The following is a 53,171-nucleotide window of genomic DNA, read 5'->3' as shown; positions in this document are numbered from 1 at the left end:
ACTAGGCCGGTTTTTGCCCTTGTTGGGCACCGGCAGCTGGGGGCGTGGCCGACTAGGCCGGTTTTTGGCCTTGCCGGGCACAGGCACCGGCGGCGCATACCGGGGCCGGCTACTCGTCGGCCCCTTCGCCCCGGCGGTAACGGTTCGGCGAGACGCCGACGACCTTCTTGAAGGCGGTGCTGAAATAATGCTGCGACTCGTACCCGACCGCTTCGCCGATGTCGGCGATGCTGCGGTCGGTCGTGCTGAGCAGCTGCACCGCCTTGGAAATGCGGATTTGCGTCAGCAAAGTGACGAACGTCGTGCCCGTCTCCTGCTTGAACAGCCGGCTCAAGTAGACGGGGGAGACGCCGATCGCCTTTGCGACCGACTCGAGCGACAGCTGCGAGTCGCTGTAATGCTCGCGCAAATATTGCCTTGCGCGGCGCACGAGCGGCGAGATGGACGTCTCCTTGTAGACGCCCGCCCGCGCCTTCCGGTAAGCGGCCCCGACGCCGGCGTACCCGCCTTCCACGGGAACGCATTGGGTCACGATGTGCAGCTTCAAATAACGGGCGACATGCGCCTCGATCTCCGCAAAAAGCTGCTCGTCCGCCTCCCCCCACACAATCGCCCCGATAAAGCCGGACGAATCGCGAAAGATCGCATGCTCGCGCGGCGACAGCACTTCCGAGCAAATATTTTCGATCGCGAACAGCATTAGCTGACGATCCCGCTCCGAGCGGACCGACTGGCCGAGATCCACTTCGGGCCAACGGACGATCCCGAACGCATTCGGCGGCCGCACGGGAAGGTCGAGAAATTGCAGCTGGTCCACGATCTCCTGCTCGCTCAGCGCTTCCTCGATCCATTCGTTGCAGAATCGTTCCCTGAGCAGCGGAATGTTCTTGCGGATTTGCCGCGACGCCATCAGCAGATGGCTCTCCTGGCTGGCGCTGCGGTCGAGCTCCCGCTTGACCCGTAGCAGCACTTCGTTCAATTGGTCGGGATTGGCCGGTTTCAAAATGTATTCGTCGACGCCGTACCGGATCGCCTGCTGCGCGTATCCGAATTCGTCGTGGCCGGTGACGATGACGACGCGGATGTTCGGAAGCTGCTCCTTGACCTCCCGGATGAGCGTCAGCCCGTTCATGATCGGCATGTTGATGTCGACGAGCAGCACGTTCGCCCGGTGCCGGAGCGCGAGCTCCAGCGCCTCTTCTCCGTCCCCCGCCTCCGCCACCACTTCGAGCCCGAGACTTTCCCAGTCGACCGCATCGCGAATGCCCTCCCGGATGATCGGCTCGTCGTCGGCGATGACGACTTTCCAAGTATCGACGCTTGTCTCCATCGTTCGTTACGGCTCCTTTCGCCCATCTTCATGAATGATCGGATGCGTAAGCACAACCGTCGTGCCGACGCCCGGCTCGCTCGTCACTGTGATGCCGTATCCGCTTCCGAACGTCATGCGAATCCGCTCCTGCACGTTGACCAGCCCGTAGCCCGAGCCGGAGCCGGAACCCGCGGCGCCGCCAACCGCCCGTCCCGCCGCGACGGCCCCCGCCCCCGCGGCCGCACCCGAATCGGCGCCCGCAGCGCCGCCCGGCTTCCGGGCAACGTCCGCGTCTTGCGCGCCCTCGTCCGACACGGCCTCCAGCTTCCGCCTGAGCTCGGCCAGCTTCTCCGCGCTCATACCGGCCCCGTCGTCCGTGACGGTCAGCACCAGCCGCCCTTCGAGCCGCTCCGCCTTGACGGCGATCGTGCCCGGCCCGCGGCGCTCCTTGATGCCGTGGTAGATCGCATTTTCGACGATCGGCTGCAAAATGATTTTGAGCACGGGCAAATGCGAGATGCCGGGCGCCAGTTCCAGCGTATAGCCCAGTTTGTCCTTGTAGCGGATTTTCTGGATTTGCAAATAGCTGCGCACATGCTCGATCTCCTCGCCCAGCGGAATGTACTCGTTCCCCCGGCTGAGCCCGATCCGGAACAGACGGGACAGCGCCTCCACCATCTCCGTCACGTCCTCGGCTCCCTGCTTGCGCGCCATCCATTGAATCGTATCCAAGGTGTTGTACAGAAAGTGCGGCTTGATCTGCGCCTGAAGGCTGCGCAGCTCGGCTTCCCGCTTCTGCCGCTCCTGACGCTCGGCCAGGCCGATCAAATCGTTGATCTTCGTCAGCATGCTGTTGAAGCTGCGGCCCAGCATCCCGACCTCGTCCGTGCCGCCTCCCCAATAACGGCTCGTCAAATCCCCCGATTCCGCCCGCTGCATGAACATCATGAGCCGACGAATCGGGCGGGAGATGCTGCGCGACAAGGCGAACGAGGCCGTTGTGCCGAGCAGGCAGACGACGAACACGAAGCTGCCCAAATAAAGCCGCATCTGCCGGACTTCCCGGCCGGACTCCGACGTCGAGAACACGGCGATCGTCGTCCAGTTCGTAAACGACGAGCCACGGAAAATGAACTGGAGCTTCCGCCCGTCCACCTCGCGGGCGAAGCTGCCCGAAGATTGCCCGTGAAGCCAGGCGATCGGGAACGACTGCAGCCCCACCTGCTTCGGGATGTAAATCGGCTCCCCCTGCTCGTCTACCACCATGAGATAGCCCGTTTTGCCGAGCCGCACGTCCTTCGCCGTCTCCGAGATGACCCGCAGCTTCAAATCGATGAGCACGACCCCCAGCACCCGTTGGGTGTCCGGGTCGAGGATGGCGCGAACGGCGGATACGACCTCGCTGCTCTTGTAATCCGCGTGCGTCGTCACGTGCCGGTTCGCCGGGTGGCCGATCATGCGGAAGATTCCTCTGCCCGCCACCGCCTCCTGATACCATCGTTCCAGCGTCAGATCTTCGTCCGGAGACGTCGCGTACATGTCGTTGCTGATATATTTTCCCTGCGAATTGACGACCATGATGCCGGCCATCTCCGAGTTGAGCGTCGTAAAACCTTGCAGAAACTTCTTGGCCTCGTACACCGACGACGCCTGCGCGGTCTTGTCCGCCGTCCGGTCACCGCGCAGAAACTTCTGAATCTCCGGATTGAACGAGATCAGGTAGCTCGTATTTTGCACGTTCGAGACGTAGAACTCCAGATTCCGGTTGACCTTGTCGATCAATTGCAGCGTATTCTCGTTCATCTGCCGCTCCATGATGCTGTCTACCGTCCAGCCGGTCAGGACGCCGAGCGCCAGAGACGGAAGGATGCTGATGAACAGAAAATGGACGAGCAGCTTGTAGCGAATCTCCAAATTTCGGAACATGAACCGCCGCATGAACGGCATTCCGTCTCTTTTCCGCCCTTGCCGCATTTCGACACCCCCGCCCGAGCCTGCTTCTACTTGGCGTAATAATCGTCGACGTTGTCGCGGGTCACGATGGTAATGCCCGTGTCCATATAAGGCGGAATCGGATGCGAGCCCTCTCCCCCTCCGGCTGCGACGATGCCGTGATGCAGATGGAACAGCGACAGCAGCGACCAGTAGCCCATGTTCCACGTTCCTTGCGCCAGCGTGGCGTCGATGACGCCGCTCTTGACCAGATCGAGCGTGCCTTTGTCCGTATCGAAGCCGATGACGACCTTGCGGCCCGCCAGCCCCAGAGTCTCCAGCGCTTCCGCGATGCCGACGCCTCCGTTGGCCTGCGTGGCGAAGAAGCCCTGAACGTCCGGATGCGCTTCCAAAATCCGGTTCGTCGCCTGCGACGAGACGAGAATGTCGCCTTTGCCGTCCGCCACTTCCGCGATGGACATGCCGGGATAATCCTTCTGCAGCGTCTCCTCGAACCCCCGCGTCCGCTCCTGATGATTGAGCTGGTTCGGCTGCGTGACGACCGCCACCTTGCCTCGGCCGCCGAGCCTGCGCGCCATCTCGCGGGCCGCCTGGGCGCCGGCGTCGTAGTTGTCGGTGCCGAGGAAAGCGTAGGCTTTGCTCTTCGGTGCGCCCGAATCGAACAGCACGATCGGAATGCCGGCCGCCACGGCCTTGTCGATCGTCGGATTGAGCGCCTCCGGGTTGATGGCGGTGACGGCGATGCCGGCGGGCTTGCGGGCGATCACCTTCTCGAGCACCGTAATCTCCTCGTTCGGGTCGTATTGCGTAGCGCCCTGGAATTCGACCGACACGTTCAGTTGCTGGGCGGCGTCCTCGAACCCTTTCATGGACGTGCGCCAATAATCGAGACTCGATTGGAAGGTCACCATGACGTACTTCTCCGAGATCTCGCCGGTGAGTCCCGCCGCGCTCTCGTTCCATCCGGTCGGCGCCTCGTCGCGCAGAACGAAGTACCAAATATATGCGAGAAAAGTTACGACGAGCAATCCATACACGAACAGCAGCTTCTTCATTCTCGGCCCTCCGGCATTCGAAAATAGGAAAACTCAAGGAGCGGCAGCGCGGCTTCCCCTTGAGTCGGTCGATCCCAACGTATTCGTTATGCCAATTCCATCTTAGGAAAAGGCGGCTCTCCCGTCTTTTCACAAAACCGCAGGTTTTTTGCGATTTTTTAACTTGCCTCGCGGCCCGGCTTCCGGACGTCCGCCCCTTCCTCCACCCGCTTCTCCACCCGCGAGCGGAACAGGAACGGCACCGCCACGGCGACGGCGAACACCAGGGCCGCGACCGCGATCTCCTTCCAGCTGCCGCGCAGCAGGCTGGCGCCGAGGAAGCAGTACGCGAACGTGCCGGGAAGGGTTCCGATCAGCGTCGCCAGCAGATAAGCGCGAAAAGGCACCCGGGCGATGCCGGCCGCGTAGCTGACTAGGTCGAACGGCACGAAGGGCGCGAGCCGGAGCAGCAGCACGACGGGAAAGCCGCGGCGCTCCATCGCCCGCTCCAGCTTGCGCAGCCGGGAATCGTCCTTCGCGCCGCGGAACATGCCGGCGCCGAGGCGGCGCGCGAGCCAGAACGACAGCGCCGCTCCCGGCAGTTCGCCGAGCGCGGTATAGAGCATCCCTCTCCAGGTGCCGAAGGCGAGGCCCCCGGCCAGAGAGAGAACGGACGAGGGAAACAACGTGAACGGCCGCACGATATAGAGACCGATGTATACGATCGGAGCGGTCCAGCCGAGAGACGCCATCCAGTCGCGGATCGTCTCCGGCGTGAGGTTCAGGTAATGGAAGTCGATCCAGAGCAGGAGGGCGACGATCGCCACGACACTCGCGATTTTGAACAGAAACGGACGTCTCAAGGGGACGCTCCTTCCGATGCGTGGTAAACCGATATCCGTATCATACCGTATTCCCTGTCCCGGAACCAAACAAAAGGGCCGAACGGGAGCACGGGCTTCCCGTTCGGCCTTGAAGAGCCGCGGCGGATCGTCAGGATTTGGCGAGGGTAAACTGCAATTCCAGCAGCGCGTCGCCCGGATCGCCGGGAGGAAAAGCGCTGATGCGGCTCTGGATCTTGGCGATGGCGGGCACGGCGTCCAGCAGCTTCTGCAAATCCAGCTTCCTGGAGGCGCCTTGCGCGTACCGGACTTTGACCGATGTCCGTCCCTCGCGGATCGCTTGCTTGATTTGCGCCGCGATCTCCTGCTCGTTCCGAACCGTGTGGTCCGGCTGAAGATACAGGTAGCCCAACGTCTCGTACAGGCCGGTATAAAACGCCTTGCGGGCGGGATCCGACTTCTGCAATTGGGCCAGCGTTCCGGCATAAGAAGTCGTCGCGGACGGATACGCAAGCGTCCAGCTATGATCCCGGCGCATTTGGGCGTCGGTCGTCAAATAATAGCCGTATTCGGTTCGCCCCGCCACATCGGGAACCGGATCGTCGAACGTCGTGTCGAGGTGATACCATTTGCCGTCCAGTTTGACGAGATTCCACGCGTGCGGTCCCGTCTTGACCGTTCCTTCGGCAATGCGGGCCTGCAAACCCGCGTCCGTCAACAGCCGGTACGTCAACGAAGCGTAGCCCTGGCAGACCGCCTGCCCCGAGGCGAGCGCGTCGTATGCGGAATGCTTGCGCAGCGTCCGGTCGTACGCGACGTGAAGCAGCACCCAATCGTGGATCGCCTTCACCTTCTGGTGATCGTTCATGCCCGGCTTGATGATGGAAGCCAAAATTTCCTTGGACTTGGCCGCGACGTACGCGGACTGCGCCGCGTTCTCCCAATAGGTCACCTTGACGGTAACCGTCGCCTTCTTGCCGTCGGATTTGGAGCTGAAACTGTAAGATTTGATCGTATAATTCACGTAATCGTCCCGCTTCATGGCCGTTCCGAACGCCTGGTCCGCCGCCTTCAGCGATGCCGAAGCGCTGCCGGCCGTCTGAACGGCGAATTGGGCACTGCGCGCACGCAGCTTCGCGAAAATCGTATCGGCCAGCGTCGCTTGCGCACCCGTCGCGCCGCTTGCGGTCGCCGCTTCGGCGGCCGAATCCGGAGGCAGTCCCGTCCCGGAAGTTCCGGTCAGCAGCAACGCCAACGCCAGCCCGGGAATCGCCGCCCACTTCCATCTCTTCTGGTTGTTCGCCATCGCAACCTCCCGTCAACTCTCTGGCTTGCACCATTTATTTTAGCAAATCGCAAGCCGGAGACGCCATCCGGCTTTGGGCCCGTCCAAGCGACAGGACGATCCGGCCCGGTCCCGAATGGCCGTTTTAGACGGTTTGCCGGGCTGCCTTCGCCGCAGCCGCGCGGAATCGGTCCAACGATTCGTGCGTCTCCAGCGCCGTCCGGAAGTCGGGAGCCCGGCGGCCGCCGGTCGTCAAGTCGTCGTAAATTTGCGCATACATTTGGGCGACGTTATAAGCCGGGCCCGCTTGCAGCCGCCCGGCCAACCGGTCGTAACGCGAGGGCACGGGCAGTTCTTCGAAGCCGGCGCCCTTCGATCTTTTCACGCGGAACGAGTCGATTTGGAACATGAAGTTCTCTCTCGACTCCAACACCAGGTCTCCCTCGGTCCCGTTGATCTCCAGCGTGAAGTTTCCCGCATGCGTATCGCGGACGTGGCGCCGATCAGGTCCTTGACGTATGCGAGAGCCGGATTGACGCGGGCCTGAAGCCCGACGAAGTGGCGAACGCCCTTCGCTTCCGCCGCCCGAAGCATCGCTGCCGCTTCCTCGGTCGTCCGTCCGAGCGGAAATTCGCAGTACACATGCTTGCCCGCTTCGATCGCCATGCGGACGAGCCGGTCGTGCTCGGGAACCTTCACCGCGACGGTCACGAGATCGACGTCCGGGTGCGAGACCAGTTGCTGCGGATCGGCGAACGCATGCGGGACGCCGAACCGCTGCGCGGTGGCTTGGGCGGTCGCCGTTCGCGTCGTTACGACCGCGGCGACCCGGAATCCGGGCACCGCCTGCAAGGCACTTTCCGGTGCGCACGCACCTGGAGGTGCGTAGGAGGAGGACCACAATGGCCGAGAAGGAACCGCGCGTCTCGATCGAGGAATGCTCTTATCGGAAGGTACTGGACATCGTCTCGAGCAAATGGACGGTGCTCGTCATGGCCGCGCTGTCCGGCGGCACCCGAAGATACGGAGAACTGAGAAGGCGGATCGCCGATATTTCGCAGAAGATGCTGACCCAGACGTTGAGGCAGCTGGAGCGGGACGGTCTGGTCGAGCGGAACGCGATCCCTTCGGTGCCCCCCGCCGTCGAGTACAAGCTGACGCCGCTCGGAGAGACGCTCATTCCGCATTTCCGGGAGATGCGCCAATGGGCGCACGACTATTATCCGCTCGTCGAGCGGGCGAGGTCGGATTACGATCGGAAGCACGAAATGCCCGCGACGATGGATTGAAATAAGGCTGTCCCGGTTCGGAGGCGAAGCGCCCCCGCCGTTAATTCACCGTAATTTTGTCGAACGTAACCGCTGCATTTTTGTAGAAATAAACCCGGTACTCCAACGGATGGTTCAACGTCGTCAGGCTTCGATACAAGCGACGGAGCGGCGACGATGCCGCCGTTTAAGCCCGCGACCGTCGTCGCCAGGTTGAGCGTGTCCGGAAGGGCGTCGTCGTAAACGACGATCCCGTTAATCTCGCTCCGATACTTGGCGATCAGGCTCCAGTTGTCCGCGACATCTGTGTGGCCGAGCCCGAGCGAGTCCAGCCAGTTGTATTTGCCGTCTTCTCCCCGGACCGCGTTGTCGTACGTATAAATTCGGGGCTGCGTCCGGTTGACGATGCCCTTGAGCGTCGTGAACAGCACCCCGCTTCGTCTTCCTTCACCCGCGGCGTCGTCCCCACGTCGTCCACCTTGATATAGGCGCCTCCGTGCCAATACACCCTGAACTCGAGCGCATGACCGGCGGCCGGATTGTCGAAGGGCAGCTCGAAGCGCTGGAAGGCGTACGTCCGGGTGAATTACTGCCGTGTGATGTCCCTCGTCGCGAGGACGGTTCCGGTCGTGTTGTCCCTGACGTCGACCGTAACCATGACGCTGTTGTTGGCCGTATTGTTGTCGATGCTTAAATCGTAAAAAGCGATGTTCGGACCGGTCGGGATGTCGGTTGCGTAAGGGCCGTACACGAGAAAATCGTCGGGCGCGTCGATCGACGTTTGCGCCTGCCAGCCGTTGCCGTCCGGATGGCCTGTGCGGTGGGCCACCTGGCTGCCTTCGGCTTCGTACTTGTACTCGGTCGTCACGTCCATGACGTCCAGTGTGCCCGCAGGCGACGAGAATGACGGAAGCACTTGTCCCGCAGGCCAGCTGATTCCGGCGGCCGCTGCCGTCTGCGGCCGAAGCAGTCCCGCGGGCGCGAAAGCCAGGGCGATCGCCGCCAGGAGGTGAAGCCATCGCTTGCTTTTCATCAGAATTCCTCCTACCCTTTAAGGAGTGGATTAGAAATGACATATTAATTATATTATACAGATCATTTTTAAACAAAGGAGATTTTGGAAGCGCGTTCATTCAACCCTTCTGCAAATAACCGTTGCGAAAAACGGATTTAATGTTATATTTAATATATCTTATTTATTTCAATTTTTGGCTAAAGGAGATGCCTCATGGACAAACCGTTTCGACCGCCGGCCGTTCCGCTTGTGACCGTCGATCCGTATTTCAGCGTCTGGTCGATGGCCGATCGCCTGACCGACGACGACACGCGCCATTGGACCGGCAGAAGGCATGCGATGACCGGCCTCATTCGAATCGACGGCGCCGTCCGCCGCTTTGCCGGACGGGTCGAGCCGAGCGCGGAGCTTTACTACGCCGAGCCCCCTGCCATGCGCCAAACCGGCCTTCGGGTGACGCCGCTGTCGACCCGCTACGATTTTGAAGCGGACGGCGTTGCGCTGACGGTCCTTTTTACGACACCGCTGCTGTTGGACGACCTGGATCTGCTCTCCCGTCCGGCCTCCTACGTCTCCCTGGAAGCCCGCTCGACGGACGGGCGGCCGCACGATGTCCGGCTGTACTTCGATGTCACCGGCGAATGGTGCGTGAACGACAGCGAGCAGCGGGTCGTATGGGGCGAGGGGCAAGCGGACGGTCTTCATCTCCTGCATATCGAGCATGAGGATCAGCGGATGCTGACCCGCTCCGGGGACGACCTGCGGATCGAGTGGGGCCGCTTCTACCTGGCCTGTCCGCAAACGGAGGGGACGGCCGTGCGAATCGGGCCCGCCTCCATGCGCAAGCGGTTCGTCCGGGGCGAGGCATTGACGTACGATGGCGATTGGTCCATGCCGCGCGCCGTTCGCGACGGCTACCCCGCGCTGGCCGCAACGTTTGACCTGGGGCCGGTCGGGGAGAAGCCGGTCTCCCGGCTCGTTACGCTCGCCTACGACGACGTCCTGTCGATCGAATATTTCGGGGACAAGCGCCCCGCTTATTGGCGGCGAGACGGAATGTCGGCGTCCGCCATGATCGCTGCGGCGGTCGCGGAATACGACGCCGTCCTGCGCCGCTGCGAGGCGTTCGACCGGCAGCTGCTGGCGGACGCGGCCCAAGCCGGAGGCGAGCGGTACGCGGATTTGCTGGCGATCTCCTATCGCCAGGCGATCGCCGCCCACAAGCTCGTGACCGACCGCGACGGCAACCTGCTGTTCCTCTCCAAGGAGTGCTACAGCAACGGCTGCATCGCGACGGTCGACGTCAGCTACCCGTCGATGCCGCTTTTCCTGCTCTACAATCCCGAGCTTGTCCGCGCGATGATGCGGCCGATCTTCAAGTTCGCCGCCAGCGAGGCGTGGGCGTTCGACTTCGCGCCGCACGACGCCGGGCAATATCCGCTCGCGAACGGGCAGGTGTACGCGCAGTCGATCGAAGGGCAGATGCCGGTCGAGGAATGCGGCAACATGCTGATCATGGCCGCCGAAGCCTCCCTGGCCGACGGCCGGACCGGCTTCGCGGAGGCGCACGCGGAAGTTCTGAAGCAATGGGCCGACTATTTGGCCGAGCACGGGCTCGATCCGGAGAACCAGCTTTGCACGGACGATTTCGCGGGGCATCTGGCGCGCAATGCGAATTTGTCGGTCAAAGCCGTCATGGGCGTCGCCGCTTACGCCCTCCTGTGCCGCCAACTGGGACGCGAAGCGGAAGCGGAGCGTTATATGGGCGTCGCCCGGGAGATGGCGGCCGCATGGGAGGCTCTGGCGGACGGCGGGCTGCACACGAAGCTGGCGTTCGGTCGGGACGGCTCCTGGAGCCTGAAATACAATCTGGTGTGGGACGTTCTGTTCGGCACGGAGCTGTTCAGCCCGGAGGTTCGCAAGAAGGAAGTCGTCTGGTACTTGTCCCGCAGACAACGGTATGGGGTCCCGCTCGACAGCCGCGAAAACTATACGAAGTCCGACTGGCTCGTATGGGCGGCCTCGCTGGCCGAAGACGACGGCGAGTTCCGCGCGCTGATCGAGCCGCTCTGGCGCTTCGCCGACGAGACGCCGGACCGTGTGCCTTTCTCGGACTGGTACCGCACGGACGACGCCAGGCAGATGAACTTCCAGCATCGCAGCGTCGTGGGCGGGCTGTTCATCAAGCTGCTGAAGGATCGCTGGGGTTCCCGCGCTTTCTCCTGAGTCGGGCGCTGGGAAAAGAAAGGGACTGCAGCCATCGGGCCGGGTCGGTAAGAATCGACCGGGGCACGCGCACAGTCCCTTTCTTGTTGCGTCGCTGGCAGATTCGTTGCTGGGGCGTTAAGAAATGCGCCTCCTTAAGGGGAGGCGAAGAAAGAGAGGAAGCTGGTTGCTCTCTTTGGCGCCTGCCCCGCCTACGCCACTACAATCCGCACCCCGCCGGGCCGGTGCCTGTAGCGGATCAGCAGCGTCCGCGTCTCAGCGTCCCATTCGAACGGCAGCGGCTTCGCCTCCTCCCCTCCCGCTTCGGCCGAAGCCGAGACGGCGGCGGGCTCGAACGGGCAGCGGAGCCGGCAGACCGCTTCGATCCCGGTCGGCCCCTTGGCCGTAAAGGCGATGCGTCCTTCCCCTTCCACATATCGCTCGATCCGCGAGGAGGCGGCAATCACACTGCCCCCCCTCCGCGCGTCTTCGGCCTCTAGATCGTAGAGTAACCCCTGCTCTCCCGGAACTACCGTCAGTCTCCGCACGATCGGAAGCGACGAATCCAACAGATTGACGAAAAGCCCCTCCAGCGTCAGCGGACGATCGTGAACCGACTCTTCCATCACGGAAGCGATGATGTAAGGCCCTCTTCGCAGCACGAAAGCGTTGGAGGGGCGCCCCCCCGCACCGCCCTTGCCCTCGCCTTTCATACCGTTTGCATCATCTCCGCCGGCAGCGGCGCTCCTCTGCAGCCCCTCCGCCACGGCGCGGCGCAGCAAATCCGCGCCTTCGCGGCTTTCCGCCAAGCGGCGGGGCGCCGCCCGCAAGTACCCGAGCGCGCCCAAGCCGACGCGGCTCCAGCCCTCCGGCACATTCGCGGGCACGCCAAGCGCCCCAAAAAGATGCTCCCGCGGGCTCGCATACCGCCGTCTGCCGCCGTTCCACCACTCGCGCACGCCGTGGTACGGATCGCTGTCGTCGCCGACGTAAAGGAGCACGCCTCCTTCTCTCACCCATTGCGCCAGCGCGGCGTGCAAATCCGGATGCTCCGGCTTCATGAACTCGTAGCTCAGCACGAGCAGCCGGTAATCGTCCAAATACCCGGGATAGCGGCGGATATTGTCCAACTGCACCGGCCGCACCGGCAAACCGTGCTTCACCAGAGGCAGCGTCAATCCGTAGAAATCGGAGAAATCGAGCAGTTCCAGCGCGTCTTCGTCCGTGATTTCCACCTCGTTCGTCCCGTCGTATTTAAGCAGGAAGCCCGCCGTCTCCTTGCCGATGCGCATGCGCTGGAACATGGCGGAATCCGCCAGCAGCACGCCCACCCGGGGATCGCTCCCCGCGTCCTTCCGGCACGGCTGATCCATGTTGCCCAGCGTATGCATGAGAGTGAGCAGCATCGTCGCGTAATCGCCCGGAATGCCCGTCTTCTCTCCGCCAATCCCGGCGTACCGCCCTTCGAAAATGCGCCTCGGCCAAGGCGCCACCTCGTATCGGGACACGTCCGGATGCAGCAGCGAAGCGACCAGCGTTTTCAAATAATTCGTCCGGTAGTCGTTCCAGTCCCGCTTCGGATCGTCCTCGATCGGGTCGTGCAGGAACCACATTCGCTTCCCCGTTCCCCGGACGAGCTCCTGCATAATCCCGTATTCTAGGTATGCCGTCTCGAAGGTGCGCTCCCGTCTGCGTCCTTCGTACACATTCGCGGTGCGCGACGTGCCGGTCCACACCTGGGCAATATAGCCGTCGACCGACGGAAGCTCCAGCAGCCGGGACTCCGGGCTGACGATGCGCCATTGGGTATAATTGATCAGGCTATGGGTCGGGACGAAAAAGCGCAGGGCGCGGCCATGCTTGACGAGCGAATATTCCTTAAGCGCCGAACAAACGCGGTCCAGACATCTCGCGTAGAGGTACGCTTTGAGCTTCGAAGCCCGGTATTGCGCATCCTCCGAGCCGTGCGGCGCCTGCCAATCTTCGCCGTAGTAGATGCGCCATTCGCGCTTGAACGCTTCCGAATAGCCGTCCTCGACCCAGATTTCCGGCTCCTCCAGATGAATCGCCTCCACGCCGGCGTCGACGGCGGGCCGGATCCGTTCGATGAGAAAATCCGCGTACGACAAGGTCGGGATCATGTACGGAATGTGAGCGGAGGTGCCGTGAATGATGCGCTCTCCGTCCTTGTACGTCTGGGCTTCGTCCCAATGGGCGCGCCCGTCGAACCGTCCGTCCAGATAGTCCCCGTATGCGCCCCAGGAGACGCCCGTCATGAGATGAACGACATAGCCGGCTTCCTTCCACTGCCTGATGCGGTCCGTCATCGTGGGGCCGATGCCGTATACCATGACGAAGTCGGTCTGCAAATCGTAGGCGCTTCCATAGGCGCTCCCTTCCTGAAACCCCGTCCGCTCTTCATCCCTGCTACTGTCCGGCATTCTCCGTTCCCTCCTTAGGCCCGCTTGAGCCGAATCGTCTTGATCTCGAACGGCCGGAACTCCAGCCCGATCCCATTGTCTTCTAACGCGAGCGGCGCCGCTTCCTCTTCCATCAAATTCGTCTCCTCCGCCGATGCGCAAGGGAGACCGAACGCAACCCGAACGCGTGCCGATGCGCCTGCGCTCTCATAGAGACGAACGATCGTGTGCTCGCTGTCTTCAGCTTTCTTCACCGCTTCGATCATGACGTGCGGGTGATCGACCGCGATCCAACTCAGCGACCGTCCTTCGGCGAAGCCTGCAGCCGCCTTAGACTCCGCAATGACGCGGCCCGCCGCCAACTCCGCCTCCGCGACCGCCCTGCTTTCCGTTGCCGCTTTTCCCGGCTCAACCTCTGTCACCCTTCCCGAATCCACGCCCCCGCGGCCTTCCGCCCCCACCGCAACGACCAGCGGTACGTTGAACTCATAGCCCTTGCGGGCTACGCCCGCCTGAACGAAGTCGCCTTCGTGCGGGAGCAGCGCATAGCGGAATTCGTGCCGCGCGCGGTCGGCGGAAGGATCGGGATACGAGGGGCTGCGCAGCAAATTCAAGTCGAGCACGCCGTCTTCGGCCCGGTGGCCGTATTTGCAGTCGTTCAGCAGCGCCACGCCGTAATCCGGCTGCGACAGATCGATGTAATGGTGTGCGCAAACTTCGTCCCTCGCCATCTCCAGCAGCGTGTTGCGCGTAGCGGGCCGCTTCAGGTAGCCGAACTGGATCTCGCAGTTGACCGTATCGGTCCGCACGCAGGTGTCGAACGAGGCCCGCAGCATCTTGCCCGATTCCCGCCAGTCCGCTTCGGCGGCGAACTCCACGAAGGCGCCGCCCTCCGCGACGGACACGACGAGCTTCAGCGCCGACTCGCCGAAGCGGTAATGCTGCTCCGCGACCGCAAGATGGCCTCGCACGGCGTACTCGACGCGCTCGAGCCGCATCGTTCCCGCGACGGTATCGCGGTAATCGCGGGGAAAATCCCAGGCGTCCCCGTCGTCGTAATACACCGTCAGCACGTTGCCCCGCCCGCCGGGGCGAAGCGCCTCGCGGCCGGACGCCTTGTCGTACACCGACGCCAAGCTGCCGTCCGCGGCGAACGTTACGCGCAGCCGCTCGTTCTCGATGACCGCATCGCCGGCCCGCAGCGCCCCGAGGTCAGCCGGTCTCGCCGCGTCCGCCAGCGCGACGCCGCCCATCGCCGGAACGCGGACCGCGTGCCAGCCGCCGTTCCACTCCACCCATTCCTCGCGTTCCCACGGCAGCGAGTTGAAGACGACCGGCGCGCCGGACAGCCCCATTCGCGCCGCCGCTCCCGCATAAGCCGCGAGCCCAAGCTCCCGCGCTTCCCCGTACAGCGCCGCGTACCGCTCCAGCGACTCCTCGTAAACGCGCGCGATCGAGGAGCCCGGCAAAATGTCGTGGAACTGGTAGAGCAGCACTTCCTTCCAGATGCGCTCCAGCCGCTCCGCAGGATAGCCGTCCGCGCCGAGCGCCTGCGCGAGCGACCAGGCGAACTCCGCTTCCCGCAGCGCCAGTTCCATGAGCCGGTTGTACCGTTTGTTGCGCGCCTGCGACGTCAGCGTGCCCTGATGCTTCTCCAGGTAGAGCTCGCCCCGGAAGCGCTGCAGGGAGGCAGCCTCCTCCTCCAGCCGAAGGAAAAAGGCGATCGAAGGCTCCTGCACGACCGGCGGCAGCCCCGACAGATTCTTCTCCCGGGCCAACCGTTCCAGATGCTCTTCGCCGGGCCCCCCGCCGCCGTCGCCGATGCCGAACAACATCAGCGCGTGCCCGGAGACGTTCTTGTCCGCATATTCCCGCTCGATCTTCGCCAGGGAACGGGGCGCCGCGGGGCTGTTGTACGTGTCCTCCGGCGGCAGATGCGTCAGAATGCCCGTGCCGTCGATGCCCTCCCAAATGAAGCTGTGGTGCGGATGCTTGTTGTAGACGTTCCAGGACAGCTTCTGCGTCATCATGTACGAGACGCCCGCCAGCTTCAGCAATTGCGGCAAGCTGCCGGAATAGCCGAACACGTCGGGCAGCCACAGCACCCGGACGTCCACGCCGAACTCCTCCCGGAAAAACCGCTTGCCGTACAGCAGCTGCCGAACGAGCGCCTCGCCGCCGGAGACGTTCGTGTCGGGCTCGACCCACATGGCGCCCTGCGGCTCCCACCGGCCTTCCCGCACCCGCTCCTTGATTTGCCCGTACAGCTTCGGATAATGCTCCTTCATCCACTGGTACAGCTGCGGCTGGCTCGCGCCGAATACGTAGTCGGGATACTTCTCCATGTTCCTTAGAACGGTGGAAAAGGTGCGCGCGCCCTTGCGGATCGTCTCGCGGATCGGCCACAGCCACGCCAGGTCGATGTGCGCATGCCCCACGGCGCTCACCCGAAGCTCGGCGTCGCCGCCCCGGCGCGCCAGCTCCGGGGCGAGCATCGCGGACGCCCGGCGCACCGACTCCGCGTCGATGACCGAGAGCGCGTTCGCGGCTTCGTACAGCTTCCGCTCGATTCGCGCCCGGCGCGAACTGTCCGGCGGCACTTGCCCCGCCAGCTCCAGCAGTACCTCGAAATCGTAGTACAGCTTGCGGACCTCCTCATCGCATACGGCGATGTCGGCCTCCTTGAGCGTGCCGCTCCGGTACCGCCCGAACAGGTCGTTGCAGCCCGCGTCCGCCCACAGGTCGACGATCTCGCCCCCGGCGGCCCGCTGCGCAACGTCCACCACCCGCTTGCCGGGAAGGCCGAGCTCGTAGTCGAATTCCGAATTCACGTTGGTAAGGCCCTGCCTCGGCGAGCCTTCCTCGTCGACGAGGCACAGCTCCCCGTTCACGTCGATCAGCAGCACGACTTTGCAGCCTGCGGCTTCCTCCGGCACGACGCCCTTGAAATGAAACCAGGCGCAGTCCCACAGCTCCCCCCACCGGTCGCCGGGCTTGAGCCGCAGCCGGGAGCCCTGCATCCGCTCCGCATACGGCACCGGCTCCCGCGTCACCCAGGCCTCCGTCTCCAGAGCGGCGACCGGTCGATAAATCGCTTCGCGCAGCCGCTCGAGCGTCCTCGCCGCTTTCTCTCTCATCACCTTGCCAATTTCGTAAGGCATTCCCGCCCGCTCCTCTCCGTCTTAACGGAGAAAAGGGCTGGCGTAGGACAGCCCTCTTCTTCCGACTCTATGATCGCTCCGTCCGTCAGCCGACGATCGCTTGGGCTTTCGCCTGCGCGTCGTCCAGAATGCTCTTGATGTCGCCGTTCGTCATGATCGCCTTGGCGACGGCGTCGCCGAAAATTTGCCATACTTTGGAGTCTTCCTTCTTGAACGTCGGCAGCCCCTGCACGTTCCCGTTCATCGCCTGATAGTGCAAATACATCTCGGGGTGCTTCGACTGGTAGTCCTGCGATTCCGCGATCGCCTTCTTGACCGGCGAACGGACGCCGGTGTCGGCGATGAGCGTCTGAATCTCGTCGCTGTACATCGCGCGGATATACTCGAACGCCGCTTCCTTGTTTTTGGCGTCCTTGGGCACCGCGTGGAACGCCGCGCCGATCGTAATGTTGCCGGCTTCCCCGCCTTCCGGCAGCGGAATGGGCGACATGCCGTAGTCGATGCCGAGCGACGCGCTCTCGGACGCCCGCCACGGCCCGTCGATAATGTAGGCGGTCTGCTGCTTCTTGAAGGCGTCGAAGTACGGCCCTTCGGTCGGATTGACCATCAGCCCGGCAGGATGGTTCTTGTTCAGTTTCCGCAGGAACTCGACCGTCTTCACGTTCGCGTCGCTGTTGAAGGCCGGGTTGCCGGAAGCGTCCGTGAAACCGCCGTGGTTGACGATGAGCAGGGGGCCGAAGCGCAGATAGCCGCCCGCGTTCGGCCCGGCGTAGACGCCGCCGCCGTAGAACTTGCCTTTGCCCGCTTCCGTCACTTTCTCGATGTCGGCCAGCAGCTCCTCCCACGTTTTCGGCGCCTGATCGGGATCGATTCCCGCTTCCTTCACCAGCTTCTTGTTCCAGAACAGGCTGTTGACGCCGGGCTGGGAGGCGAAGCCGTAAATTTTGCCGTCGACCTCCATCGGCTTCCAGGCGGCGGGAGCGATCGTCTCGCGAATTTCGGCGGCCATGTCGTCCGGGAACGGCTCCAGCAGCCCCTGCAGCGCGAAGCCCGGCATTTGCGTCTCGCCCACGATAATGTCGGGAACGTTCTTGGCGAGGAAGCCGGCCGTCTCCTTCTGGATGAGCGGCTCGCCCCAGCCCCAGTCTTCCGTCTTGACCGTAATGTTCTTGCTTTTCAGCTTGTCGTTAATGATCTGTTGGTAAAAGTACGGGAACACGCCGGGATGCACCTTCTGTCCGGGCGTCCGGGCAAAATCGGACTCCTGGACGCGCGGAGTTTGCGCCTCGTCCTTCAGGAGCGACTTCTTCTTCTCGGGCAGCAGATCGTCCAGTTTGCCTACGCCGATGCCTACGGCGCCTTCGTTGAGCACCGTGATGGTGACGCCGCCTTCCGGTTTCGCCGAAGCGCCGCCGGTTGAAGCGCTTTCGGAAGCGCTCGGCGAAGACTCCGGGGATGCGCTCGAACCGGACGTCGAAGCGCCGCCGCCTCCCGAAGAGCAGGCCGACAGGCCCAGAGCCGCCGCCAGAGGCCATACGGCCCATGCCGCCTTTTTGTTGAACATCCGTAAACCCTCCTCGAATATCGATCGTCTTTCTAACCAAACAATAACACACATAAATTATATATTCAATATGTCAATTAAGTTTTTATCCTTTAATACCGGTATTGGCCAGCCCCTGAACGATGTATTTCTGGAAGAAAAAGAAGATGAGCAGCGCCGGAATCGTAACCCCAAGACTGAGCGTAATGATCATCGGGTAATTGATGACCGCGCCGGGGCTCGCCATGACCGAAGACAGCCGGGTGATCGCGGAAGGAAGCGTCTGCAGGCTGTCGCTGTTCGTGTAGAAGAAGGGTGTAATGAAGTCGTTCCATGTGCCGAGCGCCGTCGTAATGGCGATAAACGCCATAATCGGCAGCTGCAGCGGGAATAAAATCTGGAAGAGCAGACGGAAGGTGCCCGCTCCGTCCGATTTGGCGGCTTCGTCCAGTTCGATCGGCACTTTCTCGAGCGATTGCTTGACGAGGAACGTTCCCATGATGTTGATGCCGGGGCCGCCGATCAAGTACACCCACCAGGTGTCCAGAATGCCTTTGCCGCCTGTAAACACATGATTGCCCCCGAAAAAGGGAAACCGGGCGAACTCCAGATAGGTCGGGATGATCGCGATCGTCGTCGGAATCATCTGTGTGGCGAGCAGCAGCAGGAACAGCTGGTCCCTCCCCTTGAATCGCAGGCGGGCGAAGACGTATCCTCCCAAGAAGGACGTGAGGATGGCCCAGAAAGTGTTGTACGCGGTGCGCAGCACCGAATTGCGGAAGTACACCGTCACGGCGGCGTCCGTCGAGCCGGCCAGCAGCGCCTTGAAATTGTCCAGCGTCGGCTCCTTCGGAACGGGAAACGCATGGATGACGCTGGACGTAAACTCCTGCTTCGTAAAGAACCCGGCCATGATCATGAAAATGAGCGGATACAGCAGCACGAGACCGACGCCGAGCAGCACCAGATGGCCCAGCGCGCGGCTTGGCTTGAACCTTTTCGCGAACATGGTCTTCAGCCCCCTCTCCCAAGCGTCTTCACCGGAATCGTCGTCCGCCGGTCCGACCGCGTCGCCCAACCGTAATAGAAGACGGTGATGACGATGACGATCGCCGCCATGACGAGCGAGGAAGCGCCGGCCATGCCGAGGTTGAAGTCCCAGAATCCGTCGCGGTATATGCGGAAGACGAGCACTTCGGTTTTCCCGTACGGTCCGCCGTTCGTAATGAACAGCACCTGCTCGTAAATTTGAATGGCCGAGATCAGGCTCGTGATGAAGATGTAGGTCGCGATCGGCTTCAAGCCGGGAATCGTCACGTTCCTCAGCTTCGCCCACGTTCCGGCGCCGTCGACTTCCGCCGCTTCGTACAGATTGTGGTCGACCGACTGCAGCCCCGCCAGCCAGAGCAGCGCCGCTCCGCCTACGCCTTTCCAGACGGAATATACGACAATCCAGAAGATGCCCCAGCCGACGGAATATTGCCAGACGATCGGCTCCTTGCCGATCGATTTGAGAAAATTGTTGATGACGCCGTTGTTCGTATCGAGGAACAGATTGAAAATTTGCGTGGTGGCGACCGTGGAGGTGACGGCGGGAATATACCAGATCGAACGGTAGACGCCTTTGCCCTTCAGCGGCATGTTCATGAGCAGCGCGGCCCCGAAGCCGGACAGCAGCGTAACGCCCGTCACCAGCCCGCCCAGCCAGATCGATCTCCACAGCGCCCCGGTGTAGACGGGGTCCTTGAAGAAATGGACGAAGTTGTCGAAGCCGATAAAAGCCGGCGAGTCCGCGAGACCGACCCAACGGAAAAAGCCGAGCAAAAAGCCGAATAACGTAGGAAATCCCGAGAGCAGCAGCCAAAAGACGATCATGGGGATCAAGATGACGGCGGCCAGCATCGCATCGCGGTGCCGGGTTCTAAAGCGCTTCCATAAATGCTGCGGCTGCCGTCCGACCGGCGCATTCGGCATGGCCGCCGCCGTCGTCATCGTCTTGCCGTCGCGATTCATTCAACCCTCTCCTTCTCCTGCATTCAGTGTCATACCCTAACTATAATCGGCAATAAACAATATGTCAATTATTAGATATATTAAATATAACAAATAGTCGAATACAGGCGGTTGCGCGGGGCCAAATGAAGGTGGGGGGGCGGTTCCAGGGGGAGGTCGGTTCCAGGGTTCCGCCCATTTGCCGCCTTATCCCCACGCCTCAGAGGCGGGAGGGACCGGTCGGAGGCGTCCCGAACGGAGGCTTCCCAAAGTCCTGCAACGGATAAGCGCCGTCTGAGCAGCGGGGATAAGCGTACAAATGGCGAGAAAAGGGAGAGAAAGGCAGGGAGAGGAGACGCGAACTTGCAACTTGCCTCTGCAGAAGCGCTTCGCTGGTGGCAACGCGGGCCGCGACTCATCGAATGGCGCAGGGCGCGGCAGCATACAAGGCGCGCCGCTGGCTCTAGGCGCATATGCGGCAAAAGCCCGCAGAAGCTACCCTCTGCAGGCTTGCGGTCCTGGCGCGCATAGACGGCCAGGCTTTACTTGCACACCGGTCCCGTCGAGCGGCGGACGACCAGTTGCGGCTCCATAATGATCTTGCTGTAGCCGCCCGCTCCGGGCTCCTTGCCGCTCGCGAGCATGTCGAGCAAGATTCGCGCGGCTTGCTCCCCCATCAGCCCTTCCGACTGCGAAATGTGGGAGTATTCCCCTTCCTCGCCGAGTCCGGACGCCGGATCGTCGAAGGTCAGAATGGAGACGTCCTGCGGAACCCGGAGTCCCAGCTTGCGGCAGATCGAGGCGATGTGGACGCCGAGCCTTCCGTTCAGCGTCACATAAGCGGTAGCCATCCGGTTCTTGATGAAGCGGTACAGCGGATGGTCCTCGTCGCTCTTGTGGTAGTCCACGTTGAAATCCGTCAGAATCAAGGCGGGATTGATCATGGCCCCTCTGCGCTTCAGCGCCTCGATATACCCGTTGATCCGGTCTTCGACCGTGATCGTCGGCAGGATGGAGTCGGAACAGATCGCGATGTCGCGGTGGCCGAGCTCCCACAAATAGTCGACGGCCATCCGGCCCCCGACCAGGCCGTCGCTGCGGACGACGTTCGTCTCGATCCCGGGCAAGTAACGGTCGACGAGCACGAAGGGATAACCGGCGGCTTTGAGCGACAAAATTTCCTCATTGTACGTTTCCGCGTCGCACGGAAAAATAAGCAGGCCGTCCGCCCCGCTGCGGATCATGTGCCCGATCGCTTCCTTCTCGCGGTCGATCGAATTGCCCGTCACGATAATATGAAGCTGATAGTTTTCGCCCTCCAGCACCCGGTTGATCCCCTGCACGAGCCTCAGCGCGAAATGGTCGACCAGCTCGGGCAGAAGCAGCCCGATCGTGCGAAGCCCGCTGGAGGAGACGGCTCCCGGCCAGCCTCCGTAACCGCTCGCTCCGGGCCTGGCCGCAGATTGTCGCGGTTCGGCGTCCCCGGCCGGCGGCTGTCCCGCCAGCATCCGTTCGATGCCTTCGCTGACGAAGCTTCCCCGGCCCGGAATCCGGTAGATCCATCCGTCCTTCGCGAGCTGCACGAGCGCGTTCGCCACCGTGATGCGGCTCACGTCGAACTGCTCCATGAGCTCCTTCTCCGAAGGGATTTTGTCGTTCTCCTTCAGCTTCCCCTCGGCGATCAGATCTTTAAAATATTGCTGAATTTGCATGTATAATGGTTGCCGCTCCGTTTGCATCGGACAATTCTCCTCATAACGTTTGAATTGCCTCTATGTTATATCATTTATAGCATTTAGTCAATTTATTAGGAAGAACCGGTCAACAAGAACAGGCCTGACTCTGCAGCGTTCAGAATCAGGCCCTTCTTCGTTCATTATGCAGCATCCGTCCCGCTGCCGTCCGGCTCAACCGTTCAGCTTGTTCAACGTCTCCATATAGAGAACCTGCAGAAACTTCTTGACGTTCACTTTCCCTTTGCCGGCGGAAACGTCCTCCTCGATCTCCCGCATTTTCAGCCGGACGTCCTGAAAGTCGAAGTAGAGCGGCGCGTAATATTCGAACTTGGGATGGCTGTAGTCCGTCAATCCGATGGACGCCATATTGGCGAGGGCGGCGGTGACGGTTCGGCGGATGCGTTGTTCGACCGCCTTGCTTCCCTTCTCGAGATCCCGCGCCGCCGGATTGGCGGCCAATACCGCCGATTCGTACAGCTCTCTGAGCTGCGGGAAATCGCGCGTCCGGTTCTGTTCCACAAGCCATTCCATAATCGACAGAATGTCCTTGCTGCCGATCTCCCCGACGATCCCGAGGTCCGTCAGAATTTGCCGGACGACGCCGCGAACGGTCTTCTCCTTGCGCGCGGGCGCCGGGGCCGGCTGCAGCGGATCGAGCTGCGCCAGCGACCGCTTGATCTCGAGCAGATAACGGTCGAGCTTCCACCGTTCGCTTACTTTCTGCACAACCGATTCCACCTCCACCCAATTGATCGGTTTGCGGATGAAAAATTCGATGCCGTTCCGGTAAGCCTGGCCGACCATCTCTTTGTTCTCCACTTGCGAGATCATGACGAACCTGCCTTGATACCCTCTGCCTTTGAGCTGAATAATGGTCTCGATGCCGTCCTGATCGGCCATGAGCAAGTCGATGAGCACGATGTCCGGGTTCGTGTCCAGAATGAGGCGGGCGCCTTCCACGCCTCCCTCCGCCGTTCCGAGAATGCTCCCGAACCCGCTGTCCTCGATAATATTTTGCAGCATCCGGGTGCTGACGGCATCGTCGTCGACGATACAAAAGCTTGGCAGCATCTCTACGCCCCTTTCCGCAACGTGATCGTGGGAAGAGCGACGATAAAGCGGGCGCCCTTGCCGTTCTCGGGGGTGGAGACCCGAATCTCGCCGCCGAGCGCCCCCACGATGTCCCGCACGTGCGAGAGTCCGATCCCGGTGGCCGCGACCCCGTCCTGATCGAACTTCGTCGTAAACCCGGGCTCGAATATAATTTGTCGGTCCCGCTCGGGGATGCCCTTGCCGGAATCGACGACCTCGAATACCGTCCGGTCTCCCCGGTCGAACGCGCGGATCCGGATCAGCCCGTAGCGGTTCATCGCTTCGACGGCGTTGGCCACCAGATTGTTGAGCACCGTAAGCAGGACGATATAATGGGACGTCGAGAAGTCGACCTTCAGATCCCCTTCGATCGTCAGTTCCTTTTTCAGCATTTCGCTGTAGGTTTGATTCGCTTTGATGACGTATCGGAAAATTTCTTCCAACTTCATCTCCTGGGCGATCTCCCGGTCGTACAACTTCGTCAGACCCGCCAGTATCCGCTGGGAATCCTTCTTCACTTCGTGAATCTGCTGGGCGATGCCCAGCGCCTGCCGGCTGTACTCGGTCATCGACGCCTGCTTCAGCTTGCTGTACAGCTCGAAGCTGCTCGCCGTGATCCGCTCGATCGTATCCATCGACTTCCGCAGATAGAACGACTCCCCGTACAGTCCCGAGCCGATGTTCAGCATCTGTTCGATCCGCTTCTGCTGCTCGGCCTGGATCAGCCGCATCTGGCGAATCGATATGCTGCTGAACAGTCCGATGATGAAGTAGCTTCGCAGCACGGCGATCGCTCCGAGCAGCGCAAGTCCGTTGTTCAGGAACGGCGACATTCCCTCCAGAATTCTGCGGGTAACCAGCTCGGTCTCGTTCGCGAGCAGATCGATGGCGGAGACGACCGCGCCCAGAATCAAAGGCTGGAACGCAGCGAGCCTCCGCTGAATGAAGCGCATGCCCGATGTGAACACGAGATAGAAGACGCCGCCGGCCAAGTGGCTCTGGAAGCTGGACGCGACGGAGAAGGAGGACGGGAAGCCGATCGCGTCTTCCGTCATCCGGAACAGCACGACGACGATTCCCGTGACCGCTCCGGTTTTGACGAACGGCAGATGCTGCATGAGCAGAAGCGAAAGCAGCAACGTGCTGGCCCCGAGGCCGAGCCGAAAAATATCGCCGCTCCAGGGGTTGATCTTGAATTCGCCCGCGAACGCCGTCATGATGGCGATCACGAAGATTTGGAACGCTTCGTTTTTGAACAAACTCTGCATTCTCAGTCCAATCTTCGAGGGAGAGGGAGCTTCGGACATTTTGGTTCCTCCATCCCATACGGCCCGGTCGCGTTTTTTACTATCGTACCATGGCCCTCAGCGATTTCAAGCCGGGATATCGCGGCAGCCGGCTCGGTCAGAGAAGCAAATCCCATAGCTGCTTGCCGATGAGCAAGCCGCAAATCGCAAGGAACAGCGGCCGGACGTACGAGGAGCCTTTGCGGATCGCGAGCCGGGAGCCGGCCAACGAACCTGCGATCATGGCCGCCCCCATCGGCAGCCCGTACCGGTAGTGGACGAGGCCGAACGAGACGAACGTCGCCAGGCTGGCCAGGTTGCTGGCGAAGTTCAACACTTTGGCGTTGCCCGCGGCCGTCACGAAGTCAAACCCGAGCGCGAGAAACACGAAAATGAGAAACGAGCCGGTCCCCGGACCGAAGAAGCCGTCGTAAAAGCCGAGGCCGAACGCCGCCGCTCCCATGAGAACCGCCGACCCGGAGGACAATCCGCTATAGGTGGATTGACGGCCCCAGCTTTTTTTGACCAAAGTATACGCCGCAACAAGCACAAGCATGACCACAACGAGCGGACGCAAAAAATCGGAAGGCATATGCCGCACCGCGAAAGTGCCGCCGACCGCGCCCAGCAGCGTAAGCGGGAACAGGCGCAGAACGAGCCGGAGATTCACTTTGCCCGAAGCGATGAACGATAGGGTACTGGTGAGCGAAGAGCAGGTGCCGGCCAGCTTGTTCGTTCCGAGGGCCGTCGCGGCGGGCAATCCGGTGGCCAGCAACAGCGGCAGCGCGACAAGCCCGCCGCCTCCGACGACGGAATCGACGAAGGCGGCGACGAAGCCTCCGGCCACGATCAGCAGCAGCCATCCCCATTCGATATGCTCCATCAGAACCTTCCTTCCCTTTGCCGAACCGGCGCGCTTTAGGCCATGCGGTTTTCCAGTCTTCTGGAGACGAGCGACAGGGTGTAATTGACGACGAAGTACAGGACGGCCACGAGCATCAGGGCCGGGATGGCGGTCTGGAAATTGTGGCCGATGACGATATTGGCGTTGTGCATCAGCTCGGGCAGCGCGATGATGACCGCCAGCGACGTATCCTTCAGCAGCGAGATGAACTGGCTGACCAGCGGCGGAACCATGCGGCGAAGACCTTGGGGCAGCACGATGTGCCACAGCGTTTGGAACGGGGTGAGGCCCGCAGAACGGCCCGCTTCGACCTGGCCTTTCGGGATGGAGTTCAAGCCGCTGCGGACGATCTCCGAGATCATCGCCGATTCGAACACGGTGAGCGCAATGATCGCGGATTGGACGACGCCGAATTTGATTCCGACCTCCGGCAGCGCGAACATCGTAAAGAAGATGATCAGCAGCAGCGGCAAGTTACGGACCAGTTCCACCAGGAAAGCTGCAATCGGCGAGAAGACGGGAATCTTCATATAGCGGATCGTCCCCGCCACGCAGCCGACGAGGAAGCTGAGCGCGATGGCGGCGGCGGCCACCTCGAGCGTCACCAGAAAACCTTCCAGCATAAATTCGATGTTGACCCACTTGTACGCATCTTTGAAGTCCACCGGCTTCACCCCCTAATAATTTCTAGCCAACCGGCGCTCCAGCCATCCGGTCGCGTAGCTTAAAGGAAGAGTTAGCAGCAGGTAGAACATTCCGGCGAAAATATAGGTGCTGAAAACGACATACGTATTGGAAGCGATGCGGTCGGCATAAAACATCAGATCGAATCCGGAGATAACGCTCAAAATAGACGAGTTCTTGATCAAATTGATAAATTGGTTGTTCAGCGGCGGAATGACGATTTTCACCGCTTGCGGAAGAATGACAAGCCGCATCGTCGCCCCGTAAGACAGTCCCGACGACCGCGCGGCTTCCATCTGTCCCTTCGGAACGGAGAGAATGCCGGCCCGAACCGCTTCCGCGATGAACGCGGCGGTATAGACGGTCAGACCGAGCGTGCCGCAGGCGAACGGGCTCAGGACGACGCCGATCGACGGAAGGCCCAGGAAAAACAAATACACGACCAGAAGCAGCGGAATGTTGCGGATAAACTCGACGTAAGCGGTGCCGATCCATTGCAGCGGCTTCACGGGCGTGATGCGGAACACGGCGAGCAGCGTGCCGAGCAGGAAGCTTCCGGCCAGCGCGAGAACGCTGGCGTAAGCGGTTTTGCCGAAGCCTGTCAAATACGTGCCGAAGTTGTCCGTCAGGATCGAAAAATCAAGCATCTCGTGCGATCCCTCCTTGTCTGCCTAAACGGGAGACGGGGGAGAAGCTCCCCCGTCCGTCCGCTGCGGGTTATTGAATCGGAGTCGCCCCGATCCACTTCTCATAGAGCTTGTCGTACTCGCCGCTGTCATGCAGCTTCTTCAAGTAGCCGTTGACGAAGGCGACCAGATCGGCGTTGCCTTTCTTGGCCGCGATGCCGTACGGCTCGTCGGTGAAGGTGCCGCCGACGACCTCGTAATTCGAATCCTGGCTGGCCATCCCGTACAGAATCGCGTTGTCCGTCGTCAGCACGTCGCCTTGGCCCGCTTTGAGCGCCGTGAAGGCGTCCTGGTAGTTGTCGAATTCGAGCACCGTCGCGTCGGGCGCCTTCTCCGCGATGTTCTTGACCGAGGTGGAGCCTTTGACGCCGATCACTTTCGTTCCCTTCTTGATGTCGGCGACCGACTGAATCGGGCTGCCCTTCTTCACCAGCAGCGATTGGCCGGCTTTGAAGTAGACGTCGGAGAAGTCGACTTGCTGCTTCCGTTCTTCCGTGATCGTCATCGTCGCGATGATCAGATCGATGTCGCCGTTGTCCAGCATCGGAATGCGCGTTTTCGAGGTGACTTCCTTCAGTTCGAGCTTGCTCTCGTCTCCGAGCAGTTCCTTGGCCAAGCCTTTGGCGATGTCGATGTCGAAGCCTTCCACGTTGCCGCTGGAGGGGTCCTTGAGGCCGAAGAGGCGCGTGTCGAACTTGACGCCGACGACGAGCTTGCCTCTGCTCTTGATCGCGTCGAGCGTCGGCGTGCCGCCGGCCGATGCGCCCGAAGGCGAAGCCGATGACGATTGGGAAGGCGAAGAAGACGCCACGCCGGTGTTATTTTCCTCCTTCTTGCCGCACCCGGCAAGCGTCAAAACCGTCAATGCCAGCATCGCAAGGCCAATCGCCAACCAATTTCTTTTCCTCATCTCTTTTGCTCCTCTCCCGATATCAATGTCTTATTAAACGGCTGAGAAATGCGCGCGCCCGCTCCTCGCGCGGATTCGCGAAAAACTCCGCCGGCGTTGCCTCCTCCAGAATCCTCCCCTGGTCCATGAAGACGACCCGGTCGGCCACTTCCCGCGCGAAGCCCATCTCGTGGGTGACGACGACCATCGTCATGCCTTCGCGGGCAAGCGTCTTCATGACGTCGAGCACCTCCCCGACCATTTCCGGGTCCAGCGCGGACGTGGGCTCGTCGAACAGCATAATTTTCGGCTTCATCGCGAGCCCCCGGGCGATCGCCACCCGCTGCTGCTGGCCGCCGGACAATTGGGACGGGTACGCCTGCGCCTTGTCCCGGATGCCGACCTTCTCCAGGTAGAACAGGGCGGTCTCCTCGGCTTCCTGTTTGGACACGCCCAGCACTTTGATCGGGGCCAGCGTAATATTTTCAATCACTTTCTTGTGGGGATACAGGTTGAAATGCTGAAACACCATGCCGATGTCGCGCCGCAGCTTGTTAATGTCGGTTTTCTTGTCGTTCACGCGGACTTCGTTCACGGTCAGCTCCCCGCTCGTGATCGTTTCCAGCCGGTTGATGCAGCGGAGCAGCGTGCTCTTGCCGGAACCGGACGGACCGACGACGACGACCACTTCGCCCTGATGGACGGCGAGATTTATGTCCTTGAGCACGTGAAACGACCCGTAGTGCTTTTCAACGCCTCGAAAGCTGATCAATGGAATCCCTCCTCTTTGGTAGCCGTCCCCACCGTGTTTCTCCGCTTCCCGGGATTCGCCGGGCCGAGCCTCGAGCGGCCGCATGCGCCGGACAGCCGATCCGCCGAGCTCGGGCGGCTTCCCGGAGGCGGTATCGATCTTCTCCTAGGCTAAAGCCCAACCTACAGCAAATAACGCAATCCGACATGTTATCTAACATAAAATTTGATGAATAAATTGAATGATCTAAATTATGTTAATTTATCTAACACGTAAGCACTTAAGAAAAAAGAGGCCGCTTGCGGCCCCTTCAGATCGAATCTATCCGACGTATGCCCCGCGAACCTCTTCAGTGCGAATCGGCCCGACAGGCGCCCCGGCGACCTCTTCCATTTCGGTCCGACAATTTCCCTCGAGCCAAGAGTGGAGTCGGTGCAGGGGCGAACCGTTCGAAGCCAACGTCCGAAGCAGCGCCCGTCGCAGCGTAGCGAATCGCCGGCAGCGGTGCGGCCATCCTATCGGGTGCCCCCTCCGCTTCGGCTCTCTCCCTGGGGTTATCCCGCTAACGAATCGTATTGTTCTTATTTGCGTATATTTGGCTTCTTTGCCGCTCTAACGAATCCCAGCATCGTTAATTGCAGCAAAAACCGGGAAAATGCGATCCACCGACGATAATAGCGACGCTGGAGTTCGTTACAATTTCGGAACCCGTAATTTTAACCTAATAACGTTTATTGGGTTCGTAAGGCGTACGTCCGATATCGCTGTTTGCCGCTAGCCACGGCCAATAGCTGAAGGTCGACCAGCTTGTGAAGGATTCGTCTCGCATGTTGATCCGTAATTTGCAGATGAGCCGCCAAATCGGACGCCGTGAACGGACGAAGCAGCCGTCTCGCATAACGAACGGTCTCCGATTCCAGCCAAGTCAAATGCTTGGGCACGTCCGTCGCAATGAATTTACCGATAAAGGAGAGAACCAACTGCTGACAGCGCTTGGGTTCGTCCGTAATGGAAGGGTAGGCAACCGGCAGGAAAATCCAGTCGTCCAGCGCCAATAGGCAATGCCGCCAACATAAATCTTTAAAGCGTCTCACATCGAGATCCCTTGCGTGAGTTCCGTAGCCTTGAATCTCGATCCCTCCCTTAACGTTCCCGCCGGGCATATAGGCCAGATCCAGGTAACGATAGCCGTTGTTGAAATCGAGCACTTCCCATTCGGGATGCAGATGATCGAAGTTTCGGATCGCCGGAAACCAAACGGAACGCAAAAATTCAACCGTGCCATGGCCAAGCCCTTTATTCAGCAGCTCGCGTCTTCTGTGATTTTGTTCTTCGGCAACCGTTCTTTGCATCCATTCCTCATAAGCCTCATCAAATCTTAAAATGGCTCCTCGCATCCTTTCCCGGCATGGTTTGCGAAAACAAAAACGCCGCTTCGACCCCCAAACCCGTCCAACAGGTTCGGAAAGTGTCAAAGCGGCGTGTGCTTCACAGCCTGCGTTATGTTGTTAGTATACCAAGCGTGCGGGAGATTTCAACTCGCCTTTTTTTCGATTGACTTTTTGCGCAGATAAGGAATATTATATGAGCAAGTATTCATTTATTATTCGGAAGAGGCGGCGTATCATGAAGGAATATCGGGTGGAAGGGCTATCCTGCGCCAACTGCACGCTGGAGATGGAGAAGGAGATTCGGAGCCTCAAGCATGGGGATACCGCCACTTTAAGCTATAACTCCGGAAAATTAAGGCTGGACGACAACGTCTCCTTGGAGGATGTCCAACGCATTTTAAGAAAAGACGGCGCCTTCCTGGCGAATCCGCCCGTCCGCCCGCATTCCCATGACGGACACGTTCAGGAGGAACATTCCCATGAAGGCCATTCCCACGAAGACCACGAGCATCGTCACGGAACGACCCGGCGCATCGTCGGACTGCTTGCCGCCTCTACGGTTCTCTATTTAGTCGCGCTGCTTGCCGGCGAAGAGCTGGCGAAGTCCACCGAGATCGTTCTCTACGCGATCGCCGCCATCCTAAGCGGGCACACAACCTTCTTAAAAGGATTGAAAAACCTCTTCCGCTTGAAATTCAACATCGATACTTTAATGACCATCGCCCTCGTCGGGGCGGCTTCGATCGGCGATTGGAAAGAAGCGACGCTGGTCGCCATCCTGTTCGGCCTCAACGAGCTTCTGGAAGGCATGGGCATGGAGAAAGCGCGCAAATCGATGGAGACCCTTCTTCAGGTCGCGCCCAAAGAGGCGATCAAGCTCGAGGACGGGAAGGAAATCGTCGTGCCGATCGATCGATTGCGGGCCGGAGATCTTGTCGTTGTCAAACCCGGCGGGAAAATCCCTTCCGACGGAACGGTCGTGCATGGCAGAAGCTCGGTGAACGAAGCGGCCGTTACCGGCGAACCGCTCCCGGTCGACAAGGCGGCGGGGGAGCCCGTCTTCGGCGGCAGCGTGAACAACGAAGGCGTCCTTCAGGTGCGGATCGAGAAGGCCTACCGGGACTCTTCTTTGGCCAAAATTGTTCATCTCGTTCAAGAAGCCCAGGAGACGAAAACGCCGACGGAGCTTTTTATCAACAAATTCGCCAAATATTATACGCCGTTCATTATCCTCGTTGCCGTTCTGGTCATCGTTCTCCCTCCCCTTCTGCTCGGCGGCGACTGGAATCATTGGCTGTATGAAGGCCTGGCCGTTCTCATCGTCGGTTGTCCGTGCGCACTTATCTTGTCCTCCCCGATCGCCCTCGTATCCGGGATTACGCGGAACGCCCGCAACGGCATCTTGATCAAAGGCGGTGTCTTCCTGGAGCTGCTCGGCAAACTCGACACGTTGGCGTTCGATAAGACGGGCACTTTGACAAAAGGCGAACCGCATGTGGAAAAGACGGTTGTGTACGATAAGGAGCGTTTTTTCGAAGTCGCCGGCGCCATCGAGAGAAATTCGTCTCATCCCCTTGCCCAAGCGGTCATGAAGGAAGTGGAACGCCAAGGCTTGGAAATCGCCGATGCCGACGAGATCCGGACGATCACGGGCCGCGGCATCTCGGCGACGTACCGAGGGAAGACATACTGGCTGGGCAATGAAAAAAGCTTGGAGCATTTGACGCTGCCGGACCGGGTGCAAGCCGACATTCAATCGCTGAAGGAACAAGGGCTCACGCTTGTCCTTGTGGGCGATGCCGACCGGGTTCTGGGGATGTTCGGCATCGCGGATCAGGTTCGCGAAGAGAGCCGGGCCGTCGTCGCCGAGCTTCATCGCATCGGAATCCGGCGCACGGTGATGCTGACCGGGGATCATGCGAAATCGGCGGAGAAGGTCGCCAAGGCGGTGGGCGTGTCGGAGTACGCAGCGAACTTGCTGCCCGAGGATAAAGCGGCGCGAGTCCAAGCTCTCGCTTCAGACGGCGTGGCGGGCATGATCGGCGACGGGATCAACGACGCTCCCGCCCTCGCTTCCGCCCAAATCGGCATCGCGATGGGGAAGGGGACGGACAGCGCCATCGAGACGGCCGATGTCGTCCTCATGCAGAACCATCTCGGCAAGCTGCCCGAAGCGATCCGCATCGGACGCCAAGTGAACCGAGTGATCCGCTTCAATCTCGGCGTCGCCTTGGGCCTTAAGCTGCTTGCGCTGTTGCTTACGATCCCGGGGTGGTTGACCTTATGGATGGCCATCCTGTCCGACATGGGAGCAACGGTGTTCGTCACCTTGGTGAGCTTGACGATTTTGATCCAGCCCAAGAAAAAGGCCGGATAAACGCCCGGACGATGGGCTCCCGATTGCCGATCATTCGTCTGCCCCGCTGAAATATAACAACATTCCGTCCAAGCCCCAAGTCTCCCCGCCGCCAACGTAAAAAAGCCATTCAACCGCCCGGGGTTGAATGGCTTTCCTTTTTAATGAGAGACCTCGTCCTTGAGCGCCTTCAGCCGCTTCATGACGTCGTTCGCGCCGCGGCCGAAGTAATCGTGAAGCTGGCGATATTCCTGATACAGCCGCTCGTACACGGCGACGTTCTCCGGAATCGGCTTGAACGTCTCCTCGCGCACCCGCGCCATCGCCTTCGCCGCATCCACGATGCTGTCGTAGCCGCCCTTCGCGCTGCCCGCCGCGACCGCGCCGAACATTGCCGCGCCGACCGCCGGCGTCTGCTTGGAGTCCGCGATTTTGATCTCGCGGTTCGTCACGTCGGCGTAGATTTGCATCAGCAGCCGGTTGCGCTGCGGCAGCCCGCCGCATGCGTACACCTCGTGCACCGGCACGCCGCTGCTATGGAACGCGTCGATGATCGTCCGCGTGCCGTAAGCCGTCGCTTCGAGGAGCGCGCGGTACATCTCTTCCGGCTTCGTCAGCAGCGTGTATCCGACGACGACGCCCGTCAGATTCGTGTCGACGAGCACCGAACGGTTGCCGTTCCACCAGTCGAGCGCCACGAGTCCCGATTGGCCCGGCTTGTATTGCGAGGCGCGTTCGGTCAGCCATTGATGGACGCCGACGCCTTCCTTCTCCGCAGCTTCCTTCACGTAAGCCGGCACCGCTTCCTCGACGAACCATTCGAAAATGTCGCCGACCGCCGACTGCCCCGCTTCGTAACCTTTATAACCCGGAATGATGCCGTCCTCGACGACGCCGCACATGCCTTCGACTTCCACTTCCTCCGTGCCGAGGAGCATATGGCAGATCGACGTGCCCATCGCCATAACCAGCTTGCCTTCGCTCACGACGCCGACCGCCGGAACCGCCGCATGCGCGTCCACGTTGCCTACAGCGACTGCCGTGCCGGCTCTCAGTCCCGTCAGCTTCGCCATCTCCGGCGTAATCTCGCCCGCCTTCGTGCCGAGCGGCTTGATGTCGCCGCGCAGCTTCGTCTCCGTCAAATTCTCGAGACGCGGATCGAGCGCTTTGAAGAAGTCCTTGCTCGGATAACCGTCCTGCTTGTGCCAGATCGACTTGTAGCCCGCCGTACAGCTGTTGCGCACGAATTCGCCCGTCAGCTGCGAGATGACCCAGTCGGTCGCCTCGGTGAAGCGGTCCGTCGCGTCGTATACTTCCGGCGCCTCGTTCAGAATTTGCCAAACCTTGGCGATCATCCACTCGGACGAAATTTTGCCGCCGTAGCGGGGCAAGAACTTCTCGCCGCGCTCCGCCGCGATCGCGTTGAGGCGGTCCGCCTCGTCCTGCGCCGCGTGGTGCTTCCACAGCTTCACCCAGCTGTGCGGGTTGTCCTTCCACTCCGGCTTGAAGCAGAGCGGCGTACCATCCGCATCGATCGGCAGCATCGTGCACGCCGTGAAGTCGATGCCGAGGCCGATGACATCCTCGGCCGCGACGCCGGACTCCTTCAGCACGGCCGGCACCGAACGGCGCAGCACCTCCAGATAGTCGTCCGGGTGCTGCAGCGCCCAATCGTGGCCGAGCGGGATGCCGGAGCCCGGCAGCTTCTCGTCGATGACGCCGTGCGGATAAGGCGTGACGTGGTCGGCCACCTCGTGGCCGTTCGATAGATCCACCAGCACGGCGCGCCCGGACTGCGTGCCGTAGTCGACGCCGATCGCATATTTCTTGCTCATGGTCGGGTTCCTCCATTCTCCATTATGGAATCGAATTCGAAAAATGATGAAATACTTATCTTTGCCGCTCGCACCGCCCGCGCCGCGTGCGCCTCAGTGCTCCTTGCCCGGCTGGCCGTAGTAGGCGTTCGCGCCGTGCTTGCGAAGATAATGCTTGTCGAGCAGCTCCTGCTGCATCGAAGGAATGCCGGCGTTCAACTGGCGCGTATGGTACGCCATTTTCGCGACTTCCTCCAGCACGACCGCGTTGTGCAGCGCGTCCATCGGGTTTTTGCCCCACGCGAACGGCGCGTGGCTGTATACCAGTACGCCCGGCACGGCCATCGGATCGATGCCGCGGAACGTCTCGACGATGACGTTGCCGGTCTCGTGCTCGTAAGCGCCCTTGATTTCCTCCGCCGTCATCGGACGGGTGCACGGAATCGTGCCGTAGAAGTAATCGCCGTGGGTCGTTCCGAGCGCCGGAATGCCTTGCCCCGCCTGCGACCAGATCGTCGCCCAAGGGGAATGCGTATGCACGATGCCGCCAATCCCCGGGAACGAGCGGTACAGCACCAAGTGGGTCGGAGTATCGGACGAAGGGCGAAGATCGCCCTCCACGACGTTGCCGTCAAGGTCAACGACGACCATTTGCTCCGGCTTCAATTGTTCGTACGGAACTCCGCTCGGCTTGATGACCATAAGACCCGATTCCTTGTCGAACCCGCTGACGTTCCCCCAAGTGAACGTAACCAATCCGTAGGCCGGCAACTCCGCATTCGCCCGGCAAACGCTTTCTTTTAGTTGTTCCAACATTTCGAATCCGTCCTTCCCGCTCCCCGGTCTCCAGCGCAACCGCGGGACGTTGGTGATTTCGGCCAACTTATCGTTATCGGCTTTACACGCTTTCATTATACACTTGTACGTACATGTGTGTCGAGAGGTACGTGAACAACGAATGCCTGTTCGAACAGGATCATGCGGGCAATCGGCTTTTTGTGCATGTAGAATACGAGCAAACGATATCCTGTGCTGCATCAGCGGATTGGGACGAATGTGCGGAACCCGGTTCCTCTCTTCGGCGTGGCGGCGGCTCTCATCGCCACCCTCGCCCTTGCGAGGGCGAGGAGCCGAAGGCAAAAGCCGGCGCCAAGCCCCGACTTATTCCCGTGCCGCCGCCGTCGATTGCCGAACCGCAAGCGTCGGCGCGTACACCCATCCTTGCTCCTGCGCACGCCGGCCGTTCTCCAGCATGTCGAGCAGCAGCGCCGCGGCCTTCTCGCCCATCTCCGCTTTCGGATGCACGACGCTCGTCAGCTTGATTTCCGTCGCCGTCGCCAGGAACGAGTCGTCGTAGCCGACGATCGCCAGATCCTCCGGCACGCGCAGCCCCGCCTCGCGCACAATGTCGAGCAAGGCGACGGCCAGCTCGTCGTTGTAGCAGACGAGCGCGGTCGGCGGTTCCGGCTGCCGCAGCAGCTCCCGCAAAGCGGCTTGCGGCCGCACCCTCTTCTCCTCCGTGGAATAGCGAACGATCCGCTCGGGATCGACCGGGATGCCGCGCTCGCGATGCGCCTTCACGAAGCCTTTCATCCGGTGTACGCCCTGCAGATCGTCCGTCTTGAAAAATCCCGCGATCCGCTTATGCCCACCCGCCAGCAGATGATCGGTCGCCAGATGCCCGCCCGCCTCGTCGTCCAGCTTCACGCACGGGCAATCAAGATCCGGATACTGCTCGTTGATCATCAGCAGCGGAATATCGTGATACTGCATCGCCATATAGGCGTCGAAGTTCGGATTGCCTTCCGCGCTCCGGGTGGGCTCCACGATCAGCCCGCTCACGCCCTGGCTGAGCATCATCTCCAGGCTGTCCCGCTCGCGGTCCTTGCGATTGTCGGTGCTGGACAACAGAAGGCGGTACCCCCGATCCTTCAAGACCGATTCCACCCCGCGAACGATGGACGGGAAAATGTAGTCGGATATATAAGTCGTGATCAAGCCGACGGTCTTGCCGCCGCCCGCGTTCTTGCGTTCTCCCGACAGCCGTGCGACGAACGTTCCTTTGCCCTGCTCCCGCGACAGCCAGCCTTCCTGAACCAGTTCCCCGATCGATTGACGGACCGTCTGCCGGCTGAGCCCGAATTGTTCGGACAGCTCGTTCTCCGACGGCAGCTTGTCGCCGGGACGGTAGCGCCCCCCGGCAATCCAGGAGACGATTTCTTCTTTGAGCCGTAAATATTTCGGGGATTGCGAATTCAAACCGTTCACCTCAAAAAGGGTTTTCCTCCATTATAACATACGATCGAACTTGTACGTACCTATTCGCGCACACGTGCTTCCGCTATCCGTACAATCCGAAGCTCCCGGTACAAGTAAGATACGCCTTCCCGCAAGCGAACCGACGCCTGGGTGGCCTCCTTATCCCGCGATCACGCTCGATTCTAGTAGCGAGCGGGACGCGGTGGAAGCTGCAAGAAAAATCCGCTCCCTCCGCCTCCCGTTCCCTCCTTATATAGCCGAAAAGAGAGGCGCAGCGCCCCTCTTCCCAGAATTTCCGGTTATTGCAGTTTTTTCTTGTTGGCCTCGATTTGCTTGTTCCATTCTTCCACCAGCTTGTCGTATCCGTTGTTCTGACGGTATTTGACAAACGCGTCCATCGCTTGATCCACTTCGGCATCGGACTTGGCGTTCAGGATTTTCGCCACGGTTTGCGACCAGTTCTGGTTGATCTTCTCGAGGTTTCTCGCCGATTCCTTGGACAAGTAAACATTCAGACCCGCGAGCTCAAACTGCGGAACGACATATTGCACCGTCCATTGTTTGGCCTGCTGCAAAGCTTTCGGGAATTGCGAGAGGCCCATTTGCCGCGAGAGCAGCGCGCTGTCCTGAAGCCAGAGGTGGGTCGTCAATCCGATCTTCTTCTCGAATCCCGCCGGGTCCGTCTGCTTGAATTCCAGCAGATCTTTATTCAATACCGGCTTGCCGTCCACGATCGTATAGGGTTCCCCTTCCCGGCCGAAATCCATTACGTTGTTGCCGTATTCGCTCACCAGGTACGTCACAAGCTCCATGGCCTTCCGCGGATTTTTGCACGTCTTGGAAATGAACGTCTGCGTCCACCCTTCGATCGAAGTTCCCGGAAGCGCTGTCTTTCTTCCCACCGTTGAAGACGGGCCGTTCACTGCAATATAGACTTTGTCGGGATGTTCATTCGCCCACAGCGACAAGGCGTCCGTCTCGCCGTTCACGTCGGATGCGAAGTAGGCGAAGTAACTGCCGTTGGTCAGTCTTGCATCCTTGTCGTCCTTCGTCATGGTGATCATGTCTTTGTCGGTCAACCCGTCTTGACGGGCTTTGACGAACGTTTTCAGCCACTTTTGAAAATCTGGATCCGTATAGCGGTCATAATATTTGCCGTCGTCCGTGAGAACGGGCACGCCGATAAAATCGGCCAGCGTACGGTTGAATACGCCGTTTGGCTCGGACCCGCCGTTGAAAATCGAGATGCCGAGCGGGATGACGGGCTTGCCGAGCTCGTCCTTCGCATTTAACTTCCGTACCGCCTCCAGCGCGGACAGGAAGCCCTCCGGCGTCGTCATATCAGGTTTGCCGATCTTCTCGTAAATATCTTTGCGCACCATGAAGGCCTGATTGCCGTAAATGCCGCCCTTCTCGTAATCCGCTTTCGTATTCGAGAAGTTGGGATAGCCGTAAATATGGCCGTCGTCCCGGGTGAAATACTTCAGTGTCTCGGGCTTCGCCGCTCCTTCGAGGAAGTACGGATCGTATTTCTTGGCCAGCTCGTCGAGCGGAATCGCGAATTTGTCGGCCTCCTTGATCAACGGACTCGAGCCGTCGATCGTAATAATATCCGGCAAATCCCCGGAAGCCAGCATGGTGTTCAATTTATCGTCCGTACCGTTCTGGTACGTAATGCTGACGCCCGTATCCTCGGTAATATACTTGGAGGCGACGTCGTTGCCCCACGTTTGGGCGAACCAGTCGAAATTGATGTACCAGCTCAGGTTCGCCTTCTCTTTATCGACCTTCCAGCTCGGTGTGGCCTTGTCGACGGTAAAGGTCGGATCGGGCAGATTCACGTCCCCCTTCTTGGCGCAGCCGGCGACGGACAGAGCGATTGCCAACGAACTGATGACAGCAATGGATTTTCTCATAGCGCTACCCCTCTCTACTGGCTTCATTCTTTGACTCCCCCTAGCAACATTCCGCTAATAAAGTATTTCTGAAGAAACGGATAGACCAGCATGATCGGCAAGGTTGTGATAATCATCGTAGCCTGCTGCAGCGATTGCGTTGTAAACGCCTTCGAAATATAGACGCCCGCTTTGGCCGAGCTGGCCGCCCCCGTACTCGTCAGCAACTGATAAAGGTAGTACTGGATCGGATACAGGGACTTATCCGTCATATACAGCTTCGCGACGAAGAAGTCGTTCCATTGATACACGCCGTGAAACAGCGCAATGGTGGAAAATGCCGGCAGCGACAGCGGGAACACAATTCGGAAGAAAATCTGGAACATGTTCGCTCCGTCGATCTTCGCGGATTCCTCGATGGATTCCGGCAAATTCCGGAAGAAGTTCATAAGAATGATCATGTCGTAAAAGCTGAACAGCACCGGAATGATGTACACCCAGAAATTGTTGGCCAGACCCAGCGACTTCACGACCAGGAAGGTCGGAATCATGCCGCCGTTGAAAAACATGGTGATGATGCCCATCCGGATGAACACTTTTCTCCCCACCAAATACGACTTGCTCATGGCGTAAGCCGCCATGCCGGTAATCAACAAGTGCCCGGCTACACCGATCACCGTTTTGGCAACCGTAATGCTGAACGCCCGGTAGATGGTGGGGTCTTGCAGAATCGTCTTATAGTTAATCAGCGTAAACTTTCTCGGAAATAGGTAGATCCCTCCCTTCATGGCGTCATAGCCGTCATTGAACGACAGTGCGAGAATATTGATCAAAGGGAACACGATGATCGCAACGAAGAAGACCATGAAGATCTTGTTGCAGATGTTGAACAACGCTTCCCCTCTCTCCAAACGCATGGGCTCACCTCGTTCCTAGAAGATTGAACTGTTGTGGATTCGCTTGGTCAGGACATTCGCGAGCAGCAGCAGAATGACCGATACGACCGATGAGAAAATGCCGACAGCCGTCGCGAAGGAGAAGTCCCCCTGCGTCAAGCCCAAATGGTAGACATACAGATCGATGACTTCACTCCGCTGTATATTGGACGAGCTCTGGAGGACCAGCGCCTGTTCCAGATTCGAACCGAGAACCGATCCGACCCGCAATACGAACATCAAGACGATAATTTGGCTGATTCCGGGGAGCGTAATATGCCAAATCCGTTTCAGCTTCCGGGCGCCGTCCACCTTCGCCGCCTCATACAGGGAAGGATCGATCCCCGCCATGGCGGCCAGATAGAGAATGGTTCCCCACCCGACCTCCTTCCAGATATCGGTTAAGGTTGCGACCCACCAATAGGCGTTCGGGTTGGTCAGGAAGGGGAGCGGTTCCTGGATTAGATGCAGCGACATCAGCAAGCTGTTGACCAAACCGGACGAGCTCAGCCACGAGATGATCATGCCGCCGAGAATAACCCAGGACAGGAAGTGCGGCAGATAGGATATCGTTTGGGTCACTCGTTTGAAAGGTCCCGCACGCAGCTCGTTGATCAGAATGGCCAATACGATCTCAAGCGGAAAACCGATCAGAAGCTTCAGCAGGCTGATGGCAAGCGTATTCGTCAGCACGTTGTAAAAATCAGAATCGCCCAAAAACGCTTTGAAATTATCGAGACCGACAAATTCCGAGGCGAAAAACCCCGTCAGCGGCGAATAATCCTGGAATGCGGTAATCAATCCGAACATCGGAATGAAGGAAAACACGATCAGGAGGATGATGCTGGGCCACACCATCACCTGCAGCTGCCATTGCGACATCCATTTTTCTTTAAACGTGCGCTTCATCCTACACCGTCCTCATTTTCGGTCGCGCATAGAAAATTTTTCAAAATTAATTAATTTTGTTTAATATTTAGGCCGACCGTTGATCAAACAGCGTCCTCGTATACGAAAGCAAACACCGGTTTCGCCAGATCGTTGATGTACACCCGGAACTCCCCGGGTTCGACCGTTCTTTGCAGGTTTGCGTCCAGATACTGAAGGTCGTCGAGCGAGATGGTGAGTTCCACGTGCACCGTCTGACGGGCCGGCACCGGAACGACCCGGTATTTTTTCATTTCGCGCGTCGGACGCGCCGCCTTGGATACGAGATCCTCGATGTACAGAATGACGATCTCCGGATAGTCGTACCCGCTGGGATTATGAATATCGAACGAGAAGGTGATCCCCTGCTCCGCCGTGATCCTGTCGCTCGATTGGCGGAAGTTCGCGTATTCCGTTCCGGTGTACGTTAACCCGTGCCCGAAGGCGAACAGCGGCCCGATCTCGCAGTCCTGGTACCGGCTGCTGTAGCTTGACGCGTTCGCCGGACGCCCCGTACTGTATTCGTTGTAGTAGATCGGCGTCTGGGCGGAATATCGCGGGAACGACATGGTCAGTTTGCCCGACGGCGTCTCTTGGCCGGTTAAGAGCTCGGCAATCGCGACGCCGGCTTGCGTGCCCGGATACCAGCACCATAGCAAAGCCGGAATATCGTCGATGATGTCCTGAAGCGCCAGCGGTCTTCCCGAGAAGAAGACGCAGGCATAGGGCTTGTTCAGCCGCTTCACTTGCCGGATCAACTGCTGCTGGCTGTCTTCGAGCCCGATATGAACGCTGCTGTGCCCTTCGCCGCTGAGATCCCAACGCTCGCCGACCGCCGCGATAATGTAATCGCATTGCTCCAGCACATCGCCGGGGCAATCGTCCAGCGTATCGTAAACGTTGACCTGAAGCGAATCGTCGACTTGCTTCAAGCCTTCGGCAAGCGTCGGCACATCGTCGAAGCTTCCTTTGCACGCCCAATTGCCCAGCAGCTCCCTCGTGTTGGAGAAGGGCCCGACGATCAGGATGGAACGATGCTGCTTGCCGATCGGAAGCGTTTGATGGTCGTTCTTCAACAGGACGCAGCTTCTTCGGGCAGCCTCTCTGGCGGCCTCCAGCGATTCCGGGCTGAGAATGACGGCGGACTCCGCCTCCTCGTCGACATACGGGTTTTCGAACAGGCCCAGTTCGTTTTTCAACTGAAGGATCTTCAGCACCGCCGCATCCACATCGTCCAACAATTCCGGATGTTCCGCCACGATCGCTTCGAAGTGCGCCAGATACAAGGTGGAGACCATCTCGATGTCGACGCCCGCCGTCAACGCCAACTCGGCCGCTTCCTTCCCGTCTCTGGCCACCCTGTGATTTTGAAGTTCGGAGACCGCCCCCCAATCGGAGATGACCAAATCGTCGAAGCGATAGGTTCCTCTGAGGATTTGTCTCAACATCGCTTCGCTTGCCGTCACTGGAACCCCGTTAAAGGTATTAAACGAGCTCATGACGAATTTCGGCTTCTCCTGGAGAGCGATTTCATAAGGTTTGCCGTAGTAATCGTAAAATTCCCGCATCGACATATCGACGGTATTGTAATCCTTGCCGGCGACGGCCGCGCCGTATGCCGCAAAATGCTTCACGCAGGCGGCCACGCCGGCCGGACCGATCTTGCCGTCGGACCGTTTCTGGTAGCCCCTGATCATCGCCCTGCCGAGATGGCCGGACAGCAGGTGGTCTTCTCCGAACGCCTCCATGACCCTGCCCCATCGGGCGTCCCGCACCAGATCCACCATCGGCGAGAAATTCACATGGATGCCGGAGGCCCGCAATTCGGTTGCCGTGACCTCCGCCGCCTTCTCCAGAATCCGCTCATCCCATGTGCACGACAGCGCCAGCGGAATCGGAAAGATCGTCTTGTAGCCATGAATGGCATCGTGCATGAACAGCAGCGGAATTTTCAGCCGGGACCGCTTCAAGTATTCCGACTGGATCCGGTTGGTCATCTTCGCGCTGGATACGCCGATGACGCTGCCGACGGTGTATAAAGTATCCGGCTCCAGCATATCCGGCGGGTAACCGGGGCCGGTCTCCACCATGTCGTCATCCGCTCTGCCGATAAACGGTTCGCCGGTTATCTGCGTAAGCTGGCCGAACTTCTCTCTCAGCGTCATTTTCCGAAGCAACTCTAGAAGCTTATTTTTGTCCATACTCGCTTACTTCCATTCCAGCTCGGGCAGGATGTCTTTCTGCAATTCGCACATCTCGTCGATCATGGCGCACGCCTGATAATAACTCGGCGCTTGCGGATCCAGCAGAATCGCCTGGAGCAGCTTGGTTTTGGACTTCTCGAGATAAGCCTCCAGCAGCAGCTTGTGGATCGTCCCTTGAATATGAATGGTTCCGATAATCGCGGTCGGCAACTCGACGGTCATCGGCTTCAAGGTAATGCCGCTTCCGTTCACGATCGCCTGGGTCTCGACCACCATGTCGTCGGGAAGTCCTTTGATGGCGCCCCTATTCGGCAGATTGGCCGAGTTGATTTGAATTTCATCGTCGAAGAAGATCGCTTCGATGATCGGAATGGCGTATTCGTTGCTGGGCCGGACGTTCTCTTTATTGAAGGTGTAGGCTTGCTCCACCCATGACTCTTGCGTCTGGACGCTGTCGAACAGCCCTTTGTCCAAGGTGTTGCCGGTTGCGCAGTAGACAAAATCCGGCGTCCGGGAGCCCTCCTCCCACAGCTTCTCCCGAATCGGATTGTACCGGAATTGGAGCGACAAGCCTGCGTAGAAGTCCTCCGCATAAGAGACGTATTCGCCGCAGTGATTCGTTCCCGGATACGGATAATAGCCGTAGGTATGGTACATCGTGCGGGACAGCGCGTAGTGATCGAACTGGGCGAGACGGTTCGCCTTCTTCTCTTGCTCACGGAACAGCGGGTACAAATCCTCGCCGGTCTTCTTGTCCCAAATTTTCGTGAAGAAGCCGAAGTGGTTCAAGCCCCCGGCTTCAATGCCGATTTCATCGGGTTTCTTCTCCAGAAACTCGCACAGCTGTTGAATGCCCATATCCAGGCCGTGGCACAAGCCGACGATGCGAATCGACGTCAGCTTCGAGACCGCCTCCACCAGCTTCGCTTCCGGATTCGTATAGTTGATGAACCAGGCGTCCGGACATACCCTCTCCATCGTGCGGGCAATCTCGAGCATCGGGCCCAGGTTCCGCAACGTATGGAACATCGATCCCGGCCCGCCGTTCTCCCCATAAATTTGCTTGCTTCCATAGCGGCGGGGAATGTGGAAATCTTGCGACCAGTAGAAATAGCGGTTGACTTCGATCGCGACAATGGCGAAGTCGGCTTGGGTCAACGCCGCTTCCAAATCGGTCGTTTGCCAGATCTTCGCGTTGTGCCCGAAGGCTTCAAACAACTGGAGCGCGTACTGATAAGTTCGGTTCACATTTTCCTTCACAATGTCCATCAGCGCAATTTCGAGCTGAACCTCATTTTTGAGCCGGGGCGACAACGCCATATCCTGCAACGCCCCGAGGGCAAACGACACGCTTCCCGCTCCGATTAACGCAACTTTCATTTTTCTCATTATCGTTTATCTCCTTTGGTGTTTTTTAGCGCGACGAGGCCCGCTCCGATCATTCCCGCATCCGGCCCGAACGCCGACATGACGATGTTGATGCTGTCTCTTAAATTCTCCAGCACCTTGTCCCGGGCTCTCTCGACCACCCGGTCGATCAGCCACTGGTTGTTGTCGATGACGGCGCCGCCGACGACAAACACATCCGGGTCGATCGTCTGCATCAAGGTGGCAATCGCATTGGAGAAGTGCTCCACCCATCGGTCGATGACGACTGCCGCGTTTTTATCTTGCTGGTGATACTTATCAAACAAGGTTTGCGTCGTGGCGCCGCTGCCGTACAATCGTTTGCCCTCTTCCTCCAGAGCTTTGCCGCTGCATAGCGATTCGAGCGTCCCGTTGTACAGGGAAGACAGGCTCTTGCTGCTGTCGGAGACAATCATGCCTCCGATCTCTCCGGCATACCCGTGCGAACCTTGATGAATTTCGTTATTGAGAATGATGCCGCTTCCAATTCCCGTGCTAACCGTAATGTACATCGAATGGCTGTAGGATTTGGACGCTCCGTGCTCCGATTCGAGCAGGGCGATGACGTTCACGTCGTTTTCGAAATAGACCTCATAGCCGGAAAAATACGATTTTATCGTTTGTATCGAAATATTCTCGATGCAGGGAATGTTAGTGGCGTCGCAAATGCATGCCATCTCTTCCTTCCACGGCACGGGCAGCGCAATCCCGATACCGGCGGCTTGCCTGCCGCAATCGACACGGTCAACCATGGTCCGGACATGAGTGAACAGGTCGTCCGCGGTTTGAAAGCTTGCCGTCAATGCCGTCTCCTTCCGGACCAGTCCCAGGTTCGCATCCACCAACCCGACCCGGATGTTAGTGCCGCCGATGTCGATGCCAATTACACAGTCAACCATGATTCGAACTCCTCAACATTTTGTTCAGTCTAACGATGCGGCGGCGGCCTGATCGAGGAAGAAATCTATATGATCGCAGTCGAGCAGCTCTTGAGCGGGCAGTCTCGCCTCCGGGTTCATGAAGATCTCCCGGACGATGCCGGCCTTGCGGCCGCCGGTGATCGCGACAATGACCCGACGGCTGGCGGCAATCTGGCCCAATCCCAATGTAATGCCCTTCTCCAGCACCGTGGGCTTGTGAAAATACTTCTGCGCAACATCCCTTGTGGTGGCGGACAAATCCACGACGCTGCTCCGGCTCAAGACGGGTTGGCCCGGCTCATTGAGTCCGATATGTCCGTTCATTCCGACTCCCATGAGGCTAAAGGTAATCGGATGTTGCTCGATAAACCGGTCAATCCGGTCGCATTCCTGCTGCAGGTCCGGATTCGTTCCGTCGAAGAACGCAATCTGATCCGGCTTAAGCGGCAGAAGCGAGAAGAGATCCCGGTTCAGCATTTGGTAGCAGCTTCCTTCGCTGCTTCGGTCAATGCCGACCCACTCGTCCAGACTGACGAACCGGAGCCGCTTGATCCCCGGCTCTCCGCCGGCCCGGCCGGCAAACTTCCGGTAGCTGATCTGCGGCGTGCTTCCGGACGCCAGACAAAAAACCGGATGCTCATCGTGAGCGAGATGATGCATCATAACATGGGCGACTTCATTCGCCAGCTCTTCTTCGCTGTTAAAGATTCGTAGCACGATCGTTTCACTTCCCCGTTCATTATGCGGACAGAACCGTTATCATTTCCCGCTGCAGGATCAAGACGGCTGCTCCGATGGCCGTCGAGTACTTGGAATCGCTGACCGAAATCGTCGGTGCCCACTCCGTATATTGCTTGACATAGTGTCTGACGCCGTCCAGAATGAGCTCCGGGAACAAGTCGATCGTTTTGCCGCTGATCACGACCCGATGGATATCCAGAATGCTGATCATATTCGTGATGACCAGCGCCAGATGCTTGGCGATATAATCCGCGCAGGCCGCCCGATCCTTATCCGAATTCAGGTCGTACATGTTCTTCAAGCTGTTGATCCCCAGCTTCCCTTCGAGCCAGCCGACGGAAGATGGCGTCTTTCTAAAATCGGGATCGAAGCACATGTACTCCAGCTCTCCCGCGCTTGCATTGAACCCCCGGTGCAGTTCTTTGTTGATCATAATGCCGGCGCCCACGCCGTCGCCTACCGCGATGTGGAACAGGTCGGTCGGCGCTTCGTCGGCGTTCTCCAGCTTCCGGAACTCGGCCAGAATGGATGCGTTCACATCGTTCTCCAGAAGAATCGGCAGATTCACCTTGTTCCGCAGATTGTCGAGGATCGCCTCGTAATGATAATCCTCTTCCTGATTGCCCTGCGTTCTCATCCGGATCGTCTTCCTCTTGGTATTGATCGCTCCGTCCACGCCGATGCCGATTCCCACAATCACACTGTTGGTTTCTTTGGCCTTGTTCCTCATCCGCTCCACGATCTCTTCGAACAACGCGGCGAACGCCTCGCTATAGAACGGAACGGGGTGGTCAATCGAATACGAATCTATAATTTGGCTATGCAAGTTCACCAGCAACGCCGTCGTTTGTTCGCCGATCGTTTGAATGCCGATTGCGACATAACTGTTCTCGTTAAACCGATATACCGTTCGTTTTCTTCCCAGCCCGCCGGATCCTTCGCGGCTTTCGCCGGTGGCCGTCAGCAAACCGATTTTTTCGAAGAAATTCACGATCTTGCTGACCGTTACAAAACTCATTGCCGTTTTCTCCGTAATCTCCACTTTGGCCAATTCCGGATTTTGCAGCAAAATATCGAAAATGATTTTTCTGTTCTCATCCTTGATGTCGTTGGGAAGAAAAGACTTCATCCGCTCACCTCTCTCATTATTTAATTTCTTTATTTAACTTCATTATTAAATAAAGTTAAATAATTTGAGAAAAAGAAAAATCCAATGAAGGACCGTTAAGGCTATTATATCTTGGCTCGTTAATCTGTCAATGCTTTTGCGTCAAAAATTCCAGCGTACGCGATACTATCGCTGAATGGAGAAGACATCCAGCGATAGTCCGTACGCAGGAGACAAACCTTTAGTTTGCTCAAGCTCAAGATTCAAGCAAATGATCCATACGTTACTTCTTCACGATATCCTGAATCGCTTGCTCCAGCTTGTCGAACAGCTTATCCTTGTCGATCTGGCCGCCTTGGTATTCCTGCATCGCGGCGCCCCAGCCCTGGATGACGCCGTCCGGGTAGCGGCCCCAGTACCAGCCGCCGGCGCCCTTGGCCTGTTCGGATACGGCGGCGCCGATCTGGCCGATGTCCTCGGTCGTCGCTTGGATCGAAGACAGCGCAGGGATGAACTTGAATTCTTTAGTCAAATACTTCTTGCCCGTCTCGGACGTGACCAGCCAGTTGAGGAACGCCTTCGCCTCTTCCGGATGCTTGGATTTGCTGTTGACGATCCAGAAGTTCGCCGGGCCGGTGTACACGCGGGCGTTGCCGCTGTCGTCGATCGGAATCGGCAGCACGCCGAGATCGAGCTTCGCCACTTTGTCGATGTCGCCTTGAATCCAGTTGCCTTGCTGGATCATGGCCGCTTTGCCGGAGGCGAAACTCGCCACTTGGGTTGCGTAGTCGGTCGTCAATTTGTCTTTCTGGCTATGCTGGAACACCAGGTCGACGTAATTGATCCATTTCTCGAACACTTCGTTGCCTTTGAACGCCGCCGCGCCGGTCTTCGTATCCTCGATGAATTTGACCGGATCGGGCTGTTCGGCCAAACCGACGTTGATCGTATGATGGCCGATCGACCACCATTCGTTCGTCGTGGAGAACGGCGTAATGCCGGCCGCTTCGAGCTTGGCGACGACGTCCTTCAATTGCGTCAGCGTCTTCGGCAATTCGGTAATGCCGGCCTTGGCGAACAGGTCTTTATTATAAATAATGCCGTAGCCCTCGATGTTCATCGGCATGCCGAGCAGCTTGCCGTCCACGCGGGCCGGCGCGGCCGCGGCTTCGATGACGTCCTTCGCCCAGGGCTCGTTCGTCAGGTCGGTCGCGCGGTCGTAGTAAGGCTCAAGCGCGGCGAAGCCTTCGGCGTTGAAAATTTCCGGCTCGGAACCGGAAGCGATCTCCGCTTTGAGCAGCGCGTTGTAGTCTTCGCCGCCGCCATGCGTTTCGACCTCCACCTTGACGCCGGTCTCCTTCTCGTAATCTTGCGCCAGGTTGTTGAACGCGTCGGCGATTTCGACTTTGAAGTTGAAAATTTTGATCGAGACGTCCTTCTTCTCCGCCGACGGAGACGCGCTGGGCGACGCCTGGCCCGAAGCCGGCGGCGACGAGGATTCGGCAGCCGGGCTGGACGACGAGCTGTCGTTATTGCCGCCGCAGCCGGCGGCGACTACCGTCAGCGCCGCGATCAGGCACACCGTGAATAAACGTTTCATGCAAATGACCTCCCCGAAGGATCGATAGGTTTTCTTGCTTGCTTACACGCCCATTATAGTAAAACGTTTGCACACGATAAAACCGAAGATGTTGAACGATTAGGTGTAACATATTGATGTTTTATCCTTTTATGGAACCGGTTGTAATCCCCTCGACAATATGCTTCTGCAGCAGCAGGAACATGACGACAATCGGCGTGACGCTCATCGCCAGCCCGGCGAGGGCGAGATCCCATTGTTTCGTATACTGGCCGAAAAACCGGGTCACCGCAAGCGGAATCGTCGTAAGATCCTTATTCGACCCGATGATGAGCACCGGCAGCAAATAGTCGTTCCAGATCCAGAGGACGTTCAGAATGATGACCGTGATCGTAATCGGCTTCAGCAGCGGGAAGACGATTTGCCGGAAAACGCCGTAAGGCGAGCAGCCGTCCACGACCGCGGCTTCCTCGATCTCCATCGGCACCCCCTTGATGAAGCCGTGGAACAGCACGACGGACAGCGCCAGACCGAAGCCGAAATAGCAGACGACAATGCCGGCGAGATTGCCCCTCAGCTCGAGGAAGCTCGTCACCCGCACCAATTGCAGCATGACGGATTGGAACGGAATCGTCATCGAAGCGATGAAGCAGAAAAACAAAACCTTGTTGAACCTCGTAGGCTTGCGGACGATCCGGTAAGCGGTCATGGAACTGAGAACGACGATGCCCGCAACGCTCAGCGCCGTGATCAGAAACGTATGATACAGCGCGTGAGGGAACCGGATGATCTCCCATACGCGGGAATAGTTCGAGAAGAGCGCTTTCTTCGGCAAAGAAGCGGCGTCGACCAGAATCTCGCCCAGCGATTTGACCGAGTTGACGAGCACGAAGTAAAAAGGCGACAGGAACAGCAGCGCCAGCAGCAGCACGGCCGCTTCGATTCCGAGCAGCCGGGACCGCGCTCCCCCGCCGGCGTTCGGGTTGGACCTCGCCATTACGCTTCCACCTCCTTGCGCTTGGTCAGCCACACCTGGGCGATGGCGATCAGCGACACGAAGAAGAAGAACAGCATCGCCTTGGCTGTTCCGAGGCCGTAGCGATTGTTGACGAGCGCCTCCGCGTAAATGTTGTAGGCGAGCGACTGCGTCGAAGTTCCCGGCCCGCCCTTGGTCAAGGACAAGTTCAGGTCGAACATCTTGAACGCGTTCGAAGTCGTCAGGAACAAACAGACGGTGACGGCGGGCATGATGAGCGGAATCGTCACCTTGCGGACCGTCTGCCAATAACCGGCCCCGTCGATCACCGCCGCTTCCGTCAGATCCCTCGGAACGCCGACCATCGCCGCGATGTAAATGACCATCATGTAGCCGGCCGTCTGCCAGACGAAGACGATGACCAGTCCCCAGAAGCCGGTGTTCGGCGTCCCCAGCCAAGGCAGCTCGAACGTCGGCCAGCCGGTCAGCTCTCCGATCGTTTTGAAGCCCTTCGTGAAGATGAACTGCCAAATATATCCGAGCAGAATGCCCCCGATCACGTTCGGGAGGAAAAAAACCGTCCGCAGCGCGTTGCGCGTCCGCAGCTTGCGCGACAGCGCGAGCGCCAGAGCGAACGCCAGGGCGTTGGCCGCCGCGACGGTTACGGCCGTGAATTTGATCGTAAACCAGAACGACTTCCAGAACTTCTCGTCGTCCGTGAAAATCCGGTGGAGGTTGTCCATTCCGATCCATTTCGCCTTGTCGAGATCGAGCCCGTTCCACTCGGTGAACGAATAATAAAATCCGAGCAGAAAAGGCACGAGGACGACCGCCGAGAACGCGAGCAGGCCCGGACCGACGAACACCGTCTGCTGCAACCACTCTCCGGCTCTTTTGCGCAGTGACATGCGGCACTCCCCTTTCGCCTTCCGATAACCTGAATATAAAGAGATATTGTCAGGGAGGCCACCGACAGATATGATGGGTTTGGTGTAAAATATTGACCTCCGGGGAGCGCAGCCGACATGTTCCGAACGAGCATCCGCAACAAACTGATGGGCCTTCTCCTCGCCGCGACGATCATTCCTATTCTCATCTCCATGTTCGTATCCGACCGTTACATCAAGCACGCCGTCACCGACAAGTCGATTCTGGAAAACCGGGCGATGCTGTCGCTCGGGAAAGACAACATTCTGAACTACATGAACACGATCAATCGCATCTCCTTGAACGTCTACAACTCGATGAACACGCCGACTTCCCTGCACGCGATAATCGAACGCGCAACCGCTCCAGGCGCGAATGCGCAAACGTTTGACTCGAACAACCGGATGCAAATCTATACGCATTTGCTCAATATGTATCAATCCATGAAAGAGATCCATCAGATCCATCTGCAGATCAAGGGAGCGGACCATCTGTCTTATTTGCTGTCGCGGGGGCTGTTCCGCGGCGGGCCGGAGAGCGGCATCTCCTGGCCGGCAAGCCGGATGAACGATTCCCGGCCGTTCGTCGAAGCGACGCACGAGAGCGTCAATTACGAGCTGGACTGGAGCCGCAAGGTTAAACAAGAAAGCGTATTCACACTGCGGCGCCCGATTATTCGTTCGCCCAGCGACGAGATTCTCGCCTACTTGACGATCGACATCCAATCGCAGCAGCTGTCGGACATCTGCCAAAGCCTGGCCCCCTCCGGCCAGGAGACGCTGTACCTGCTGGACCGGAGCCGGCATGTCGTCTGCAGCGCGAACGCGAGCGGCTCCGCCCCGGGCGGGTTGCTCGCCGCTCCCTGGGCGGACCGATTGTTCGCTTCGAGCGAGCTGAGCGGCTTCATCCGATGGAAGGACAGCGCGTTCTCGGGCATCGTCATTTACGATACGCTGCAGACGAACTACATGGACTGGATCGTCGTCAAGCAGCTTCCGTATTCGTACCTGTACGAGAACGCCCGGACGATCCGCACGATCAACTCGCTCATTATCGCGCTGTTCCTCGTCATCGTCGTCGCGGCCACGCTCGTCGTGTCGTTCCATTTTACGAAGCCGATCAAACGGCTGATCAGCCATATCAACAAGGCGCAGACCGGCAATCTGGACGTCGCCGTTCCCGTGCAGGGACGGGACGAGATCGGCATTCTCGCCCGCCGCTTCAACTCCATGATCGGCACGATCAAGGACCTGATCAATCGCGAATACAAGCTGGAGATCGCGAACAAGAACAATCAGCTCCGGGCGATGCAGGCGCAGATCAACCCGCATTTTCTGAACAACGCGCTGCAGTCGATCGGAACGCTGGCGCTTCAATCCCAGGCGCCGAAGGTTTATTCGCTGATCAACGCTCTGGGGAAAATGATGCGCTACAACATGAACGCGCACGAGGCGATCGTGCCGTTCCAGTCGGAGCTGGACCATGCCAGGGCGTTCCTGGAGCTGCAGAAGCAGCGCTTCTCGGAACAGCTTAGCGTCCGGTTCGACGTCGATCCCGCGTCGCTCGCCGTTCCCGTGCCGAAGATGCTGCTGCAGCCCCTGATCGAAAATGTGTTCAAGCACGGCTTCGAGCCGCAAGGGGGCGAGGGCGAGATCCGGATCGGCTCTTGGGTGCTGCCGGACGGCTGGCTCTCCGTCGTCGTGGAGGACAACGGCACCGGGATGGCGCCGGACCGGCTCGCCGAGCTTCGCAGGCGGCTGGCGCGCCCGGAGCCCGTTCTGACGGACGGCCGGGAACACATCGGGCTCGGCAACGTCGCCACGAGATTGAAATTGTATTACAACGACAAAGCGGAAATGACGGTCGATTCGCCGGGCTCGCGCGGTTTCCGCGTCGACCTGCGCCTGCCGCTCGAAGCCGGATTGGAGGTCGCCAGATGAACGTACTGATCGTAGACGACGAACAGCATGTGCGGGAAGCGGTCAAGCTTCTCGTCGATTGGAAGAGCCTCGGCATCGAAGGGGTGTACGAGGCGGGCAACGGGGCGGAAGCGTCCGCGATCATCGAGCGGCTGCAGCCGGAGATCGTCGTGACCGACATGCGCATGCCGGTGCAGGACGGCGTCGGATTGCTCGCCTGGATCGACAGCCGCGGCTTGCCGATTCAGAAGATCGTCATCAGCGGTCACGACGACTTCGAGCTTGTGCGCAGCACGATGAAGTACGGCGGGCAGGACTATCTGCTGAAGCCGATCGATCCGGATCAGCTGCACGAGGCGCTTCGCAAAGCGGCGGAGAACTGGCGGAAGGAAGACGGGGAACGGAAGCTGATGCAGCGGCGCAACATCGAGATGAATCAATTGAAGCCCGTCTATTGGGACAAAATTTTCTCGAACCTCGTCACCGAGCCCGGCTGCTACGCCACCGTGCGGGACAGCCTGTACGAGGAGTTCGGGTTGGACGCCGACTCCCGATGCCAGGTCGTCGTGGTGGGCATCGATACGCTGAGCCGGGAGCTGACGCGGAAGTTCGAGCGGAACCGGGATTTGCTGTTTTTCTCGCTCACGAATATTTGCAACGAGTTTCTGCGGCCCGACAATCGGGGGATCGCTTGCCGCTATTGGATCAGCGAGCACGAAGTGCTGCTTCTGTTCTGGGACCGGTTCGCGGAGCTGCGGGAGACGCTGGCGCGCATCGACGAAGGATTCCGGACGGCGCTCCGATGCCGCTTCCACTTCGGCATCGGCACGCTCGAGCCGTTCCCGGCGGGCGTCGGCCCGTCGTACCGCGCGGCCCGTGCCGCGTTGCGCCGCCGGAGCGTGCTGGCGGCGGATACGCGGTTTCACGCGTACGAGCCCGATGCGAAGCCTTCGGCCGGTTCGCCGCGCCCCTTCGACCACGAGGAGAGCTTCCGGCTCGCCGTGCTGAGCGGCAGCGAGGCGGAGATCCGGGCCGCGGTCGGAAGGTGGATGAACGCGGTGCGCGGCTTGCCCGAGCTGACGCTCGAGCAATTGGAGCTGTGGCGGCACGAGTTCGGCGCGCTGCGGGAGCGGTGGGAGGCGGAGAGGAGCGGCAGCCGGGAGGAAGCGAGCGGAGCTGCGTCGTCTCCGGCGCGGGGAGCTGCTGCGCCGCTGGGGGACGCTGCGGCAACAGGTTCGGATGCGAATGCCGGTGACCCTTGGGGTTCGGGCTCGGCTGCGGGTTCGGCCTTGACAGCCATTCCGCTGGACGAGGACGGCTGCCTGTCTTTGCCGCGCTGGGAAGAGGATCTGACGGCGGCGCTTTTGCGCATTGCCGAGCGGCAGAGCGCCGAGCGGAAGGAGCGGAACGTCATGGCGGAGATCGCCCGATATATCGAGGCGAATTATTACCGCGAGCTGACGCTGCAGGATATCGCCGGCCAGTTTTACTTGAGCCGGGAGTACATCTCGCGGCGGTTCAAGCAAATTTTCGGCGAGAACCTGTCCGATTTCCTGGCCCGGGTCCGCATCGAGCGGGCCAAGACGCTGCTCGGCAACCCGGCGCTCAAAATCGCGGAAGTCGCCGAGAAGGTCGGCTTCTCCGACGAGAAATATTTCAGCAAGGTGTTCAAGAAGTTCGCCGGCGTCTCCCCCAACCAGTTCCGCAAGTCCTGATGCGGCAACGCCAGTAACCACCGTCCCGCTAACGCTGCTG

At 59.5% G+C, this 53,171-nt stretch carries 42 protein-coding genes; 5 read left to right on the top strand and 37 right to left on the bottom strand.

Features of this window, described 5'->3' with window-relative positions:
* Positions 1-109 precede the first annotated feature (109 nt).
* The 7 genes from G485_RS0120740 to G485_RS27530 form a co-directional block, all read right to left on the bottom strand.
* On the bottom strand, positions 110-1,330 hold the full coding sequence (locus tag G485_RS0120740) for a response regulator (protein ID WP_027094113.1): 1,221 nt from the start codon (positions 1,328-1,330) through the stop codon (positions 110-112).
* Positions 1,331-1,336: 6 nt separating this feature from the next.
* A complete protein-coding gene (locus G485_RS0120735; protein ID WP_240489227.1) occupies positions 1,337-3,238 on the bottom strand; it encodes a cache domain-containing sensor histidine kinase in 1,902 nt (633 codons plus the stop codon).
* 74 nt (positions 3,239-3,312) lie between these two features.
* A complete protein-coding gene (locus G485_RS0120730) occupies positions 3,313-4,320 on the bottom strand; it encodes a substrate-binding domain-containing protein (protein WP_027094111.1) in 1,008 nt (335 codons plus the stop codon).
* Between the two features lie 158 nt (positions 4,321-4,478).
* Positions 4,479-5,162 (bottom strand): TVP38/TMEM64 family protein, encoded by a 684-nt coding sequence (locus G485_RS30530; RefSeq protein ID WP_035157488.1) that lies wholly within the window; start codon positions 5,160-5,162, stop codon positions 4,479-4,481.
* Between the two features lie 130 nt (positions 5,163-5,292).
* Complete coding sequence (locus G485_RS27535; RefSeq protein ID WP_051318448.1) at positions 5,293-6,447, bottom strand: transglutaminase domain-containing protein; 1,155 nt, start codon at positions 6,445-6,447, stop codon at positions 5,293-5,295.
* A gap of 124 nt (positions 6,448-6,571) precedes the next feature.
* Entirely contained in the window at positions 6,572-6,835 is a 264-nt protein-coding gene (locus tag G485_RS0120715) for a hypothetical protein (RefSeq protein ID WP_027094110.1), read from the bottom strand.
* Positions 6,808-7,269 carry a Gfo/Idh/MocA family protein gene (locus tag G485_RS27530; protein ID WP_240489231.1) on the bottom strand — a complete coding sequence of 154 codons (462 nt, stop codon included), beginning with the start codon at positions 7,267-7,269 and terminating at the stop codon, positions 6,808-6,810. The genes G485_RS0120715 and G485_RS27530 overlap by 28 nt, the downstream gene beginning before the upstream one ends.
* 59 nt (positions 7,270-7,328) lie before the next feature.
* Between G485_RS27530 and G485_RS0120705 the strand changes: the two genes are divergently transcribed.
* Entirely contained in the window at positions 7,329-7,715 is a 387-nt protein-coding gene (locus G485_RS0120705; protein ID WP_027094108.1) for a winged helix-turn-helix transcriptional regulator, read from the top strand.
* Here G485_RS0120705 and G485_RS30710 read toward each other — a convergent pair.
* Both G485_RS30710 and G485_RS30705 read right to left on the bottom strand, forming a co-directional pair.
* The gene (locus tag G485_RS30710) at positions 7,676-8,125 is read right to left on the bottom strand and encodes a GxGYxYP domain-containing protein (RefSeq protein ID WP_027094107.1); all 450 of its coding nucleotides are present in this window, start codon (positions 8,123-8,125) and stop codon (positions 7,676-7,678) included. The genes G485_RS0120705 and G485_RS30710 overlap by 40 nt on opposite strands.
* Before the next feature lie 155 nt (positions 8,126-8,280).
* Positions 8,281-8,727, bottom strand: a complete 447-nt coding sequence (locus G485_RS30705; protein ID WP_027094106.1) for a hypothetical protein — start codon at positions 8,725-8,727, stop codon at positions 8,281-8,283.
* A gap of 195 nt (positions 8,728-8,922) precedes the next feature.
* Here G485_RS30705 and G485_RS0120690 point away from each other — a divergent pair, with 195 nt between their 5' ends.
* Positions 8,923-10,935: a glutaminase family protein gene (locus G485_RS0120690; RefSeq protein ID WP_027094105.1), complete on the top strand. Its 2,013-nt coding sequence runs from the start codon at positions 8,923-8,925 to the stop codon at positions 10,933-10,935.
* Positions 10,936-11,126: 191 nt separating this feature from the next.
* Here the strand turns inward: G485_RS0120690 and G485_RS0120685 are convergent, their stop codons facing one another.
* The 14 genes from G485_RS0120685 to G485_RS0120620 all read right to left on the bottom strand — a co-directional run bounded on the left by G485_RS0120685 (position 11,127) and on the right by G485_RS0120620 (position 29,410).
* Positions 11,127-13,355, bottom strand: a complete 2,229-nt coding sequence (locus G485_RS0120685) for a hypothetical protein (RefSeq protein WP_027094104.1) — start codon at positions 13,353-13,355, stop codon at positions 11,127-11,129.
* A 14-nt stretch (positions 13,356-13,369) separates the two neighbouring features.
* Positions 13,370-16,495 carry an alpha-mannosidase gene (locus tag G485_RS0120680; protein ID WP_027094103.1) on the bottom strand — a complete coding sequence of 1,042 codons (3,126 nt, stop codon included), beginning with the start codon at positions 16,493-16,495 and terminating at the stop codon, positions 13,370-13,372.
* An 85-nt stretch (positions 16,496-16,580) separates the two neighbouring features.
* Positions 16,581-18,059 (bottom strand): extracellular solute-binding protein, encoded by a 1,479-nt coding sequence (locus G485_RS27525; RefSeq protein ID WP_051318447.1) that lies wholly within the window; start codon positions 18,057-18,059, stop codon positions 16,581-16,583.
* An 85-nt stretch (positions 18,060-18,144) separates the two neighbouring features.
* Positions 18,145-19,047: a carbohydrate ABC transporter permease gene (locus G485_RS0120670; RefSeq protein WP_035157484.1), complete on the bottom strand. Its 903-nt coding sequence runs from the start codon at positions 19,045-19,047 to the stop codon at positions 18,145-18,147.
* 5 nt (positions 19,048-19,052) lie between these two features.
* Positions 19,053-20,051: a carbohydrate ABC transporter permease gene (locus G485_RS27520; protein WP_035157480.1), complete on the bottom strand. Its 999-nt coding sequence runs from the start codon at positions 20,049-20,051 to the stop codon at positions 19,053-19,055.
* Positions 20,052-20,572: 521 nt separating this feature from the next.
* Positions 20,573-21,769: a GntR family transcriptional regulator gene (locus tag G485_RS0120660; RefSeq protein WP_027094101.1), complete on the bottom strand. Its 1,197-nt coding sequence runs from the start codon at positions 21,767-21,769 to the stop codon at positions 20,573-20,575.
* A gap of 168 nt (positions 21,770-21,937) precedes the next feature.
* The gene (locus G485_RS0120655; RefSeq protein ID WP_027094100.1) at positions 21,938-22,837 is read right to left on the bottom strand and encodes a response regulator; all 900 of its coding nucleotides are present in this window, start codon (positions 22,835-22,837) and stop codon (positions 21,938-21,940) included.
* Between the two features lie 2 nt (positions 22,838-22,839).
* Positions 22,840-24,126, bottom strand: coding sequence for a sensor histidine kinase (locus G485_RS0120650; RefSeq protein WP_027094099.1), 1,287 nt, complete (start codon positions 24,124-24,126; stop codon positions 22,840-22,842).
* A gap of 136 nt (positions 24,127-24,262) precedes the next feature.
* The gene (locus tag G485_RS0120645; RefSeq protein WP_027094098.1) at positions 24,263-25,027 is read right to left on the bottom strand and encodes a sulfite exporter TauE/SafE family protein; all 765 of its coding nucleotides are present in this window, start codon (positions 25,025-25,027) and stop codon (positions 24,263-24,265) included.
* 35 nt (positions 25,028-25,062) lie between these two features.
* On the bottom strand, positions 25,063-25,713 hold the full coding sequence (locus tag G485_RS0120640) for an amino acid ABC transporter permease (protein WP_027094097.1): 651 nt from the start codon (positions 25,711-25,713) through the stop codon (positions 25,063-25,065).
* A gap of 12 nt (positions 25,714-25,725) precedes the next feature.
* Positions 25,726-26,379: an amino acid ABC transporter permease gene (locus G485_RS0120635; protein WP_027094096.1), complete on the bottom strand. Its 654-nt coding sequence runs from the start codon at positions 26,377-26,379 to the stop codon at positions 25,726-25,728.
* A 70-nt stretch (positions 26,380-26,449) separates the two neighbouring features.
* Entirely contained in the window at positions 26,450-27,328 is an 879-nt protein-coding gene (locus tag G485_RS0120630) for a glutamate ABC transporter substrate-binding protein (RefSeq protein WP_027094095.1), read from the bottom strand.
* A gap of 22 nt (positions 27,329-27,350) precedes the next feature.
* On the bottom strand, positions 27,351-28,079 hold the full coding sequence (locus G485_RS0120625; RefSeq protein WP_027094094.1) for an amino acid ABC transporter ATP-binding protein: 729 nt from the start codon (positions 28,077-28,079) through the stop codon (positions 27,351-27,353).
* Positions 28,080-28,789: 710 nt separating this feature from the next.
* Positions 28,790-29,410, bottom strand: coding sequence for a transcriptional regulator (locus G485_RS0120620; protein WP_420805806.1), 621 nt, complete (start codon positions 29,408-29,410; stop codon positions 28,790-28,792).
* Between the two features lie 274 nt (positions 29,411-29,684).
* Here G485_RS0120620 and G485_RS0120615 point away from each other — a divergent pair, with 274 nt between their 5' ends.
* Positions 29,685-31,826 (top strand): heavy metal translocating P-type ATPase, encoded by a 2,142-nt coding sequence (locus G485_RS0120615; protein ID WP_027094092.1) that lies wholly within the window; start codon positions 29,685-29,687, stop codon positions 31,824-31,826.
* Between the two features lie 140 nt (positions 31,827-31,966).
* On the opposite strand, the gene G485_RS0120610 is transcribed toward G485_RS0120615, so the two are convergent.
* From G485_RS0120610 to G485_RS0120545, 14 genes are all read right to left on the bottom strand, one after another.
* On the bottom strand, positions 31,967-33,640 hold the full coding sequence (locus G485_RS0120610; protein ID WP_027094091.1) for a ribulokinase: 1,674 nt from the start codon (positions 33,638-33,640) through the stop codon (positions 31,967-31,969).
* A 93-nt stretch (positions 33,641-33,733) separates the two neighbouring features.
* Positions 33,734-34,435: an L-ribulose-5-phosphate 4-epimerase gene (gene araD / locus G485_RS0120605; protein WP_027094090.1), complete on the bottom strand. Its 702-nt coding sequence runs from the start codon at positions 34,433-34,435 to the stop codon at positions 33,734-33,736.
* A 345-nt stretch (positions 34,436-34,780) separates the two neighbouring features.
* Positions 34,781-35,878 carry a GntR family transcriptional regulator gene (locus G485_RS0120600; protein WP_027094089.1) on the bottom strand — a complete coding sequence of 366 codons (1,098 nt, stop codon included), beginning with the start codon at positions 35,876-35,878 and terminating at the stop codon, positions 34,781-34,783.
* A gap of 299 nt (positions 35,879-36,177) precedes the next feature.
* Complete coding sequence (locus G485_RS0120595; RefSeq protein ID WP_240489226.1) at positions 36,178-37,794, bottom strand: type 2 periplasmic-binding domain-containing protein; 1,617 nt, start codon at positions 37,792-37,794, stop codon at positions 36,178-36,180.
* 23 nt (positions 37,795-37,817) lie between these two features.
* Positions 37,818-38,690 (bottom strand): carbohydrate ABC transporter permease, encoded by an 873-nt coding sequence (locus G485_RS0120590; protein WP_027094087.1) that lies wholly within the window; start codon positions 38,688-38,690, stop codon positions 37,818-37,820.
* Positions 38,691-38,705: 15 nt separating this feature from the next.
* On the bottom strand, positions 38,706-39,617 hold the full coding sequence (locus G485_RS0120585) for an ABC transporter permease (RefSeq protein WP_027094086.1): 912 nt from the start codon (positions 39,615-39,617) through the stop codon (positions 38,706-38,708).
* A gap of 83 nt (positions 39,618-39,700) precedes the next feature.
* Complete coding sequence (locus G485_RS0120580; protein WP_027094085.1) at positions 39,701-41,836, bottom strand: glycoside hydrolase family 3 N-terminal domain-containing protein; 2,136 nt, start codon at positions 41,834-41,836, stop codon at positions 39,701-39,703.
* Between the two features lie 6 nt (positions 41,837-41,842).
* On the bottom strand, positions 41,843-43,228 hold the full coding sequence (locus tag G485_RS0120575) for a family 4 glycosyl hydrolase (RefSeq protein ID WP_027094084.1): 1,386 nt from the start codon (positions 43,226-43,228) through the stop codon (positions 41,843-41,845).
* Positions 43,228-44,145 (bottom strand): ROK family protein, encoded by a 918-nt coding sequence (locus G485_RS0120570; protein ID WP_027094083.1) that lies wholly within the window; start codon positions 44,143-44,145, stop codon positions 43,228-43,230. The genes G485_RS0120575 and G485_RS0120570 overlap by 1 nt, the downstream gene beginning before the upstream one ends.
* A gap of 24 nt (positions 44,146-44,169) precedes the next feature.
* Positions 44,170-44,883 (bottom strand): 6-phosphogluconolactonase, encoded by a 714-nt coding sequence (locus G485_RS0120565; RefSeq protein ID WP_027094082.1) that lies wholly within the window; start codon positions 44,881-44,883, stop codon positions 44,170-44,172.
* 22 nt (positions 44,884-44,905) lie between these two features.
* Positions 44,906-46,036, bottom strand: a complete 1,131-nt coding sequence (locus tag G485_RS0120560; protein WP_027094081.1) for an ROK family protein — start codon at positions 46,034-46,036, stop codon at positions 44,906-44,908.
* A 262-nt stretch (positions 46,037-46,298) separates the two neighbouring features.
* Complete coding sequence (locus tag G485_RS0120555) at positions 46,299-47,615, bottom strand: ABC transporter substrate-binding protein (RefSeq protein ID WP_027094080.1); 1,317 nt, start codon at positions 47,613-47,615, stop codon at positions 46,299-46,301.
* Positions 47,616-47,736: 121 nt separating this feature from the next.
* Positions 47,737-48,591 carry a carbohydrate ABC transporter permease gene (locus tag G485_RS0120550; protein ID WP_084423423.1) on the bottom strand — a complete coding sequence of 285 codons (855 nt, stop codon included), beginning with the start codon at positions 48,589-48,591 and terminating at the stop codon, positions 47,737-47,739.
* Entirely contained in the window at positions 48,591-49,478 is an 888-nt protein-coding gene (locus G485_RS0120545; RefSeq protein ID WP_027094078.1) for a carbohydrate ABC transporter permease, read from the bottom strand. The genes G485_RS0120550 and G485_RS0120545 overlap by 1 nt, the downstream gene beginning before the upstream one ends.
* A 117-nt stretch (positions 49,479-49,595) precedes the next feature.
* Here G485_RS0120545 and G485_RS0120540 point away from each other — a divergent pair, with 117 nt between their 5' ends.
* Positions 49,596-51,437, top strand: coding sequence for a cache domain-containing sensor histidine kinase (locus G485_RS0120540; protein WP_027094077.1), 1,842 nt, complete (start codon positions 49,596-49,598; stop codon positions 51,435-51,437).
* Positions 51,434-53,131, top strand: a complete 1,698-nt coding sequence (locus G485_RS0120535) for a response regulator transcription factor (RefSeq protein WP_027094076.1) — start codon at positions 51,434-51,436, stop codon at positions 53,129-53,131. Before G485_RS0120540 ends, G485_RS0120535 begins: the two co-directional genes overlap by 4 nt.
* Positions 53,132-53,171: the final 40 nt, after the last annotated feature.

The organism is Cohnella thermotolerans DSM 17683, from assembly GCF_000429825.1.
GTDB classification, from domain to species: Bacteria; Bacillota; Bacilli; order Paenibacillales; family Paenibacillaceae; genus Cohnella; species Cohnella thermotolerans.
Note: the sequence above shows the minus strand (reverse complement) of the source record. Positions and strands in the feature narration are given on the sequence as shown.

Coding starts and splice junctions, on each gene's coding strand:
- G485_RS0120740 (WP_027094113.1), bottom strand. CDS start 1,330: ATGGAGACAAGCGTCGATACTTGGAAAGTCGTCATCGCCGACGACGAG.
- G485_RS0120735 (WP_240489227.1), bottom strand. CDS start 3,238: ATGTTCCGAAATTTGGAGATTCGCTACAAGCTGCTCGTCCATTTTCTG.
- G485_RS0120730 (WP_027094111.1), bottom strand. CDS start 4,320: ATGAAGAAGCTGCTGTTCGTGTATGGATTGCTCGTCGTAACTTTTCTC.
- G485_RS27535 (WP_051318448.1), bottom strand. CDS start 6,447: ATGGCGAACAACCAGAAGAGATGGAAGTGGGCGGCGATTCCCGGGCTG.
- G485_RS0120715 (WP_027094110.1), bottom strand. CDS start 6,835: ATGTTCCAAATCGACTCGTTCCGCGTGAAAAGATCGAAGGGCGCCGGC.
- G485_RS0120705 (WP_027094108.1), top strand. CDS start 7,329: ATGGCCGAGAAGGAACCGCGCGTCTCGATCGAGGAATGCTCTTATCGG.
- G485_RS30705 (WP_027094106.1), bottom strand. CDS start 8,727: ATGAAAAGCAAGCGATGGCTTCACCTCCTGGCGGCGATCGCCCTGGCT.
- G485_RS0120690 (WP_027094105.1), top strand. CDS start 8,923: ATGGACAAACCGTTTCGACCGCCGGCCGTTCCGCTTGTGACCGTCGAT.
- G485_RS0120685 (WP_027094104.1), bottom strand. CDS start 13,355: ATGCCGGACAGTAGCAGGGATGAAGAGCGGACGGGGTTTCAGGAAGGG.
- G485_RS0120680 (WP_027094103.1), bottom strand. CDS start 16,495: ATGCCTTACGAAATTGGCAAGGTGATGAGAGAGAAAGCGGCGAGGACG.
- G485_RS27525 (WP_051318447.1), bottom strand. CDS start 18,059: ATGTTCAACAAAAAGGCGGCATGGGCCGTATGGCCTCTGGCGGCGGCT.
- G485_RS0120670 (WP_035157484.1), bottom strand. CDS start 19,047: ATGTTCGCGAAAAGGTTCAAGCCAAGCCGCGCGCTGGGCCATCTGGTG.
- G485_RS27520 (WP_035157480.1), bottom strand. CDS start 20,051: ATGAATCGCGACGGCAAGACGATGACGACGGCGGCGGCCATGCCGAAT.
- G485_RS0120660 (WP_027094101.1), bottom strand. CDS start 21,769: ATGCAAACGGAGCGGCAACCATTATACATGCAAATTCAGCAATATTTT.
- G485_RS0120655 (WP_027094100.1), bottom strand. CDS start 22,837: ATGCTGCCAAGCTTTTGTATCGTCGACGACGATGCCGTCAGCACCCGG.
- G485_RS0120650 (WP_027094099.1), bottom strand. CDS start 24,126: ATGCAGAGTTTGTTCAAAAACGAAGCGTTCCAAATCTTCGTGATCGCC.
- G485_RS0120645 (WP_027094098.1), bottom strand. CDS start 25,027: ATGGAGCATATCGAATGGGGATGGCTGCTGCTGATCGTGGCCGGAGGC.
- G485_RS0120635 (WP_027094096.1), bottom strand. CDS start 26,379: ATGCTTGATTTTTCGATCCTGACGGACAACTTCGGCACGTATTTGACA.
- G485_RS0120630 (WP_027094095.1), bottom strand. CDS start 27,328: ATGAGGAAAAGAAATTGGTTGGCGATTGGCCTTGCGATGCTGGCATTG.
- G485_RS0120620 (WP_420805806.1), bottom strand. CDS start 29,410: ATGCAAAGAACGGTTGCCGAAGAACAAAATCACAGAAGACGCGAGCTG.
- G485_RS0120615 (WP_027094092.1), top strand. CDS start 29,685: ATGAAGGAATATCGGGTGGAAGGGCTATCCTGCGCCAACTGCACGCTG.
- G485_RS0120610 (WP_027094091.1), bottom strand. CDS start 33,640: ATGAGCAAGAAATATGCGATCGGCGTCGACTACGGCACGCAGTCCGGG.
- araD (WP_027094090.1), bottom strand. CDS start 34,435: ATGTTGGAACAACTAAAAGAAAGCGTTTGCCGGGCGAATGCGGAGTTG.
- G485_RS0120595 (WP_240489226.1), bottom strand. CDS start 37,794: ATGAGAAAATCCATTGCTGTCATCAGTTCGTTGGCAATCGCTCTGTCC.
- G485_RS0120590 (WP_027094087.1), bottom strand. CDS start 38,690: ATGCGTTTGGAGAGAGGGGAAGCGTTGTTCAACATCTGCAACAAGATC.
- G485_RS0120585 (WP_027094086.1), bottom strand. CDS start 39,617: ATGAAGCGCACGTTTAAAGAAAAATGGATGTCGCAATGGCAGCTGCAG.
- G485_RS0120580 (WP_027094085.1), bottom strand. CDS start 41,836: ATGGACAAAAATAAGCTTCTAGAGTTGCTTCGGAAAATGACGCTGAGA.
- G485_RS0120575 (WP_027094084.1), bottom strand. CDS start 43,228: ATGAGAAAAATGAAAGTTGCGTTAATCGGAGCGGGAAGCGTGTCGTTT.
- G485_RS0120570 (WP_027094083.1), bottom strand. CDS start 44,145: ATGGTTGACTGTGTAATTGGCATCGACATCGGCGGCACTAACATCCGG.
- G485_RS0120560 (WP_027094081.1), bottom strand. CDS start 46,036: ATGAAGTCTTTTCTTCCCAACGACATCAAGGATGAGAACAGAAAAATC.
- G485_RS0120555 (WP_027094080.1), bottom strand. CDS start 47,615: ATGAAACGTTTATTCACGGTGTGCCTGATCGCGGCGCTGACGGTAGTC.
- G485_RS0120550 (WP_084423423.1), bottom strand. CDS start 48,591: ATGGCGAGGTCCAACCCGAACGCCGGCGGGGGAGCGCGGTCCCGGCTG.
- G485_RS0120545 (WP_027094078.1), bottom strand. CDS start 49,478: ATGTCACTGCGCAAAAGAGCCGGAGAGTGGTTGCAGCAGACGGTGTTC.
- G485_RS0120540 (WP_027094077.1), top strand. CDS start 49,596: ATGTTCCGAACGAGCATCCGCAACAAACTGATGGGCCTTCTCCTCGCC.
- G485_RS0120535 (WP_027094076.1), top strand. CDS start 51,434: ATGAACGTACTGATCGTAGACGACGAACAGCATGTGCGGGAAGCGGTC.